The 57671-nt window shown below is 37.3% G+C and carries 58 protein-coding genes and 2 pseudogenes (2 of these 60 cut by a window edge); 19 read left to right on the top strand and 41 right to left on the bottom strand.

Annotation, left to right across the window (positions count from 1 at the left end):
• On the bottom strand, positions 1 to 533 hold the 5' portion of the coding sequence (locus tag K8089_RS03640) for a PorP/SprF family type IX secretion system membrane protein (RefSeq protein WP_237601916.1). 385 nt of this gene lie to the left of the window's left edge; 533 of the gene's 918 nt are visible here — the first part of the coding sequence; the start codon lies at positions 531 to 533; its stop codon lies off the left edge, out of view.
• A gap of 124 nt (positions 534 to 657) precedes the next feature.
• The gene (locus K8089_RS03635; RefSeq protein WP_237601915.1) at positions 658 to 3150 is read right to left on the bottom strand and encodes a gliding motility-associated C-terminal domain-containing protein; all 2493 of its coding nucleotides are present in this window, start codon (positions 3148 to 3150) and stop codon (positions 658 to 660) included.
• 235 nt (positions 3151 to 3385) lie between these two features.
• On the opposite strand from K8089_RS03635, the gene hflX reads away from it, so the two are divergent.
• Positions 3386 to 4597: a GTPase HflX gene (gene hflX, locus K8089_RS03630; RefSeq protein ID WP_237601914.1), complete on the top strand. Its 1212-nt coding sequence runs from the start codon at positions 3386 to 3388 to the stop codon at positions 4595 to 4597.
• A 91-nt stretch (positions 4598 to 4688) separates the two neighbouring features.
• On the opposite strand, the gene K8089_RS03625 is transcribed toward hflX, so the two are convergent.
• The 16 genes and pseudogenes from K8089_RS03625 to K8089_RS03550 form a co-directional block, all read right to left on the bottom strand.
• The gene (locus tag K8089_RS03625) at positions 4689 to 5615 is read right to left on the bottom strand and encodes a DUF3078 domain-containing protein (RefSeq protein ID WP_237601913.1); all 927 of its coding nucleotides are present in this window, start codon (positions 5613 to 5615) and stop codon (positions 4689 to 4691) included.
• A 105-nt stretch (positions 5616 to 5720) separates the two neighbouring features.
• Positions 5721 to 6233 (bottom strand): DUF2480 family protein, encoded by a 513-nt coding sequence (locus K8089_RS03620; protein WP_237601912.1) that lies wholly within the window; start codon positions 6231 to 6233, stop codon positions 5721 to 5723.
• Positions 6234 to 6288: 55 nt separating this feature from the next.
• The gene (locus K8089_RS03615; RefSeq protein WP_237601911.1) at positions 6289 to 6618 is read right to left on the bottom strand and encodes an SUF system Fe-S cluster assembly protein; all 330 of its coding nucleotides are present in this window, start codon (positions 6616 to 6618) and stop codon (positions 6289 to 6291) included.
• Between the two features lie 4 nt (positions 6619 to 6622).
• Positions 6623 to 7048 (bottom strand): SufE family protein, encoded by a 426-nt coding sequence (locus K8089_RS03610; RefSeq protein WP_237601910.1) that lies wholly within the window; start codon positions 7046 to 7048, stop codon positions 6623 to 6625.
• 11 nt (positions 7049 to 7059) lie between these two features.
• Entirely contained in the window at positions 7060 to 7497 is a 438-nt protein-coding gene (locus tag K8089_RS03605) for an META domain-containing protein (RefSeq protein ID WP_237601909.1), read from the bottom strand.
• Positions 7498 to 7552: 55 nt separating this feature from the next.
• Positions 7553 to 8770 (bottom strand): aminotransferase class V-fold PLP-dependent enzyme, encoded by a 1218-nt coding sequence (locus K8089_RS03600; protein WP_237601908.1) that lies wholly within the window; start codon positions 8768 to 8770, stop codon positions 7553 to 7555.
• Between the two features lie 93 nt (positions 8771 to 8863).
• Positions 8864 to 10177 (bottom strand): Fe-S cluster assembly protein SufD, encoded by a 1314-nt coding sequence (gene sufD, locus K8089_RS03595; RefSeq protein WP_237601907.1) that lies wholly within the window; start codon positions 10175 to 10177, stop codon positions 8864 to 8866.
• Between the two features lie 41 nt (positions 10178 to 10218).
• Positions 10219 to 10608, bottom strand: a pseudogene (locus tag K8089_RS03590) (four helix bundle protein).
• Between the two features lie 58 nt (positions 10609 to 10666).
• Positions 10667 to 11416 carry a Fe-S cluster assembly ATPase SufC gene (gene sufC, locus K8089_RS03585; RefSeq protein ID WP_237601906.1) on the bottom strand — a complete coding sequence of 250 codons (750 nt, stop codon included), beginning with the start codon at positions 11414 to 11416 and terminating at the stop codon, positions 10667 to 10669.
• A gap of 1 nt (position 11417) precedes the next feature.
• A complete protein-coding gene (locus tag K8089_RS03580) occupies positions 11418 to 11837 on the bottom strand; it encodes a hypothetical protein (RefSeq protein WP_237601905.1) in 420 nt (139 codons plus the stop codon).
• 80 nt (positions 11838 to 11917) lie between these two features.
• A complete protein-coding gene (sufB, locus tag K8089_RS03575; RefSeq protein WP_237601922.1) occupies positions 11918 to 13366 on the bottom strand; it encodes a Fe-S cluster assembly protein SufB in 1449 nt (482 codons plus the stop codon).
• A gap of 14 nt (positions 13367 to 13380) precedes the next feature.
• Entirely contained in the window at positions 13381 to 13710 is a 330-nt protein-coding gene (locus K8089_RS03570) for a HesB/IscA family protein (protein WP_237601904.1), read from the bottom strand.
• A gap of 154 nt (positions 13711 to 13864) precedes the next feature.
• A complete protein-coding gene (locus K8089_RS03565) occupies positions 13865 to 14968 on the bottom strand; it encodes a cytochrome-c peroxidase (RefSeq protein ID WP_237601903.1) in 1104 nt (367 codons plus the stop codon).
• Positions 14969 to 15805, bottom strand: a complete 837-nt coding sequence (locus K8089_RS03560; protein ID WP_237601902.1) for an MbnP family protein — start codon at positions 15803 to 15805, stop codon at positions 14969 to 14971.
• A 28-nt stretch (positions 15806 to 15833) separates the two neighbouring features.
• Positions 15834 to 17192 (bottom strand): hypothetical protein, encoded by a 1359-nt coding sequence (locus tag K8089_RS03555; protein WP_237601901.1) that lies wholly within the window; start codon positions 17190 to 17192, stop codon positions 15834 to 15836.
• Positions 17193 to 17210: 18 nt separating this feature from the next.
• A complete protein-coding gene (locus tag K8089_RS03550; protein ID WP_237601900.1) occupies positions 17211 to 18620 on the bottom strand; it encodes a choice-of-anchor B family protein in 1410 nt (469 codons plus the stop codon).
• Positions 18621 to 18821: 201 nt separating this feature from the next.
• Between K8089_RS03550 and thiL the strand changes: the two genes are divergently transcribed.
• Positions 18822 to 19877: a thiamine-phosphate kinase gene (gene thiL, locus K8089_RS03545; protein WP_237601899.1), complete on the top strand. Its 1056-nt coding sequence runs from the start codon at positions 18822 to 18824 to the stop codon at positions 19875 to 19877.
• A gap of 381 nt (positions 19878 to 20258) precedes the next feature.
• Here the strand turns inward: thiL and K8089_RS03540 are convergent, their stop codons facing one another.
• From K8089_RS03540 to K8089_RS03515, 6 genes are all read right to left on the bottom strand, one after another.
• Positions 20259 to 21029, bottom strand: coding sequence for an alpha/beta fold hydrolase (locus K8089_RS03540; protein WP_237601898.1), 771 nt, complete (start codon positions 21027 to 21029; stop codon positions 20259 to 20261).
• An 86-nt stretch (positions 21030 to 21115) separates the two neighbouring features.
• Entirely contained in the window at positions 21116 to 22408 is a 1293-nt protein-coding gene (locus K8089_RS03535) for an aminopeptidase P family protein (RefSeq protein ID WP_237601897.1), read from the bottom strand.
• 206 nt (positions 22409 to 22614) lie between these two features.
• Positions 22615 to 23619 carry a tetratricopeptide repeat protein gene (locus tag K8089_RS03530; RefSeq protein WP_237601896.1) on the bottom strand — a complete coding sequence of 335 codons (1005 nt, stop codon included), beginning with the start codon at positions 23617 to 23619 and terminating at the stop codon, positions 22615 to 22617.
• Positions 23620 to 23760: 141 nt separating this feature from the next.
• A complete protein-coding gene (locus K8089_RS03525) occupies positions 23761 to 24057 on the bottom strand; it encodes a cupin domain-containing protein (protein ID WP_237601895.1) in 297 nt (98 codons plus the stop codon).
• A gap of 44 nt (positions 24058 to 24101) precedes the next feature.
• The gene (locus K8089_RS03520) at positions 24102 to 24923 is read right to left on the bottom strand and encodes a hypothetical protein (RefSeq protein ID WP_237601894.1); all 822 of its coding nucleotides are present in this window, start codon (positions 24921 to 24923) and stop codon (positions 24102 to 24104) included.
• A gap of 116 nt (positions 24924 to 25039) precedes the next feature.
• Positions 25040 to 25633, bottom strand: a complete 594-nt coding sequence (locus K8089_RS03515; protein WP_237601893.1) for an alpha-ketoglutarate-dependent dioxygenase AlkB — start codon at positions 25631 to 25633, stop codon at positions 25040 to 25042.
• A 219-nt stretch (positions 25634 to 25852) separates the two neighbouring features.
• Here K8089_RS03515 and K8089_RS03510 point away from each other — a divergent pair, with 219 nt between their 5' ends.
• From K8089_RS03510 to K8089_RS03490, 5 genes and pseudogenes are all read left to right on the top strand, one after another.
• Positions 25853 to 26287, top strand: a complete 435-nt coding sequence (locus K8089_RS03510; protein WP_237601892.1) for a WD40/YVTN/BNR-like repeat-containing protein — start codon at positions 25853 to 25855, stop codon at positions 26285 to 26287.
• 50 nt (positions 26288 to 26337) lie between these two features.
• A pseudogene (locus K8089_RS03505) lies at positions 26338 to 27009 on the top strand (glycosyl hydrolase); the annotation flags it as partial.
• A 106-nt stretch (positions 27010 to 27115) separates the two neighbouring features.
• Entirely contained in the window at positions 27116 to 27772 is a 657-nt protein-coding gene (locus K8089_RS03500) for a succinate dehydrogenase cytochrome b subunit (protein ID WP_237601891.1), read from the top strand.
• 20 nt (positions 27773 to 27792) lie between these two features.
• The gene (locus K8089_RS03495; protein ID WP_237601890.1) at positions 27793 to 29796 is read left to right on the top strand and encodes a fumarate reductase/succinate dehydrogenase flavoprotein subunit; all 2004 of its coding nucleotides are present in this window, start codon (positions 27793 to 27795) and stop codon (positions 29794 to 29796) included.
• A 71-nt stretch (positions 29797 to 29867) separates the two neighbouring features.
• On the top strand, positions 29868 to 30614 hold the full coding sequence (locus tag K8089_RS03490; protein WP_237601889.1) for a succinate dehydrogenase/fumarate reductase iron-sulfur subunit: 747 nt from the start codon (positions 29868 to 29870) through the stop codon (positions 30612 to 30614).
• Positions 30615 to 30671: 57 nt separating this feature from the next.
• Here K8089_RS03490 and K8089_RS03485 read toward each other — a convergent pair whose 3' ends face one another.
• Positions 30672 to 32918: a tetratricopeptide repeat-containing hybrid sensor histidine kinase/response regulator gene (locus K8089_RS03485; protein ID WP_237601888.1), complete on the bottom strand. Its 2247-nt coding sequence runs from the start codon at positions 32916 to 32918 to the stop codon at positions 30672 to 30674.
• A gap of 184 nt (positions 32919 to 33102) precedes the next feature.
• On the opposite strand from K8089_RS03485, the gene K8089_RS03480 reads away from it, so the two are divergent.
• A complete protein-coding gene (locus tag K8089_RS03480) occupies positions 33103 to 34083 on the top strand; it encodes a DUF1028 domain-containing protein (RefSeq protein WP_237601887.1) in 981 nt (326 codons plus the stop codon).
• A gap of 67 nt (positions 34084 to 34150) precedes the next feature.
• A complete protein-coding gene (locus tag K8089_RS03475) occupies positions 34151 to 34804 on the top strand; it encodes a transglutaminase domain-containing protein (protein ID WP_237601886.1) in 654 nt (217 codons plus the stop codon).
• Positions 34805 to 34862: 58 nt separating this feature from the next.
• Here the strand turns inward: K8089_RS03475 and rpmA are convergent, their stop codons facing one another.
• From rpmA to mutY, 7 genes are all read right to left on the bottom strand, one after another.
• Positions 34863 to 35126, bottom strand: a complete 264-nt coding sequence (rpmA, locus tag K8089_RS03470; protein ID WP_237601885.1) for a 50S ribosomal protein L27 — start codon at positions 35124 to 35126, stop codon at positions 34863 to 34865.
• A 35-nt stretch (positions 35127 to 35161) separates the two neighbouring features.
• Positions 35162 to 35860, bottom strand: coding sequence for a 50S ribosomal protein L21 (gene rplU, locus K8089_RS03465; RefSeq protein WP_237601884.1), 699 nt, complete (start codon positions 35858 to 35860; stop codon positions 35162 to 35164).
• Positions 35861 to 36064: 204 nt separating this feature from the next.
• Positions 36065 to 36523, bottom strand: coding sequence for a DUF4199 domain-containing protein (locus K8089_RS03460; protein ID WP_237601883.1), 459 nt, complete (start codon positions 36521 to 36523; stop codon positions 36065 to 36067).
• Between the two features lie 90 nt (positions 36524 to 36613).
• Positions 36614 to 37177 carry a gliding motility lipoprotein GldD gene (gene gldD / locus K8089_RS03455; protein WP_237601882.1) on the bottom strand — a complete coding sequence of 188 codons (564 nt, stop codon included), beginning with the start codon at positions 37175 to 37177 and terminating at the stop codon, positions 36614 to 36616.
• Positions 37167 to 38498, bottom strand: coding sequence for a gliding motility-associated protein GldE (locus K8089_RS03450; protein ID WP_237601881.1), 1332 nt, complete (start codon positions 38496 to 38498; stop codon positions 37167 to 37169). The genes gldD and K8089_RS03450 overlap by 11 nt, the downstream gene beginning before the upstream one ends.
• Before the next feature lie 42 nt (positions 38499 to 38540).
• Complete coding sequence (locus K8089_RS03445; protein WP_237601880.1) at positions 38541 to 38993, bottom strand: single-stranded DNA-binding protein; 453 nt, start codon at positions 38991 to 38993, stop codon at positions 38541 to 38543.
• Positions 38994 to 39103: 110 nt separating this feature from the next.
• On the bottom strand, positions 39104 to 40168 hold the full coding sequence (gene mutY / locus K8089_RS03440; RefSeq protein ID WP_237601879.1) for an A/G-specific adenine glycosylase: 1065 nt from the start codon (positions 40166 to 40168) through the stop codon (positions 39104 to 39106).
• A 127-nt stretch (positions 40169 to 40295) separates the two neighbouring features.
• Between mutY and K8089_RS03435 the strand changes: the two genes are divergently transcribed.
• The 5 genes from K8089_RS03435 to K8089_RS03415 all read left to right on the top strand — a co-directional run bounded on the left by K8089_RS03435 (position 40296) and on the right by K8089_RS03415 (position 43870).
• Complete coding sequence (locus K8089_RS03435) at positions 40296 to 40586, top strand: HU family DNA-binding protein (RefSeq protein WP_237601878.1); 291 nt, start codon at positions 40296 to 40298, stop codon at positions 40584 to 40586.
• A gap of 355 nt (positions 40587 to 40941) precedes the next feature.
• The gene (locus tag K8089_RS03430; protein ID WP_237601877.1) at positions 40942 to 42486 is read left to right on the top strand and encodes an Rne/Rng family ribonuclease; all 1545 of its coding nucleotides are present in this window, start codon (positions 40942 to 40944) and stop codon (positions 42484 to 42486) included.
• Positions 42487 to 42698: 212 nt separating this feature from the next.
• Positions 42699 to 43175, top strand: coding sequence for a regulatory protein RecX (locus K8089_RS03425; RefSeq protein WP_237601876.1), 477 nt, complete (start codon positions 42699 to 42701; stop codon positions 43173 to 43175).
• A gap of 93 nt (positions 43176 to 43268) precedes the next feature.
• Positions 43269 to 43682 carry a hypothetical protein gene (locus K8089_RS03420; protein ID WP_237601875.1) on the top strand — a complete coding sequence of 138 codons (414 nt, stop codon included), beginning with the start codon at positions 43269 to 43271 and terminating at the stop codon, positions 43680 to 43682.
• Entirely contained in the window at positions 43679 to 43870 is a 192-nt protein-coding gene (locus K8089_RS03415; protein WP_237601874.1) for a helix-turn-helix transcriptional regulator, read from the top strand. Before K8089_RS03420 ends, K8089_RS03415 begins: the two co-directional genes overlap by 4 nt.
• A gap of 107 nt (positions 43871 to 43977) precedes the next feature.
• Here the strand turns inward: K8089_RS03415 and K8089_RS03410 are convergent, their stop codons facing one another.
• Positions 43978 to 44493 (bottom strand): DUF6646 family protein, encoded by a 516-nt coding sequence (locus K8089_RS03410; protein WP_237601873.1) that lies wholly within the window; start codon positions 44491 to 44493, stop codon positions 43978 to 43980.
• A 40-nt stretch (positions 44494 to 44533) separates the two neighbouring features.
• Positions 44534 to 45388, bottom strand: a complete 855-nt coding sequence (locus tag K8089_RS03405) for a cupin-like domain-containing protein (RefSeq protein ID WP_237601872.1) — start codon at positions 45386 to 45388, stop codon at positions 44534 to 44536.
• A 137-nt stretch (positions 45389 to 45525) separates the two neighbouring features.
• Here K8089_RS03405 and K8089_RS03400 point away from each other — a divergent pair, with 137 nt between their 5' ends.
• On the top strand, positions 45526 to 45966 hold the full coding sequence (locus K8089_RS03400; protein WP_237601871.1) for an MgtC/SapB family protein: 441 nt from the start codon (positions 45526 to 45528) through the stop codon (positions 45964 to 45966).
• Between the two features lie 62 nt (positions 45967 to 46028).
• Here the strand turns inward: K8089_RS03400 and K8089_RS03395 are convergent, their stop codons facing one another.
• The 5 genes from K8089_RS03395 to K8089_RS03375 all read right to left on the bottom strand — a co-directional run bounded on the left by K8089_RS03395 (position 46029) and on the right by K8089_RS03375 (position 52588).
• Entirely contained in the window at positions 46029 to 46304 is a 276-nt protein-coding gene (locus K8089_RS03395) for a FoF1 ATP synthase subunit delta/epsilon (RefSeq protein WP_237601870.1), read from the bottom strand.
• Positions 46305 to 46378: 74 nt separating this feature from the next.
• Positions 46379 to 47884, bottom strand: coding sequence for a F0F1 ATP synthase subunit beta (atpD, locus tag K8089_RS03390; RefSeq protein WP_237601869.1), 1506 nt, complete (start codon positions 47882 to 47884; stop codon positions 46379 to 46381).
• Between the two features lie 341 nt (positions 47885 to 48225).
• Entirely contained in the window at positions 48226 to 50073 is a 1848-nt protein-coding gene (gene glmS / locus K8089_RS03385; RefSeq protein ID WP_237601868.1) for a glutamine--fructose-6-phosphate transaminase (isomerizing), read from the bottom strand.
• Between the two features lie 9 nt (positions 50074 to 50082).
• The gene (locus tag K8089_RS03380) at positions 50083 to 51621 is read right to left on the bottom strand and encodes a DUF4270 domain-containing protein (protein WP_237601867.1); all 1539 of its coding nucleotides are present in this window, start codon (positions 51619 to 51621) and stop codon (positions 50083 to 50085) included.
• Between the two features lie 157 nt (positions 51622 to 51778).
• Complete coding sequence (locus K8089_RS03375) at positions 51779 to 52588, bottom strand: glycogen/starch synthase (protein WP_237601866.1); 810 nt, start codon at positions 52586 to 52588, stop codon at positions 51779 to 51781.
• Positions 52589 to 52718: 130 nt separating this feature from the next.
• Between K8089_RS03375 and panC the strand changes: the two genes are divergently transcribed.
• From panC to K8089_RS03355, 4 genes are all read left to right on the top strand, one after another.
• Entirely contained in the window at positions 52719 to 53564 is an 846-nt protein-coding gene (gene panC, locus K8089_RS03370; RefSeq protein ID WP_237601865.1) for a pantoate--beta-alanine ligase, read from the top strand.
• A 12-nt stretch (positions 53565 to 53576) separates the two neighbouring features.
• Positions 53577 to 53927 carry an aspartate 1-decarboxylase gene (gene panD, locus K8089_RS03365; RefSeq protein ID WP_237601864.1) on the top strand — a complete coding sequence of 117 codons (351 nt, stop codon included), beginning with the start codon at positions 53577 to 53579 and terminating at the stop codon, positions 53925 to 53927.
• A 1-nt stretch (position 53928) separates the two neighbouring features.
• The gene (locus tag K8089_RS03360; RefSeq protein ID WP_237601863.1) at positions 53929 to 54900 is read left to right on the top strand and encodes a lysylphosphatidylglycerol synthase transmembrane domain-containing protein; all 972 of its coding nucleotides are present in this window, start codon (positions 53929 to 53931) and stop codon (positions 54898 to 54900) included.
• Positions 54901 to 54986: 86 nt separating this feature from the next.
• The gene (locus K8089_RS03355; protein ID WP_237601862.1) at positions 54987 to 56135 is read left to right on the top strand and encodes an alpha/beta hydrolase; all 1149 of its coding nucleotides are present in this window, start codon (positions 54987 to 54989) and stop codon (positions 56133 to 56135) included.
• 1 nt (position 56136) lies between these two features.
• Here the strand turns inward: K8089_RS03355 and K8089_RS03350 are convergent, their stop codons facing one another.
• Both K8089_RS03350 and K8089_RS03345 read right to left on the bottom strand, forming a co-directional pair.
• Positions 56137 to 56790, bottom strand: a complete 654-nt coding sequence (locus K8089_RS03350; protein WP_237601861.1) for a response regulator — start codon at positions 56788 to 56790, stop codon at positions 56137 to 56139.
• On the bottom strand, positions 56791 to 57671 hold the 3' portion of the coding sequence (locus K8089_RS03345) for a sensor histidine kinase (protein WP_237601860.1). 1981 nt of this gene lie beyond the right edge of the window; only the last 881 of its 2862 coding nucleotides appear in the window; its start codon lies beyond the right edge, outside the window; its stop codon occupies positions 56791 to 56793.

The following is a 57671-nucleotide window of genomic DNA, read 5'->3' as shown; positions in this document are numbered from 1 at the left end:
GATTTTAGCATATTTGGAACCGATAAACCTACGTAGAAGTTATCGCCATAAAGAAACGCCCCCGCACCAATATTTGGGTAGGTGTTGTTTATGTCTTCATTAAAAAATGGATCGTTAGGATCTTGCAGCTCTAAACTTGAAAGACCTACTTCGTGAAAGGTTGCTCCAGCTTTTAAACCCAACGCAAGTTTTACTGTACTTGCCACTTGCAGGGTGTACGAGAAATCTGCGTAAACATTTGTTTCACTCACGGGACCTAATTCGTCTTTAATGGCTGAAAGACCAAGTCCTATTTTATCGCTAATTGGCTTATGTGCCGAAAAAGTGAAGGTTACTGGATTGTCGTCCATTCCGGACCATTGATTTCGGTAAAGTGCGGTGAGGGAAAGGCTTTCCTTTGAGCCTGCATAAGCTGGGTTCACCACGTTCATGTTGTACATGTACTGGGTATATTGAGGGTCTTGCTGCGCTTGCGATTCTTGGAAGAGCAACACTGCCATCAATACAATTAGAATATATATATGTTTTTTCATTTGTATAGAATATTTTAAAAATGGGAAGATGAAATGCCCAAACAACTTATTTTCACTTGTGTTAGAACTAATTGAAGAACATTTCATTTTAACCTATTTGGATGTTATAAAGTATTTTGTGGGTTTAGTTTGCTTCTTGGTTTAGATAAATCCAACCGGTGGCTTGCGCGCCATAAACAGCATCGTTACCTGCAAGATCAATTACATAAAAATAAGTTCCGGTTGATAAGTCGTTGCTATTTTTATCTTGACCCCTCCATTGGTTTATGTAGTTGTTCTGCTCATAAACCAGCGTTCCTAATCTGTTGAAAATTTGAAGTTTTGTAACTCCAGTGCGGTCGTTTAGGAAAGTTAAATCCAAGGTGTCGTTGTAGCCATCGCCATTTGGTGATAGCCCTTCTGAAATAACACATTGGCCAACATCATACAAATTAACATCTACCGAATCTTCACCAGAACATCCGCCCACAGTCATTACTACGGTGTAGGTTTGTGTTCCCATCGTGCCTACTTCAATATTAAAATCTAACGTACTGTTAGTTTCATTGGCTAATAAAGTTCCATTTAAATACCACTGATAAGTTGCACCTTCTTCTGAAGTAGTTGCAGTAAGTGTTTGTGGCTCGTTCGGGCAAGTTTTGAAGTTTTCGCCAAGCGTAACTTCCAGGTCATCTCTAAATGAAACTGTCACGCTATCTGAAGCCGTACAGCTGCCAAGAGTTGCGGTTACCGTATAAGTACCTACTTCGGTGATTACGAGTGTAGGGCCATTTTCACCTGCTATAACGATTCCGTCAAGGCTCCACTCATAAGTTGCATCTGGATTTTGATCGGAAAGCTCAGTTTCCAAAATTACTGGAGTATCAAAACAAGTTTGGAAATCTTCAGTAACGGTTAATGTTAGATTTTCAAGGCTTACTACCACCGTATCGGTAGTTGTACAAGCGCCAATAGTAGCTGTAACTTTATAAGTACCAGCTTCTGTAATTTCTAGGGTTTGGTTTGTCTCGCCTGCTAATACGTTGCCATTTAGGCCCCATTCATAACTGGCAAGGGTTGGGTCGTAATCAATAGCTTCAGCAGTTAAGGTAACAGTTGTTGTAAAACAGGTTGAAAAATCATCACCTAAAGAAACTTGGAGCTGCTCTTGCGTAATAGTTACTTCGTCTGTGGCGATACATCCGCCAACATCAACGTTTACGCTATACACACCATATTGAGTTGCTGAAAGCGTGGGGTTTGTTTCTCCGGCAATTACAACACCATCCAAGCTCCATTCATAGGTAGCGTCGGCGGGGTTATAATTGGAAGGTGAAGCATCTAAAACTATAGGAGCATCAAAACATGTTTCAACATTATCTCCCAATTCAATAGCAGGAAGTTCATTAAAGTTTATTTCTACCGAAGCAGTAACAGTACAGGTGCCAATGGTAACTTCAACGGTATAAGTACCAGAAGTAGTTACTGTAATAGTTTGGGTAGTTTCACCAGTATTCCAAAGGAAGGTAGCATCGGCAGGGTTTCCGCCGGTTATTTCGGCAGTAATATCATAGCTTTGTGCTTCGCATAAAGCTTGATCGGGGCCAAGATCTACTGAAAAAGAGCCTGTTCTTGTAACAACAACGTCATCGGTTTCTGTTACTACATCGCCGTTACAATTGGTATAAATAGCTTGTGCAGTATATGTAGTTGAAGTATCTGTTGGGCAAACATTTATAGTTGGGTCTGTTCCAATTACAGTTCCGTTAGCATCTAACCAAGAGAATGCAACATTTGAAGCACCATTTGGCGTAAAACGCCAAGCTTCGTCTGTGGCAGACCAATCACCGGTGTTTCTTCCGGGAGGTGTGTAGCCTTGCGTTCCGTTTTGGTTTTGGATTCCCACGACTGCATTTCCGTCATTCCAGCTACAACCGCTAGGTCTATCCTCAATATAAACCTCTACCACATTTGTGGTTTCGTAAATTACTACTTGCGATGTAAGTTGAAGACCAGTACAAGCAGATCCAAAATAAGGAATACCTGGAAAATTAACCACCATTGTTCTACAAGGGGCATCGCCAAAAACAGCCCAATTAATTTGGCCAGAGCCACCAACCGATGGATCTACATCCATATATGGACCAAAGATTGTTGCAAAAAACAAGTTGGAATCTGGAATAGACTCATCAAACAACCAGCTACAATACCCATTGGGTGGATTGTTTACCAAATCGAATGAAATTACGGCGTTGGAGCCGATGACCATTTCGGTATAAGTTTGGCCAAAAAAGCAAAAATCAAATGGTAATTGTATGGCTGGAGACCATACATCGTCTGTATTTACCGAAACTGGCGTTCCACCTGTAAATGGAAAAGGGGGATCGTAAGGTATAGCAGAAACTTCATAACTAGTAGTTTCGCCTGTGTCTAAAAAGCTTGCTGTAAGATCTACGCAAGGAACCCCGCAGTCTAATTCTACATCATCTCCAGCAAAAACATTCGGACATCCAGGTCCTTGTGCAAGTGCTGAAAAAGAAAAAAATAAGAAACAGAAAATCGCGAGATAATGCGGTTTAAAGCTGTCTTTAAAAAAGTTTTGACAACTTTGTGAATTGAGAGGTAATGTTTTAACCATAGTTTAAAAAGGGGATTAAAATGTTTTAAAATGCGTTAACTATTTTTTAACAGCGAAATATAAGAATATTTATAGAATATTATGTTTGAAATCGGGAACTATCTTAGTCAAGCAATATTTAAAAATTGAACTATTGCTCCATTTTTCCGTCCTTGAAGACAAATGATGTTAATTGCGTGTAAAGTTGAAATCGTGCTCGCGCGTAGTTTTGTACATTTGCACTATAATTATATTTATGATTGAGCAAACAGACATTTCATACGAAAAATCAGTATTGATTGGATTAATAACGAAATTTCAGGACGAAGAAAAAGCTGAAGAATATCTCGACGAACTCCAATTTCTAGCTTATACCGCTGGTGGTGAAGTTTTAAAACGCTTTACACAGAAAATGGAGGTACCAAATCCGAAAACGTTTATAGGGTCGGGAAAATTAGACGAAGTAAAAAACTTTATTGAAGAAAACGATGTAGGAGTTGCCATTTTTGACGACGAACTTACGCCAGCGCAGCAAAAAAATATCGAAAAAATTCTTCATTGTAAAATCATTGACCGCACAAATTTAATTCTCGACATATTTGCGCAACGCGCACAAACCAGTTATGCACGCACGCAAGTAGAATTGGCACAATACCAATATTTACTACCCAGACTAGCCGGAATGTGGACGCACTTAGAACGTCAGCGTGGGGGTATAGGAATGCGCGGTCCGGGTGAAACAGAGATTGAAACAGATAGACGAATTGTGCGTGACAGGATTGCGCTTTTAAAGGAAAAATTGAAAAAAATTGACCGCCAAATGGACGTGCAGCGTGGCAATCGGGGTTCGTTGATTCGTGTGGCTTTGGTGGGGTATACAAATGTGGGGAAATCTACGCTGATGAACCTCATTAGCAAAAGCGATGTCTTCGCCGAAAACAAACTATTTGCAACATTAGACACCACGGTGCGAAAAGTGGTTATTGGCAACCTGCCTTTTCTACTTACAGACACTGTTGGGTTTATCAGAAAGTTACCTACGCAGCTTGTGGAATCTTTTAAAAGTACATTAGATGAAGTGCGCGAAGCAGATTTACTGCTGCATGTAGTAGATATTAGTCACCCATCTTTTGAGCATCACATAGACTCTGTCGATAAAATTTTAGAGGAAATAGGAAGTGCAGATAAACCCACAGTGATGGTTTTCAATAAAATTGACATTTACAATCCTGAGGAAATTGAAGAAGATGATTTAATGACCGAAAAAACAAAGGCTCATTATACATTGGAAGAGTGGAAGCACACGTGGATGGCAAAATTAAATGGCGATGCTATTTTTATTTCGGCACTAAACAAAGAAAATATTAGCGAATTTAGAAAACTGGTTTATGAAAAAGTGAAGGAAATACACACCACGCGCTTTCCGTATAACAATTTCCTTTATCCCGAATATTCAGAAGAAGAATAAATCAATCTATTGGAAGAATCAAAAAAAAAGCTGTCAAAATTTATTTTATTTTGACAGCTTTTTTTATGTTCTCAAATTTTAAGCTTCAGATTTAAAATCCGTAAGACAAGCCAACGCCCAAAGTTTCACGGATTTGAAAACCTTGTACTGCATTGTCGTCATAAATAGCTTGAAATGTTACGTTTGAAGAGATGTACTTGTTTACCTTCATTACAAGATTGAGCGTGTAATCCACATCTATATTTTGAGGATCTTCAAGATAGTTTGAATAAAGATTTAAAATGTTTTCTGCCGAAATATTAGCCATAATATTAAACTTGGCATAGGCAGAAACTGATGCTCCAAACTCAAAACGACTGCTTTCATTAGCATCTACACCGAAATATTTATTTTCGTTATAAGCCTCCAAAGCACCCGGAACGGCTTCGTTTACAGTAGTAAAATCTTTATCGACCAATATAAATTTAGCCGTTGCAGGCGAAATATTTACGTACAGATTGTCGCTTTTTTTCCAAAGCATACCCGGTCCAAATTGAATATAAGCAGGCGATAAAATATGTGTAGTTTCGGTACGGTACCCTTCATCTTCTGGGTTGAGGTCGCCGTTAAATTCATAACCTTTTGCGAATTGCGTTTTAAAGTTAAAAAATAATGAATAATACCAGTTGCTTTCTTTAACCTGTTGCCCTAAAATAGAGTTCAGCTCCAACCGGTCGTTTGTTTTACGGGAGTATTTATCGTCCTTGTTTTTGGTGATTCCGTATTCGCCAATTAACCGGTTATTCCAAGAAAGTTTGTCGTGCTTATAATTAAAATCATAAGTAAGAGAAAGGTTTCCGGAATAATTTGAGGTTCCGCCGCCCGTCCATTCCGCATTAAAAGCAGCTTGGTTAAACAACAATGAAATATTCCCGGCTCGCGTCCAGCCATTTGGCAGCGTGTCTTTCAGAGTTTCCTCTTGGGCAATCAAGGCTAATGGTGCAATAAAAAGTACTGCAAGGAGTAAAAGTTTTTTCATCTTTTTTGGAAGTTTTAATTTTGGCAAAAATACTCACACTTTTAGGCAAGTCACAATAAAACGATGAGGTTTAGGTGTCTTTTTAAGAAATATTTAATAGCAACACTATTTTCGTTTCTTTTTGTAAAGGGGAACAGAAGAGCAAGCTTCGCCATACATAATGCTTTTTGCAACAGGCTGAAGTTTTTGGGCCAAAAGTACATACGCATTTTGCGGAATGGGTTTGTGGGCGCAACCTTTGATGATAACCGGTTTGTCTGTATATTCTGAAACATCCAAATTTTGAAGTAATTCGGCAAAAAGAATGCTTTCCAGTTCTTCCAAACTTCCAACGGTTACTTTGGCAGCAAAGGGAGATAAGTGAATCGATAAAAGTAAATATGCCCAACCGGGAACAATAGCATCGGTACTGCAAAAGAGCGCCACATATTTACCTTGGTATTGACTCCAATCGTGGTTATTTGCCTTTTCCCGAAAATCACTTTCGCGAAGTACGATGCCTTCCAATAACCATTGCGAAATATCGAAAGCAATCCGTTCGCCTTTTGGATATAAATCTTCCAAGTTAAAGGTTACCAATTTACTGTTCGCTACGCGATTTATGATTTCTTCAGGCACTTTTTATATAGTTATGAGTTCAGAGTTGCTTTTTAGCCTACAGCCTACAGCCATTTTAAAGCATCCCCAGTTCCAGTTTTGCTTCATCGCTCATTAGCTCTTGTGTCCAAGGTGGGTCGAAGGTTATTTCTACCTCCGCATCAGTTATCATCTTCATCGACTTCACTTTTTCTTCTACTTCCATCGGTAAGCTTTCGGCTACTGGGCAGTTTGGCGTTGTAAGCGTCATCAATATTTTTACTTCGCGGTCTTCGTTTATAAAAACGTCATAAATAAGTCCGAGTTCATAAATATCTACCGGAATTTCTGGATCGTAAATAGTTTTTATAACTGCTATTATTTTTTCGCCTAATTCGGCCATGTCTATTTGGGTATCTGCTTCCATTTGTTTAATTTTTTACTTGTGTTTGGTATGCTAAGGCATACATTTTCATTTGCTTTATCATAGAGACTAATCCGTTTGCACGGGTGGGAGAAAGGTGTTCTTTCAATCCAATTTCATCAATAAAATCGGTATTCGCATCAAGAATAGCTTGTGGTTTTTGGTCTGAAAAAACGCGCACCAAAACCGCGATTATTCCTTTGGTAATTATGGCGTCGCTATCTGCAGTGAAAATAATTCGGCCATCTTTCATTTCAGAATTTAGCCATACTTTACTTTGGCAGCCTTTAATAAGCTTGTCGTCATTCTTTAATTTTTCATCAATCAGCGGAAGCGATTTGCCCAAATCTATCATATATTCATAACGCTGCATCCAGTCGTCGAACATTGAAAACTCGTCTATTAATTCCTCCTGTATTTCTTCAATCGTCATAATGTGTTTTCTTATTTCTCATCTTTTTTCGCAATTAACAATACGCTGCGGTCTGTTTTTGAATAAAATGTAAGTAACCCATTCTCAATGGCGTATGAGCCAGTATTGTTGAGTGCATTTAAAAAATCGCGTTCGGTTTTCATAATTTCTTTTTCTGAACAATATTTTTCGCTCACCGCAAGATCACCGAAATTAATTGCGTAAAGGTCTATGGTGTAATTGCCAAAAACCGAGTTACAACCAGTCGTACCACGAAATGAATTGTCTATTGCAGACATGGTAAACGTTGGGTTTGTAGTGCTTACAAGTTTCTTTCCGTTTAGGGCAGAAACCGTGTAACTGCCTGTTAATTGTACACTTCCGGCAACATCAATTACTTTTTTAGTCTCGTCGCAACCAGAGTAAAATACTGTAAAAATTAAAATTGAAAATGTGGCAAGTGTTTTCATAGTTTTTGTTTTAAAGTTGAACATCAAAGTTCAAGTTTTAACTTTAAGCAACGGGTTAACTTAACATCATTTTAGCTTTCTTCACTGCATTTACCAAGGCATCAACTTCTTCTAAAGTATTATAAAATGCGAAGGAAGCACGCACGGTTCCCGGAATTTTATAAAAATCCATAATGGGTTGAGCACAATGATGCCCCGTGCGGACGGCAATGCCAAGTTTATCAACAATTGTCCCGATATCGTACGGATGGATTCCTTCTATATTAAAGGAAACTACCGAGGTTTTATCGGGGCCAGTACCGTAAATTTTTAGACCTTCTATTTCTAAAAGTTGTTCTGTAGCGTATTTTAGAAGCTCATTTTCGTGGGCTTCAATTGCCTCGAACCCTATTTCGTTTAAATAGTCAATGGCTGCACCAAAAGCGATTCCGCCACAAATGTTTGGCGTGCCAGCTTCAAACTTATGTGGCAAACCTGCGTAAGTCGTTTTTTCAAAAGTTACTTCGGCAATCATTTCGCCTCCACCTTGGTAGGGTGCAAGTTTATTGCCCCAAGCTTCTTTCATATAAAGAATTCCGACGCCAGTGGGTCCGCACATTTTGTGGGCTGAGGTTACGTAGAAATCAACATCCAGTTTTTGAAGATCGGGTTTTATATGCGAACAAGATTGTGCGCCGTCAACAAGCACAGCGGCTCCCACTTGGTGTGCTTTTTCAATTATTTTTTTAATTGGGTTAATGGTTCCCAGTGCATTTGAAATATGATTTACAAATACAAGTTTCGTTTTATTGGAAAGCAGTTTTTTGTATTCTGAAAAAACTAAAACGCCTTCCTCATTCATCGGAATTACTTTTAAAACAGCTCCTGTTTTTTCGCAAAGCATTTGCCACGGCACTATATTACTGTGGTGCTCCATTGCTGAAACAATTATTTCGTCGCCTTTTTTTAATATTTCAGAAAAACCGTTTGCCACCAAGTTTATACCGTGGGTTGTGCCTGCAGTAAAAATGATTTCGCAGGCTTCTTTCGCGTTAAAATGCGCTTGAATTTTGTGACGTGCAGCTTCGTAAGCATCTGTTGCTTCCTGCGAAAGTGTGTGCACGCCGCGGTGGATGTTTGCGTTGTAATTGCTGTAATAATCTACAATTGCATCAATAACCTGCTTCGGTTTTTGCGAAGTGGCCGCATTGTCCAAATACACCAGCGGATAACCGTTTACCTCTCGGGAAAGGATGGGGAAATCGCTGCGTATTTTTTGGAGGTTGAAAGACATTTTGAATTTTTTTGAATTTAAAACTCGAGATGGAGTTTTACCGCGAATACACGAACGAAAATATAATTATGCGTGTATTCGCAGTTGTGTTTTTTAAAGCTCAAACCCCAAACTCACTCCAATTTTATTGGCAATAAGCTTGTTAATTCGCGTTTTCAGTTCCGGTATTTTTACACTTTCTAAAACGGTGTTTGCGAAAGCATACATCAATAAAGCGCGGGCTTCTTTTAAACCAATTCCTCTACTTCGAAGGTAGAAAAGCGCTTCTTCATCAAACTGACCAATGGTACACCCGTGCGAACATTTTACATCATCTGCAAAAATTTCTAACTGTGGTTTTGCGTTTATCGTAGCTTTATCGTCAATTAAAATGTTGTTGTTTTGCTGAAAAGCATCGGTTTTTTGAGCATCTTTTTCAACAATTATTTTTCCGTTGAAAACACCCGTAGACGATTCTGCAAACAGCCCTTTGTAATCTTGGTGACTTTCGCAGTTTGGTGCAATATGGTGCACCAAAGTGTTGTGGTCTACGTGTTGCTTTCCTTCAAGAATGGTAACTCCTTTTAATGTGGAATCGCAATTCTCGCCTTTTTGATAAAAGTTGAGGTTGTTGCGAACTAAATTTCCACCAAAAGCAAATGTATGCACGCGGCAAACCGTATCGCGTTGCTGCGAAATGTATGTATTGTCAATCAATGAAGCAGATGCTTCATCGTTTTGAATTTTATAGTAATCTACATACGCGCGCTTTTCGGCAAAAATCTCGGTTACCGAATTGGTTAAAACCGCATTGCTGGAAAGGCTTTGGTGACGCTCTATAATTTGAACGTGCGCATTTTCGCCCACCACAATTAAATTACGGGGTTGAAGAAACATTGCTGCTTCATTGCCCGTTGAAAAATTGATGATTTCAATTGGTTTTTCAACCTCTTTATGCGCCGGAATGTGAATATATGCGCCTTCTTTGGTAAAAGCCGTATTCAACGCAGTTAGGCTATCGCTTTTTGCGGCTTTGTTAAAATAAGCCTCGATTACTGCTTTGTACTTACTCTTGTTTAAAGCGGCAGACATTAAGCAAACATCCAATGTGTCGTGCGTAGTTTCTGAAAGGAAAGAGCTATAAACCCCATCTACAAAAACAAGTTTGTACGTATCTATTTCGTGAAGAAAATATTTGCGTACGTTTTTCAGTTCAACATTCCGTTCTTTTGTAGAATAGACACTGTAGTCTGGCTTGAGCAACGCATTGAGCGAAGTGTACTTCCACTCCTCATCCTTTTTTGTAGGAAATCCTTTTTCCTCAAAAATTTTAATGGCATTGTTTCGCACATCGTGTAATGGTGAATCAAACTCTAAGTAATCTTCGAGTCCGATGTATGATGATAATAATTTGTCTTTAAAACTCATAATGAAATTTTTGTTTCAAGTTTTGTGTTTCTGGTTTCAAGTTATTTGAACTTGTTGCCTTTATAATTATTAGTGTTTAGATAAATTATAAAGTTGGCAATTCGTTTACTCAAACTCATATATCTCTCAACCAACGATGAAAGTTCCTATTCAGAAATATAATCAGAATCGAAAACCCTGTATAATTGTGAGCGAGATTCTCCGGCCGAACCTTTCGCGATTGATAAAAATTGTCTAAATTCTAAGTTCCCGTCCCGTTCAAAACCTTCGGCTATGTTATCCATAACCGAGCCGGATGCGCCTTTTATTTGGTCTCTAAGTCGATAATCATTTTTTAATTCGGTATTTCTTGAAAGAAGGATTATTTCTTTTGAAAGTAGTCTTGCTTCTTTCCAAATGTCCAAATCCTCAAACTTTTCAATTGTAGCCATAATTAAATCTCTTTTAATTAAACCAGAAACTAGAAACCAGGAATTAGAAACTAATTTTTTATACCAATTCTTCCTTAATCCAGTCGTACCCTTTTTCTTCTAACTCGTAAGCCAGTTCTTTGGTGCCAGATTTTACTATTTTTCCGTCCATAATTACGTGAACGAAATCTGGAATTATATAATCTAACAGACGTTGATAGTGTGTAATAACAATTACGGCGTTGTCGTCGCTTTTTAGTTTGTTTACTCCTTTTGCAACAACTTTTAAAGCATCAATATCTAACCCAGAATCGGTCTCGTCAAGAATGGCGAGTTTTGGATCTAACATTGCCATTTGGAAAATCTCGTTGCGTTTTTTTTCACCTCCTGAAAAACCTTCGTTTAAGGAACGCGAAAGAAACTTGCGATCAATTTCCAACATATCTGCTTTTTCTTTAATCATTTTAAGCATTTCAGAAGCTGGCATGTCTGCTTGTCCTTTAGACTTGCGAGTTTCGTTGATAGCTGTTTTTATAAAGTTGGTCACCGAAACGCCCGGAATTTCTACAGGATATTGAAACGAAAGAAAGATGCCTTTGTGTGCTCTTTCCTCTGGATCTAATTCTGAAATGTCATGATTTTCAAAAGTGATATAACCTCTAGTAACGTCAAATTCTTCTTTTCCTGCTACTACAGAAGCTAATGTACTTTTTCCGGAGCCGTTAGGGCCCATTATTGCGTGTACTTCACCTGCTTTTACTTCTAAGTTTATACCTTGTAGTATGTCTTTTCCGTCAAGGCCGGCGTGTAAATCTTTTATTTTTAACATGTTAATTGTTCTTTGCTGATTCTTCAAATTTTATATCTGCTTCTGAAGGTTTATCACTTACCCTCAAAATTTCATTAATTGTAATTACCTCTTCCCACTCACTGTCGGTATCGGTATTTTTAGATACGGTGCCTCTAACAACTACGTTTACCATATCAAAATCGTTTTCTTTTACGGCGGCAACTTGCTTTGAGAGTTGGTCTGAAATGTCGTTGCGTTTTACACCGTAAATAAAATTGGTTCCCATTAGTACAACTGCGCCGTTAGAATCTATATAATCTCCTTTAAAGGCATTAAAATTGTCTGCGTTTGTCGCTGCTTCTTCTGTGGTTATTTCTTCAGTAGTTTTATCTTTTTCTTCTGAATTTTTACAGGAAAAAACTGCTGCCGAAAGCATTAGCATCAAAAAGATTTTTTTCATAATAAAATGAGTGTTTAGGTTATAAAAAAGTAAGATTCTTATTAATGTCTATTTAGAGCGATAGCCAAAAGACAAAAATATTACCCTACAGATCCTTCTAGGCTTATCTCTAATAATTTTTGTGCTTCAACGGCAAATTCCATTGGAAGCTTGTTTAATACTTCTTTACTAAAACCATTTACAATGAGCGCAATTGCTTTTTCGGTATCAATTCCACGCTGGTTGCAATAGAAAATCTGGTCTTCCCCAATTTTACTTGTGGTTGCTTCGTGTTCTATTTGGGCGGTTTTATTTTTAGCTTCAATATAGGGGAAGGTGTGTGCGCCACAACTATTGCCCATTAACAGCGAATCGCACTGCGAAAAGTTTCGTGCATTTTCGGCGTTTGGCATAATTTTCACCAAACCGCGATAGCTGTTCTGCGATTTTCCAGCTGAAATACCTTTTGAAATAATGGTACTGCGCGTGTTTTTTCCTAGGTGAATCATTTTTGTACCTGTATCGGCTTGCTGAAAATCATTGGTTACTGCAATTGAATAAAATTCGCCAATAGAATTATCGCCTTTTAAAATGCAGCTCGGGTATTTCCAGGTTACGGCACTTCCAGTTTCTACTTGCGTCCACGAAATTTTAGCGTTCTTTTCGCAAATACCTCTTTTGGTCACAAAATTATAAACACCACCTTTTCCGGTTTTATCGCCGGGAAACCAGTTTTGCACGGTTGAATATTTTATTTCGGCATCGTCTAGAGCAATTAATTCTACTACTGCTGCGTGCAATTGGTTTTCATCGCGACTTGGAGCCGTACAACCTTCCAAATAACTTACGTAACTCCCTTCATCTGCAATAACGAGCGTTCTTTCAAACTGTCCTGTACCGGCTTGATTAATTCTGAAATAAGTAGAAAGCTCCATTGGGCAACGAACGCCTTTTGGAATATAGCAGAAAGAACCATCGCTAAAAACGGCACTGTTTAGGGCGGCGTAAAAATTATCGCGCTGCGGAACAACGGTTCCTAAATATTTTCTCACTAATTCTGGGTGCTCTTTTATAGCTTCTGAAATAGGGCAGAATATAATTCCTTTTTCCGCCAATGTTTTTTGGAACGTAGTTGCAACCGAAACAGAATCCATAACAATATCTACAGCAACGCCAGCAAGCTTTTTTTGCTCGTCTAATGAAATTCCAAGTCTTTTAAACGTGTCTAAAAGTTCGGGATCTACTTCGTCAATACTATTGTATTTCGGTTTTTTATTTGGAGCCGAATAATATGAAATAGCCTGAAAATCGGGCTTTTCATAATGTACATTGGCCCAATCTGGTTCTACCATTTCCTGCCAATAGCGGAATGCTTCTAAGCGCCATTCGGTCATCCAATCTGGCTCGTCCTTCTTTTTTGAAATTGCACGAACTACATCTTCATTTAATCCAACGGGGAAGGTGTCAGATTCTATATCGGTAAAGAAACCATATTCGTATTCTTTGGTTTCCAATTCTTTTTTTAAATCGTCTTCGGTATATTTACTCATCTTCATTTAATGTTTTAAAGTGAAAAAGATTCTCCACAGCCACAGGTTCTATTGGCATTTGGGTTGTTAAAAACGAATCCTTTTCCGTTAAGGCCTCCGCTGTATTCGAGCGTGGTTCCAACTAAATATAAAAAGCTTTTTTTGTCTATGGCTATTTTAACTTGGTCTTCTTCAAAAAGCTTGTCGTTTTCGCCAATGCTATGATCAAATTTTAATTCGTAGCTTAAACCAGAACAACCGCCACTTTTAACGCCAACGCGCACAAAATCGTCTGCAATATTGAAGCCTTCTTCAGCCATCAATTGTGCAATTTTGTTTTTGGCACCTTCACTTATTTTAACCATATATAGATTAATTCTAAATTAGAGGGCAAATATACATCAAATGGAACTTTTAACCATAAAGAACTGGGAAATTAAAACTATGGAACAATAGTTTTAAATAATAATTAACACATGGTTTTTTAAGGTGCTGTAGAAGTGGTAAAATGACCTGAGATTAATTAGGGTCGTGAAAATCTGGATTATTAATAAAGGAAGGATCTGACAGCGATAAAAGGAAAGCTTTTAAATCTGCTTTGTCACCTTCGGATAAATGTACGCCGCCTCGAGATACAGCTTTCATTAGCGGGTCAATGGTTCTTGAATAAACAAGACCCTCGCTGTAGTGATTAATCACTTCATCTAAAGTTTCAAAGCGACCGTCGTGCATATATGGAGCTGTGTAAGCCAAATTACGAAGCGATGGCGACTTAAATTTACCGTCGTCGTTGGGGTCGCCAGTTACGTTGCCCAAGCCCTTGTCTGTTATTATAGCATCGAGGCCGTTATTGTGAAAAATATTATCGGTCCACAATGGGCTGTTATCATTACCGTGACAGTGAAAACAGTCTCCGCGCGATTCGTCCATAAATATTTCAAAACCGTTTAATTCCTGTTGTGTAAGATTGCCTTCGCCCAACAGGTATTTGTCAAAAGGAGAGTTGGCAGAAATTAAGGTTCTTTCAAACTGGGCAATGGCCTTGGCTGTGAGTTCTTTGGTAATTGTAGTAGTGCCAAATGCTTTATTAAAAAGTTCTGGGTATTGGTCGTTACCTTGAAGTTGCCCGACAGCATTTTCCCAAGTATTATGCATTTCTACCGGGTTTATTACGGGCTCCATAGCTTGCGCTTCAATGCTTGTGGCACGTCCGTCCCAGAAAAATTTATTGTCCCTATTCCATGCCATGTTAAATATTGGCATTGAGTTTCTTACACCTTCAATACCGTCTATGCCAATGCTGAAGCGATTATCGTCTGTAAATGAATTAGCGGGTTGGTGGCATGAAGCACACGCTTGGGTACCATCTCCAGATAGAATGGGGTCATAAAACAGTTTTCGCCCGAGTGCAATTCCTTCTTTAGTTTGTGGGTTATTTGCTGGGATAAAAGGAGGAGGCAGTAATTGTTCAAGAATGGGTGGGACGGCCAACGGTTTAGGAGTAGGCGTATAATTTTCAGTTGGTTCAGTTGGTTCTGAGTCATTTGAAGAACACGACAGAAAAAAGCATATTGCTATTAAACCAAATACAAACTGAATTTTTTTCAAGTGTTTTTTCTTCATCTATTGTGTAATCTCTCCAATGCTAAAAACAGTGCCGCCATTTCGCTGCATATCTTTTTGGGCTTGGTAATTCATCATCAAGTCTGTGCTGCGGTCGTTTAAATCCCAAGTCAACGGATTTTTGAACCATTCTGAAATATCCATTTTAATTTCAATAGTTGTGTTTTCAGTAATAGTGAAGTTTTTATTAAAGTTTAAAGCTATAAAATTCTGTTCAAAAACACCTTCACTTACGCGGGCAGTACCATTGTGAAAGTTATAAGGTTGCGGAGCGCCTGTAACATCGTTAAAAGTACCATCCAATTGCATAAAGTGGTAACCGCCACCTAACATGGTGGGCCAATTCCAACCCACATCATTTAAATCGGGGTAGGCGCCACTAACATTATCTGCTTCATTAAATCCGTAAATAAAGGTAACTCCTGTATATTCACCAGTAATTATAGGTTTTGCAGGAGAAAGAGATAACGAATTTGGATTTGCAAGATCTATTAAATTGTACTCATCAAAATTAATAGTAGTGCCATCCGCTTTTATTAGTACAATACGCGAAATTAAATACCGAAGTTTGGAAATTGTAATTAAATTTCCCGCTTCATTTAGAAATTCCGTTGTATTAAAATCGTCTTTTGTTACTGGGTTTCCTGCCCAGTTTTGAGTAAAAAGGATAGTCGCGCTTTTTTCATAAATGCACGAACCATCATCTGTATTAGCAGCAGAGTTATAATTGAGGGAACTAGCATCCATGCAGCCAAGAACCTCAGGTTGTGGCTCGTCACTATTGCTGCAGCCCACAGCTACAAACATCATAATTAGTAAAATAGTGATTCTTTTCATAGTATAGAAAACGTGTCTTTAGATTATATTATTTCAATTTAATCATTAAAAAATCTATTGAACCCTGATTTAAAGGTATATCTAAATCATTACTTTCGCTATTACCAACAACTACAATTTTATTATCTGTTGTTTCAATTGCTTCTGAGGCAAACTCTACTTTTGAACCCCCGATGCTGTTCTGAAATTTTAAATTTCCATTGCTGTCTATAATAAAAACCCAAACGTCGTTAAGGCCGTTATTAGTTTGTAAATCGCCATCTGCGCTTCGGCTGTGCCCGCTTAATATAAAATCGCCATTGTTGCGTTGAACAATACTGTGTGCCGTATCAAAGAGCGAACCACCAAAAGATTTTTGCCAAATTTTGTTCCCACTATCGTCAAATTTCACCAACCATGCATCGGCGTTACCTCTCGGGTCTGTTACGTCTTGATCGCTACTTCTCGAATCGCCAATCATTATATAATTGCCGTCATCGGTTTTAATGGAAGCGTACGAATTGTCTATCTCGTGACCTCCAAAACTCTTCGTCCAAAGTAAGTCGCCATCAGCTGTTAGGCGAACTGCCCAGTAATCGTAACTTCCTTTAAAGTCGGTTTTGTCGAAATCTTCACTTTCTGAAGTGCCGGTCATTAAAAAACCTCCATCGGCAGTTTCCAGAGCATCATAACTTCGATCGTTATTGGTGCCGCCAAAATAGCGTCGCCATCTTGTGGAGCCATCGGGGTTTAGTTTAATTCCCCAATATTCCCCAACGCCATGCAAAGTGTTTTTCTGAAAATCATTGCCCGCGCCACCACTCGCAGAAACGTCAAAATAACCGGTTATAAAATAGCCGCCATCTGAAGTTTGGAAGGCTTTAAAAGCCTGGTCGCTTCCAGAAAATCCGAAAGTTTTTTCCCACATAATTGTTCCAGCAGCATTTATTTTTACAACCCAATAATCTTGAAAGCCTGCATTAAAATAGATATCTCCATCATTGCTGGAAGTATAGCCAGATAGCAAAAAGCCGCCGTTATTTGTCTTGGTAATACGTGCAGCATTTTCATCATCGCTGCCACCGTAGGTTTTACTCCAAATTATATCGCCAGTTTTAGAAACTTTCAAAAGCCAGAAATCGCTGTCGTTGCCAGATCTGTCTGTAATGTCGCCATCAGAACTTCGGGTTGTGCCCAAAATTAAATAATTGCCATCGGCTGCTTCAACTACAGATGCGGCTTCATCGATACCACTGCCGCCGTAGGTTTTTATGAGTTCCACTTCCACACTTATTTCTGGTTCTGGTTCTGGCTCGGTACCGTCATCTTTTCCGCAGGAATAAAATGTAAGTGAAATGGAAAGCAATAGTATTACTGCTTTAAATTTGCTGAATTTATTAATTAGCATAATGGGGAAGCTCAATTTTTAGTCTACCAATAAACGTTTGGTTGTTGTGTTGTTTATTTTCATTACATACATTCCCGATTGAAGTTTTGAAATGTCTAAAATTTCTGAAAGACTGTCTGCAATGTTTAAATCAATTATTTTCTGACCCAATACGTTGTATATTTCAATTTTATGAATTGGTTCTACTTTTGAAGAAACAGTAACAATTTCGGTCGCTGGGTTTGGCGCAATTGCAAAATTTGCGATGTTATTATCATTAACGCTTAACAATGGATCTTTTACAATAAACAAACCTCTGTCTATGTCGCTAATAACAATATTTCCGCTAGCAAAATATGGATATACACTCCAAGCGCCATCAAAACGTGCAGAATTACTGGTTGGATATGTATCAAAGAACTTTGTTTCAACAAAATTTTGGTTGTCCAAATCGCTAATATCAAAAACTCTTAAACCTGCACGGTAGCTTGAGAGATAAAATTCGTCACCTAGCACATAACCGTTATGGTCAATAGCTTCTACTGCTGCTTCGTATTCAAAGTGAACTACGGGATTGTCTAAATCGCTCACATCAAAAATAATAGTTCGGGTATTAAAACCGAAGTTGGCTTCATCTAATTCGTCTCCAATAATAAAGTAGCGTTTGTCATCTGTTAGCCAGCCTTGGTGGGTATAATCAATACTTCCGTAAAACCCAACTGAAATACCTACAGGATTACTTTTATCTGTTACATCTACAATAGAAATTCTATCTTCGTTACTGCCAAAGAAAATTTCACGACCCGTATAATCTGCATCCGGTCCATCATAAATTACAACTTGCGCATCGTGGCAGTAATTGTCTCCACTAAATCCGCCTGCTGCAACCGGATTAACAGGGTCTTGAATATCCACAAAATGGGGGCCACCACCAAAAGTGCTCGTACCTACCGCAAATGCATAACCAGTTTCTTCGTTAATTACAATATTGTGTGCATTGCCAAATCCGTTGTAATGGGCGTCTTCACTAAAAGTTTCTGGAGCATTGGTGACGTTGCGCAGCCGTGTTAAGTCAAAAACCTGCATGCCATGTCCGTTTGCTTCGCTTACAATAAAAGCGTGATTGTTGTACACCTTAATATCTCTCCAAGTACTGGAGCTACTGTGGGTAGGTAATTTCCCTAAATACAATGGGTTAATGGGGTCTGTAATATCAACAAAGGCGGTGCCGTTGCCCAAGCCCATAATTGCATATTCGCGACCGTCTTGCGGATCTGTCCATCCCCAAGAGTCGTTTCCTCTATCGGTACCAAAGGTGGCGAGGCTAATGCGCGATTGAAGATCTAATCCATTACACGGATATTGGCCTGCCATGCCATTGACACAGGGGGTTTGTGCTACAGAAATTACACTGAATACTAGGGCTAAAAGTGGTAATAATTTTTTCATCGGTTTGTTTCGTAAGATTAAAAGAGGGGCTAAATGTAAACATATTCTAAGTTTTCTTACAAGTGTAAGAGGTTAAATATTAATAGGATGCTATTAATTTTTTATCAGTATGGTTGAAAACCTTTAAATAACCATTATTTACAATTAGCTTTTTTATTGCTGTGTGTTACTGTATTTTTGCAAAAAAATTCGAGTATATATATGTTTGAAAACAAAGATAACACCACCACGGGGATTGGAAGTTTAGGTGAATTTGGTCTTATTGACCATTTGACGAAAAATTTCAAAATAAAGCAAAAATCCACTGTTAAAGGAATTGGAGACGATGCCGCTGTTATTTCTTGTAATTCTAAAAAAGAATTGGTGGTTACTACCGATTTGCTTTTGGAAGGCGTGCATTTTGATTTAAGTTATATGCCCTTAAAACATTTAGGGTATAAAGCGGTGATTGTTAATCTTTCAGATGTTTATGCAATGAATGCGGAACCAACGCAAATTACGGTGAGCATCGCGGCTTCAAACAGGTTTCCGGTGGAAGCTCTGGAAGAACTTTATGCAGGAATTACTGCCGCAGCACAAATTTATAATATTGATGTAATTGGTGGCGACACTACTTCGTCAACCACTGGTTTATTGATTAGTATTACTGCTTTAGGAACCGTAAATAAAGGCGAGGCTGTTTACAGAAGTGGCGCAAACGAAAATGATTTGCTAGTAGTTACGGGCGATCTGGGCGCAGCTTATATGGGTTTACAGATTTTGGAACGCGAAAAGGAAGTATTTAAAGTGAACCCTAATTCGCAACCAGATTTGGAGCCGTATTCGTACTTGGTAGAGCGACAATTAAAACCCGAAGCACGAAAGGATATTACCAGATTATTAAAAGAATTGGAGGTGAAACCTACCGCTATGATTGATATTAGCGATGGATTGTCTTCGGAAATATTACATATTTGTAAAAGCTCGAAAGTAGGTTGCAATTTGTACGAAGATAAAATTCCACTAGATCCGCAGGTTATTTCTACCTGTGAAGAATTTAAACTTGATAGCACAACCATAGCATTAAGTGGCGGCGAAGATTACGAATTGCTTTTTACTGTTAAGCAGGAAGATTTCCCCAAAATAAAGGCCAACCCGCATTTATCAATTATTGGTCATATTACTAATGAAAAAGAAGGTGTGCATTTAATTAGCCGAGCAGGAGCAAAAATACCGCTAATTGCACGTGGCTGGAACGCATTGAATGCCGAAGAATAATTTTCTGAACAGGCATAAAACACTATGCTTCCTTTAATAGGAAATTATAAATTTCGAAAAGAGTAACGGCTTGTTATTTGAATTTTAGTTTTCTCTTTTTTATGAAAAAACGCGAAAGCTTTTCGTTTAATTTACGTTTTTGAAGGGTAAGTTTTTCAAATTTACCGGAGCGATTGTTTGAAACCTCTCTACCGCAACACGCACATTCATATTCAAAAACATGATTGGTAATTTTGCGAGTTACAATGTAATCGTGACCAAATGCAAAACAGATAAGGCTTGAGATTGGAGGTCGGCTTTGGGGCATGACTTTTTCCATCTTAAGAAAAAATTTAGGGTTTATTGTCTAAAGCTAACTAATAATAAAGAATAACGCAAGGATTATACTGTTAAACGTAGATAATTCGCAATCGCCTCTGTGTTTTCTATTACACTCATATGCCCCCCGGCAATAATTTTAACCGAAGCCCCGCATTTTTCTGCCAATTGTTTAACTTCTAAAAATGGTAATATGGGATCTTCTTCAGCGAGAATTACGTATTTGTCTTTTGTGAGGTTTTTCAGAATTTCGGTTCTATCCTTTCGGTCGCGCATGCCTTTAATTGCGGCTTTTATTCCTTCCACCGGAAAAGTGTAGGCTTCAAGCTTTAACGCCTCAATTTCCGCAATAAATTCTTCACGAGAAGATTCAGCAATTAGGTTGCTAATAGCCATGCTAATATAGGCCTTAGGGCTTTTTTCGATCACTTTTAGAGCGCGGTTACGATTTGTTTTTCGCGCTTCGGAATCTGCTACGGGACTTGAATTTAGAAGAATTAATTTTTCAACCTTTTCTGAAAATAGTTCGGCGTAAGCCAAAGCAACATAACCACCCATAGAATGCCCGAGAAAAGTGGCTGACGTTATTTGCAAATGCTTCACTATTTCATCTACAACTTGGGCCATCAATTCCATAGTGTGAATTTCAGTGATTACATCGCTTTTTCCGTGACCGGGAAAATCAATTGCAATTACCGTTCTATTCGTTGCGAATTGGGGGATTAAAGGTTCCCACATTGTAGCACTTTCCAGAAAACCGTGAAGCAAAACTATTGCTGGACCTTTCCCGAAGATATTGTAATTAATGGGTGTGTTTTTATAATGAAAAGTCATAATTTTAAAAAAGACCTAACAGGTTTTCCTCTGTCGATGGACAAGGTAAAATCTGATAGGTCTTGGTTGTTTATATTATACTTCTTTTATTTATTCATAATATCTTCAATTTCTTCAGCTTCAATAGGAATATTGCGCATTAAGTTAAAAGGTTCGCCATTTTTCTGAATAACCACATCGTCTTCCAAACGAACGCCAAAACCTTCTTCCGGAATGTAAATTCCCGGTTCAACGGTGAAAACCATATTATCGGTCATTTTTTCCCACAGCACGCCGTAATCGTGCGTATCTAAACCAATATGGTGGCTGGTGCCGTGCATAAAATATTTTTTATAGGCAGGCCAATTGGGGTCTTCATTTTTAACATCTGCCTTGTCTAAAAGTTTTAAATCGAGCAGTTCTTTAGTCATTAATTTACCCACTTCTACGTGAAATTCTTTCCAATACGCTCCCGGAACGAGCATTTTTGAAGCATCGTCTTTTACGCGTTTTACGGCATTGTAAACTTCGCGTTGGCGCTTGCTAAATTTTCCGTTAACAGGAATGGTACGCGTCATATCGCTAGAATAGTTTGCGTATTCTGCCCCAACATCTATCAAAATTAAATCACCGTCTTTACACTGTTGGTTGTTTACTACATAGTGTAAAACATTTGCGTTATTGCCACTGCCTATAATTGGAGTGTAGGCGAAACCACGCGAACGATTTCTTAAAAACTCGTGCATATATTCGGCTTCAATTTCGTATTCCCAAACGCCGGGTTTTACGAAATCTAAAACTCTTCGATGTCCTTTTTCGGTAATGTTGCAGGCTTGCTGCATGATATCTATTTCAATTGGATCTTTTACCGAACGCAATGCTTGCAGAATTGGATTGCTACGTTCCCAACTATGTGCCGGAAATTTTGATTTTGTGGTTTTTATAAAACGATCTTCGCGTGTTTCGGTTACAACACTTTGGCGATAGTGCTCGTTTGTGTTAAAATAAATACGCTCGGCTTGCGTCATTACTTCGTAAAATATTTTATCGAAGTCTTTCAGCCAATGAATAGATTCAATGCCGCTTACTTCGGTAGCTTTTTCCTTCGTTAATTTTTCACCCTCCCAAACGGCAATGTGATCGTTCGTTTCGCGTACAAATAGCATTTCGCGATGTTCTGCATACGGTGCATCCGGAAATAGTACTAAAATGGTTTCTTCTTGGTCTGCGCCAGTTAAGTAAAAAATATCGCGTGCCTGCTGAAAAGGCATCGTGCTATCTGCGCCAATTGGGTAAATATCGTTACTGTTAAAAACGGCTACACTTTTTGGCTTCATCTGCGCCATAAAGTTTTTGCGGTTTTTTACAAAAAGTTTGCTGGGAATTTGATCGTACTTCATTTGTTGTATTTTATTTTAATAAATAGAACTAGCGGTTAATTGAGCAATGCAAAAGATGCTTGATTTGCTGTATTATACCGGTTCGAAAAGCTAATGCGCAAAATTAATTATTTCAAAGTTATCAAAGGAAGAGAAAGGGTTAAATGTGTACTAATTGTTTTTTTAGAAAAGTGTGAAATTAAAAGTTGAAAATTTCCTTCAAAAAACTATTCCTTTAACCACGCGGCAAAGGTTTTTAGTTTTTCAGTATTTTCATTTAACCACGCTTCAGCATTTTTGTTTCCGCTTTGCGAAATAAACATGCAGTAAGTTTCTAAATGTTCGCTCTTGGCAAGATCGTAAAAGAAAGGAGTGTAAAAATTCCAATAGAGACCTTTTTCATTTTCCTTTTTCAATTCGCCTAATATTTGAAAAAACGAATTGGTGTTTTCCACAAAAAGTTCTTCCGCCGTTTTATCTGCATTTTCAGGCAGCATATTTGAGGCACCCATCAATCCCAGCATTAGTGCTGCTGCGGAAAAAGGATCGTCGTCGTCGCTCATAGAAATGTTTATTGTTATGGCTTCGTCTTTACTTTTAGTTACGTTCCCCGCAAAATTTTGTTGAAGCATATTATATGCATCCAAAGATCGCGAAGAGTTTGGTTCTAATAAGAGAAAATAATGATTTGCCAATAACGACTGTACGGTGTTTCCTTGCGCAGATTCAATGTTTGCGAGCATCCAGTGACTGCTACCGTGGTTTGGGTTGTTTTCAATCGCTTTAATTACGTATTCTTTGGCTTCGTCCATTTGGTTTAGCTTGTAGTGGTTCAGAGCCAAGTTGTACGGTAACAAATAATCTTCGGGAAATTTGCGAATGGCTTTTTTAAAAAGTTTAATAGACTCTTTTACCTCACCCATCATATCTAAAGCTGATCCTTTAATAAGATAGGCATTCACAAGATTATCGTCGTTCTTTTTAAGCACCATGTCTGCGCGGGCGATGGTGTTTTTATAATCGTTTTTCTTAAAGTAGGTGAGTGCCATTTCATAATTTACAACTGTAGATTGTGGGTCTAACAACAATGCTTTTTCATAGGCTGCCAATGCCTTGTCGTATTCGCCGTTGTCGTGGTAGATTATACCTTCTTCTATAAATGTGTTTATATTGTTTTGAGCGAAAAGTGTAGTAAAGCAAAAGGTAAGGGCGAGGAATAGTAGGTTTTTCATAAAGGAATGGTTGTTAAATTGGTGTTGTTAAAAATTATCAGCTTCAATTTTTATTTAGGTGACAGTGTATATTTCGCTATTTCTCGGGTAAATTCAACTGTTTTAAAATTGATTTTTTCAAAAATGAAACGCTAAATAAAACTACTTAAAGAATGTAAATTTAATTTCTTTTGGCATAAAATGAACAGCCTTAAAATCCTTATTTACTTTTATTTGGTGTTTAATTTCTGGCGGTACAACAAAGGCATCGCCCTGTTTTAAAATATGGTCTTTACCGTTTATATTTAAAACACACTCCCCTTCCTGCACTAAAAGAATTGATTCTAAATTTGCGAGGTGCGCTGGTAAAATTTCTCCAGCATTGGCTTGCATTTGCTTGGCAATTAATACGCTGCCGGTTGCCAGTGTTTTTACCGTAGGATTGGTTACTTTTTCCATTTTGTTTTATAGAATTAAAATTATAGTAAGCTTTTCAGCATTTTTTACTTCTGCTTAATGTACTCATTTGTTTTGAAAAATGTTCCCGCGTCATTAAATTCTACACCATTTTTAGTTTCAATTAGCCACATATTTACTTTTAAATTGTTTAGTAATTCATATTCTAATCGCACAAAACCATAGGTTTCTGAAAAGTAACTTTTTAATTTGGTTTCTCCAAGATTTGATTTTGCGGTGCTTTCAATTATAAAGCAAGCTATCTCGCCAACTTTTGTTTTAAGCGTTTCAGCTCCAACTATTTTATAATTATACGTTAACAGTAGCTGTCCTTCCCATTGGCCCCACATTTTATTTCCCCATCCCTGTCCTATTTGCATTTGGTCGGTCCATTCGGCTTCAATTTTTAAAGGTTTTCTTACAAAGGGAAAAGGTGCGGTTTCTAAAGAACCAAAAAAGCTGGATCTAATTGGGTGTATCCACACATTTTTTTCGTTCTCCACCACACCAGTAGATGCTATTGAAGCAAAGGCTGGTTCTTGTAAATACGAAATTTGCGTTTGGTTTTCGTTGGTTCTATCATTGTTTTCTACTGGTTGAACTATTAAATGAATTATAGCCACGCCAATACTGTCGCTTCCTATTGGCACGAGTTCAAAATCACTTCCCGCAAACATTCCTTCATTCTTTTTGAGCTTAAAAGGCTCTTCGTTTAAAATGATTTCGTAATCGTAAATAAAAACGTTTCCTGTCTTATAGATTTTGTTGTTGTCATCTATATTTTCTTCCTCAATAAAAACAGTATCATATTGTTGCGAAAACCCTATCTGAAAAGCCAAAAGAAAAAATAGCGTTAGTTTAATAGTCATAATAAACTCATTTATGTGGTGAAAACGATATTAAAGATGTTTTGATTAAGCAACTAAATTTAACAATTACAAACGAATAAAAAATCTGGGATAATTTTTGAAAGCGCGGAGTGAATTCACAACTGGTCATCAAATCCAAATTTTCTAAAAGTTAAACTTATTCTCGGGTTTTTATATGTATTGTTCGTCGGTAAACTATGTTGGAAATTCTCCTGACATCCATTCTTCATAATTAACAAACTGCCGTGTTTTAATGTAATACAAGTTTCTTGCATAGTTTTGTTTTCTCTCAAACAAAATTGTCGTTCCTCGCCTAAGCTTATTGCAGGTATTATGGCAGTATCACCAAATGCAGGTTTATCTGAATGGTATTCTACACCAGAATTTCCATCGGGATAAAAAATACAAACGCAGGTTTTAAACTCTTCATTAATATAATTTTCGACGCGTGTTTTAATGGCCAGCATTTTTTTTGTCCACACTTTGTTTTTTCCCCAGACTGCTTCGGGGAATTTATTTTTCTCTTTGAGTTCTTTATCGAGAAAAATCGTTTTTCCAAAGTCAAATTTGAAGCTGTCGCCTGCTAGCGTTTTAATTTCCATCATGGTCGTGAGTTCTTCAAACCCCATTAAATGTTCAAATAGCTCATCAGCTTCCTTTTTAGAAATAAAATTCTCGTTATAGTTTGTCACGTCTTCAATATGTTGCATTTTGAAATTTTAGATGGTTCATCGGTTAGAAAATATTTTAAAATTTATTAGCGCTTTTAGACAGTTGATTTTGCCTAAATTAATCCATTTAATAATATTAGCTGAAATTATTTCATTAAAAAGTCCTTTTATTTTTTCAAAGAAACAATCTGTAAGCTAATAGCTATTGTGTACCCCAGCCCAAATAAGTACCTTCATATTTCCAAAAAATCAATCTTAATGAAAAATCTTATTCTTTCAGTATTTTGTTTTGCTACCGCTTTAATTTATTCGCAACAGCCCGCTACTCTTGCAACCGTTGTGGAGAGGGGCATAACTCAAAAAACACAACTGGCACAAGATTCTCCAGTTAAAAATTTGCCTTTTAAAAATATAGGTCCCAGTATTATGAGCGGTCGCGTGGTAGATTTTGCGGTAAACCCCAACAATCCGATTGAGTTTTATGTGGGATATGCAAGCGGAGGGCTTTGGTACACCAATAATAACGGTACATCTTTTACACCAGTACTAGATAGCAGTCCTACCCAAAACGTGGGTTGTGTTTCGGTAGATTGGCAAAACGGCACCATTTGGGTTGGCACGGGTGAAGTTAACGCTTCTCGTTCTTCATATGCTGGGATTGGTTTGCTGAAAAGTGACGACAGGTATTTGTAACCTTAAACGGCTACCGTTGGGATGATTTTAAACCCTATGTTTATGTAAGCGATAATTATGGTGCCACTTGGAAAGACATCAGTAGCAATCTGCCAACTTCGCCAATAAATGTGATAAAAGAAGATCCCGTAAACGAAGATTTGCTGTATCTGGGAACTGATAATGGCGCGTATGTTTCCTTTAATCGCGGCGAAAGCTGGCAAGTGTTTTCAAAAGAATTGCCCAATGTTGCGGTGCACGATTTGGTAATTCAACCCGAGGCGAAAGATTTGGTTTTGGGTACCCACGGAAGGTCAATTTATGTTGCAGATATTGCTTTGCTGCAAAAATTGAATTCAAATACTATGAATGAAGTGGTTCTCGCCGAAGTAGATTCTTTAAATTTTAGTCGGCGTTGGGGAAGTAAATGGAGCACTTGGGGTGAAGTTTACGAACCAAAAACCAAAATTCAGTTTTACAGTCCGCAGTCGGGGAAGGCAATTGTAACCATCAAAAACGAAGCTGAAAAGGAATTGCAACAACTCTCAATAGACGCTACAAAAGGGATAAATGTGCTGGAATATGACTATTCTGTTTCAGAAAAAGGGGTGAAGGTTTTTGAAAAAGCCGACTTAAAGATCAAAAAAGCTGAAAACGGTAAATACTATCTTCCGAAGGGAGCATATAAAGTGAATGTTTTAGTAAATGGGAAGCAGGCAGCTACCGATTTGAAAATAATATAAAATTGTATTTAAACCCATTCTAAATAGATTTTAAACAATTAAGAATGTTTGGCAACAAGCAGTTTGAAGTGTATTTTTGTACAACTATTCTTGAAATAAAACCATAATGGCAATATTATCCTCTTCAATTGCACGAAAAGTTGCTATGGCACTTTCCGGCTTGTTTCTCGTTTTGTTTTTGGCACAACATTTTACCATTAACATTACTTCGGTCATCGATCCTGACACCTTCAATAATCTGTCTCATTTTATGGGGCACAATTTTGTGGTACAATTTATTGCGCAGCCCATTTTAATTTTTGGAGTTGTTTTCCATTTTATAATGGGGCTGGTTCTTGAAATAAGAAACCGAAACGCAAGACAAATTAGTTACAATTCATTTAAAGGAAACAAAAACTCAACTTGGGCTTCGCGAAATATGATTATTAGCGGTGCCGTAATTTTGGCGTTTTTAGGACTTCACTTTTACGATTTCTGGTTTCCTGAAATAGTTCACAAATATGTTGAAAGCAACCCGCTTGATGCTACTCGTTATTACCCAGAGTTACTTCATAAATTTGAGAGCCCGGTGCGTACAGGCTTGTATTGTTTGGCTTTTGTATTGTTGGCGCTTCACCTTTGGCACGGCTTTTCTTCGTCTTTCCAAAGTATGGGTTGGAACAATAAGTATTCCAAAGGCTTAAGAGGGTTTACGCAGTTTTACGCAATATTTATTCCTTTAGGATTTATTTTCATTGCGCTTTATCTTCACTTTAATCAATAAACACCACGAAACGCAACGCTATGTCAAAATTAGATTCAAAAATCCCAAAAGGGCCCTTAGCAGATAAGTGGACAAAACATAAAAACGATATAAATCTCGTTAACCCTGCTAACAAACGCAGTATCGATATAATCATGGTAGGCACTGGTCTTGCCGGTGGTAGTGCTGCCGCAACGCTAGCTGAATTGGGTTATAACGTAAAAACATTCTGTTATCAAGATTCGCCGCGTCGTGCTCACTCTATTGCGGCACAAGGAGGTATTAACGCTGCCAAAAATTATCAAGGCGATGGTGATTCAAATTACAGGTTGTTTTACGATACTGTAAAGGGTGGCGACTACCGTTCGCGCGAGGCGAACGTTTATCGTTTAGCTGAAGTTTCAGCGAATATTATTGACCAATGTGTGGCACAGGGAGTTCCATTTGCACGTGAGTACGGTGGATACCTAGATAATCGTTCTTTTGGAGGGGTTTTGGTTTCGCGTACTTTTTATGCAAAAGGACAAACCGGACAGCAATTACTTTTGGGAGCATATTCGGCAATGAACCGCCAAATAAACCGAGGAAAAATTACGCCTTACAACCGTCACGAAATGCTAGATTTAGTAATCGTGGATGGCAAAGCAAGAGGTATTATTGCGCGCGATTTGGTTACTGGAGAAATAGAAAGACATTCCGCACACGCTGTGGTTATTGCTTCCGGTGGTTACGGAAATGCATTCTTCCTATCTACAAATGCAATGGGAAGCAACGCAACTGCTGCTTGGAAAATTCATAAAAGAGGCGCGTATTTTGCGAACCCTTGTTATACACAAATTCATCCAACTTGTATTCCAGTTTCGGGAGACCATCAAAGTAAATTAACGTTGATGTCTGAATCTTTGCGAAATGACGGTAGAATTTGGGTTCCGAAAAAAATAGAAGATGCAGAAGCCATTAGAAGTGGCAAGAAAAAGCCGAACGATCTTTCTGCAGAAGAAAGAGATTATTACTTAGAAAGAAGATATCCATCCTTCGGAAACTTGGTGCCGCGAGACGTTGCTTCGCGTGCAGCTAAAGAAAGATGCGATGCTGGTTTTGGTGTAAATAAAACCGGACAAGCTGTCTTTTTGGATTTTGCATCGGCAATTGAGCGATACGGAAAAGAACAAGCTGGAATTCACGGAAATCACAATCCTAGTAAAGAAGAAGTTACAAAATTAGGTAAAAAAGTTATCGAAGATAAATACGGTAACCTATTTCAAATGTACCAGAAAATTGTAGATGAAAATCCTTACGAAACCCCAATGATGATTTACCCTGCAGTACATTATACAATGGGTGGTATCTGGGTAGATTACAACTTGCAGTCTACAATTCCGGGTTGTTACGTTACTGGCGAAGCCAACTTTAGCGATCACGGTGCAAACCGTTTGGGAGCTTCGGCATTAATGCAAGGTTTGGCAGATGGTTATTTTGTATTGCCATACACCATCGGCAATTATCTTTCGCAGGATATTAAAACAGGACCAATACCAACAGATTCAAAAGAATTTGATGAAGCCGAAAACAAAGTTCGCGAGCTTTTAGAGAAATTAATAAATAATAAAGGAAAACATTCCGTAGATCATTTTCATAAAAAATTGGGTCACATTATGTGGAACAAATGCGGAATGGCTCGTAATGCCAAAGACTTAGAATCTGCAATGTCGGAAATTAGAGCATTGCGCGAAGAGTTTTGGAGAGACGTTAGAGTTCCCGGAGATATGAATGAAATGAACGCCGAGCTTGAAAAAGCCACGCGTGTTGCAGATTTCTTAGAGTTGGGTGAATTATTCGCAAAAGATGCGCTACACCGAAACGAAAGTTGTGGGGGTCACTTCCGCGAAGAATACCAAACCGAAGAAGGTGAAGCGCTTCGCGATGACGAAAACTTTATGTACGTCGCCGCTTGGGAATACACCGGAGATCCAGCAACGGAAGTGCTTCACAAAGAAGAATTGGAGTACGAAAATATTGAAGTTAAATCGAGATCATATAAATAAGTTGTTTGGTTATGGCGTAACTTATTAACTAAGTAACGCTATTACAATAACAACAATTAACTTTTAACAACATGAAGTTAACACTCAAAATCTGGAGACAGAAAAATAATAAAGCAAAAGGAGAATTAAAAACATATCCTATTGACGGAATTGAAGGTGACATGTCTTTTTTAGAGATGCTCGACGTTCTTAACGAAGGCTTAATCAACAAAGGTGAAGAACCTGTAGTTTTTGATCACGATTGCCGTGAAGGAATCTGCGGAAGCTGTTCACTGCAAATAAACGGTGAGCCGCACGGCCCCGATAGATTGGTTACTACCTGCCAATTGCACATGCGTATGTTTAACGATGGCGATACTATTGTAATTGAGCCATTCCGCGCAAAAGCATTTCCGGTAATAAAAGATTTGGTGGTAGATAGAAGTTCTTTTGATAGAATACAGCAGGCTGGTGGTTTTATTTCGGTGAATACCTCCGGAAACACGATCGATGCCAACAGCATACCCGTAAATAAGCACGATGCAGATGAATCGTTCAACGCTGCAACTTGTATTGGATGCGGCGCTTGCGTAGCTGCCTGTAAAAATGCCAGCGCAATGTTATTTACATCGGCAAAAGTGAGTCAGTTTGCTTTGCTCCCACAGGGAAGAATTGAAGCAACGGAGCGCGTTTTAAACATGGTAGCACAAATGGATAAAGAAGGTTTTGGGAACTGTACAAACACCGGTGCTTGCGAAATTGAATGTCCGAAAGGTATTTCGCTCGAAAATATTGCTCGAATGAACCGTGAGTATTTAAGCGCGAGTTTGGAAGGCTAAATTTTTAAATTATTTTAAAAATTTTAAAGAGACTGTCTAAAAAGATGGTCTCTTTTTTTATTGACTACTAGAATTGTCTTCAAGATAAGAAACTACCTCAACTTCTTTATTTAAATTGTGAAGTAAGGTCTTCAAAAAGATATCGGTATTGTACGGTTTTACAATAATATCGTTAATGCCCGAAGCCTCAATTTTATTTCTCATTTCTTCAACTTCAATAGCAGTTAAAGCTATAATTGGCGTTACCTTATCAAAGGTTCTAATTTCCTCCGTGGTTTCCATTCCGTCTTTACCGGGCATGTTAATATCCATCAATACTAAATGATAGGTTTCGGATTTTAACTTTTTAATTGCGGTGTTTCCATTTTCGGCTATTTCACAAATCATTCCGTATTTTTCGAGAATTTTCTGGGTCACTATTTGGTTAATTCGGTTATCGTCAACCACAAGTATTTTTTTGCCAAGTAGCACATCGGTATCACTTTGTGTTTTGTCTGCTAACGATTGTTTAAAAATTTCGAAACTCAAAATAAAACTGAAGGTAGCGCCTTTACCACTTTCACTTTCAAGTTTGATAGAAGATTGTGAGGCTTCGAGCAATTTTTTAACTATCGTAAGTCCGAGACCTGTACCTTGTGTTTTAAAGTCTTCGGAATCTACTTGTTGAAATTCTTTAAAAATAGCTTTTTGCTTTTCTTTTGGAATGCCAATACCGTTATCTTTAATACTGAATTTTATAGATACTTCATTTTCTGAAATTGATTCTTCTTGTAACGAAATATGAATGTCTCCGTTAACAGTAAACTTTATGGCATTCCCCACTAAATTCATAAGAATTTGCGAAAGCCTAACCCGGTCGCCTACGATAGCCGAAGGAATATTTTCTGAAATATTAATATGAAGTTGGTTCTTATTTTGCACCAACGCATATTGAAAGGACGATACGAGAGACTGGATTAATTCTTTTAAATTAAAAGGAACTTTTGTCTCTTCAAGGGTATTGGACTCCAGTTTACTTATTTGTAATACATCGTTTATAAGTGCCAATAGATAATCTGCAGAAAATTTTAGGTTTTTTAAATCTGCTTGGTGGTTTTTTAGGGTTTCGTCTTCCAACAGCACATTGGTTAGTCCAATAACCCCATAAAGTGGAGTTCGCAATTCGTGGCTAACAGTTGCAAAAAACTTGCTTTTGGCCAATGCCAGTTTCTCTGCTTTCTGCTTTGCTTTTAATAATTGTTGATTTTTTTCTTTTAAGGAGAGGGTAAGCTTTTTTCTGCCCTGATGCGATTTATAAAGAATTATTAAAATAAGTCCCATTATAGTTGCTGCGCCAATAAAAAAATAGAGCAACAAGTTGCTAAGCATCGCTTTTTCAGAAATTAATTTCTTCTCTAGTTCGGCTTTATTGGCTTGTTCTTTATACTCATTCACACTAAATTGGGCTGCTGCATTTTGAATGGTCATTAATTTTTCCTTTTCAAAACGAACTTGGGTTATACTGTCAAATTTTTTACGCACCAAAAAGGCTTCTTTATACTTGCCAATACTAAAAAGAGCGTTGCTGTATTCCTTATATGTGTCAATTAGTGCATCGTCTGTAAAATCCCCGTGTTTGGCGGCTGAAATAGCTTCTTTAAAGCTAACAATTGCTTTACTTGGATTTTTAGCTGAAAGATTTAATTTGCCTTCAAGGAGTTTCATTTCGGTTGCTAAGCCTTTATATCCCACCGCATCTATTCCTTTGCGTGCTTTTTCAAAATAAAGAAGTGCTTTTTTATGGTCGCCTTGATTTAGGTAAACTTTAGATAGGTTGTAATACACTATAGACACGGCAAAAGTGTCTTTTCTTTTTAACGAAAGTGGCAACGATTTAACATAGAAAGGCAAGGCTGAATCGTATTTTTTTTCATTGAGATAAAGTGTGCCAATAAAATTATAGGCGCGAGCCAGTGTAAGATTATCCTTAATTTTTTTTGCATAATTTAGATAGTCTTCGCCGTAAATATGCGCATTTTTAAAATCTTCTAAATGCATAAATGAAGCCGCCATCATATACCTAGAGTAATAGGCTTTGTCCATATCTCCAATACTTTCGGCGAGCTTAATATTATTAATAGAAGCGAAAATTACTGAGTCATATTTACCTCTAAACAACAAATTATGTGTATGATCTTGCATAGCTTGAAGCGAATCTTTAAGCACGGCAAGTTCTTTTCGGTTTTGAGTTAAAGTAGTGTCAAGACTATTTTGTGAAGACGCAATCCAGGAAATTAAAAATAGTATGTAGTATAAATACTTCAAAGAAAAATATATGTTGTGAGTGAGGTTTTTAAATATACTAAAATATAACGTAATTCAGAGAAACCAGTATTTTTATAGGTTTTTAATTTCACCAATTTATAATTTTTCAAACACGTCTATTTTGTTAGTATGTAATATATAGTTTCGTAATAAAAATTTATCTTTAAGTGCTAAAAACAAATCAATGAAACATTTTCTTTTTTACTTCGGTCTTTTTTCAATTTTTACTGCTGGGGCGCAAACTACCAAACCTAGCGATCCTTTGGCTCATACATTTTCAATAGTTGCGCGCGATGCTAATACCGGCGAAATGGCCGTGGCGGTTCAAAGTCATTGGTTTAGTGTGGGCACTGCCGTTTCTTGGGGCGAAGCCGGCGTTGGCGTAGTTGCAACCCAATCGTTTACCAATAAATCTTTCGGTATACGTGGGTTAGAAATGCTAAAACAAGGAAAATCGCCGCAACAAGCGATGGATCTATTGTTACGCGATGATGACGGTAGGGATTTTCGGCAAGTGGCAATTTTAGATACCAAAGGTAGAACAGCTGTACATACGGGAAAAAACTGTATAATTTATGCCGGTCATAGTAATGGCGAAAATTTTTCAGTACAAGCAAATATGATGCTAAATGATCAAGTGGTGCCCGCAATGGAAAAAGCTTGGAAAGCAAATAACAATTTGCCTTTGGCGGAAAGAATGGTGCAGGTTTTACTCGCTGCACAGAATGCGGGGGGAGATATTCGCGGAAAACAATCTGCGGCACTGTTGGTGGTTGCTCCCGAAGCTACAGATGAGCCATGGAATGACCGACTTTTAGATTTAAGAGTTGACGATTCTGAAAACCCGGTGAAGGAATTAAACAGGCTTTTAAAGGTTTTTCGTGCGTATGAACATATGAACCAAGGTGATTTATTTGTTGAAAAAAACGAAATGAAAAAAGCAATGGTCCAATATAATGCTGCAATGAAAATGTTTCCTGAAAATCTGGAGATGCAATTTTGGACAGCAATAACTTTGGCGAATGATAAACAATTGATTCGTGCTGCTGAAATGCTTAAAAACATTTATGAAAAGGACAAAAATTGGAGGGAGTTAACACGTCGTTTGCCGAAAGTGGGCCTGCTGAATGTTTCGGAAATGGAATTGATGGAATTAATCAAATAAATTTTTAACACCTCAATTTTCAATATAAACTTAATAATAGCGTTTTTGTATAAATCAGTTCATATTTATGCGAATTCGCTATTTATTATTACTTCTTGTTTGCTTCGTCGCGTTTAGTTCAGCTGCACAGATAGGTGCTGTAATTGGGAAGGCTGGCGGAACAAAAGAACGTCCAGTTAATAAAAAAAAGACTTCATTTTCAACGGAAAAACTGGCTTTTGCTATTACAAAAGATGCTACTTCTGAAAAGCAAAAGGTTCGTGCTATCTATAATTGGATAACTGCTAATATTTCGTACGACAATGAATTGCGATTAAGTGCTGCGCTTCAAAATGAATTTTACACTTCGGAAGAAAAGGTGCTTCAAAAAGTTTTAGAGCGAAAAATGGCACTTTGCGGCGGTTTTGCTTTTCTTTTTGAAAGTCTTTGCAAAAATGTTGGTATTGCTGCCGAAGTAATTCACGGGTTTACAAAAGACTATTCGGGAAAAATTGTTAATAGTAAAAAACCAAACCACACTTGGAATGCCGTAAAGATAGATGGGCAATGGCAATTGCTTGATATTACTTGGGCTATAAGTTATGGCAATAATAAAGGCACGGACGACTTTTGGTTTTTCACAAAGCCTTCAAATTTTATTTATACCCATTATCCAATGGAACAAAAATGGACATTGCTTGAGCAGTCTATTTCGTTATCAGAATTTCAAAAACCGCTATAAACTGAAAAAACCTCCACATTGCTGTGAAGGTTTTTGGTTTTGTCTAACAAGCTTGTTACTATGCTTCAGCGTTTGGAACGATAGAAACGTAACTTCTGTTATCTTTCTTTTTGGTGAATTTCACTAAACCATCCACTTGTGCGTGAAGGGTGTGATCTTTACCACCGTATACGTTTTCACCTGGGTGATGCGTATATCCTCTTTGTCTTACAATGATATTTCCAGCAACTGCGGCTTGTCCTCCAAAAATCTTAACGCCTAAACGTTTTGATTCTGATTCGCGACCGTTTTTGGAACTACCAACTCCTTTTTTGTGAGCCATTTTGTTTCGGTTTTAAATATTATACTTCAGTAGGATTATTTTTCAACCCCACCATCTAATCTGTCTTGCAATTCTTTTAGTTCGTCCCACTTACCATCAGCAGCTAATTTAGCTTGCTTTGGCCAAGTATCGGTAACTAAATGTGCTAAGTTTGAACTTGCATCAGAAAGAATAGTTGCGATAGCCTCTGGTTTTGCTTTTGCTACTTTCGCAAAAGTGTCCAATCCGGCAGCAACCATAGCTTCTGCAGCTTTTGGTCCAACACCTTCAATTTTTTTAAGATCGTCGCCTTTAGCTGCTTTTTTAGGAGCGGCTTTCTTAGCTGGTGCTTTAGTTTCGGCTTTTGCTTTTGGAGCAGCAGCCTTAGTTTCTTTTTTGGGAGCAGCTTTTTTTGCTTCTTCCTTTTTAGCAGGGGTAGCTCCTGAAGCTACAATGCTTTCAATTACAATTTCAGAAAGCGCTTGACGGTGTCCGTTTTTAACACGGTATCCTTTACGGCGTTTCTTTTTGAAAACTATAACCTTGTCACCTTTAAGGTGCTTTACGACTTTTGCTCCTATTTGAGCGCCGTTTATAGCCGGGGCGCCAATGGTAATATTGTCTCCGTCACCAATAAGAAGTACATTGTCAAAAGACACTGATTTACCTTCATCAACTGGTAAACGATTAACAAAAACCTTTTGGTCTTTCGCAACTTTTACTTGCTGCCCTGCTATCTCTACAATTGCGTACATAGCGAATCGTTTATAAAATTAGTTAAACTTAAATTTCCCTAACGTTTGCGGCGGCTTTAGCCTCCGAAGCAAACAAGGTTTGCGTAGGGGGCTGCAAATATAATTTTAAAAAAGGAAACGGCAAAGTGTTTTTATTTAATCTTTTCAGAACTAATTGCCCAAGTATTGAAACAGTTATGCTTTTTTTACCACTGACTACTTCATTTATTTCATGGTGTGTCTTTTTCCGTCTTGGGTGTTCCAGGATTTTTTGAGAAGTTGCATAAATGCTAGGGTTAATACTATGGTAGTTGCAAAACTCATAATTAAAACAGAGAGAATTAACATTAATGTTCCTAAGCTGTATTCTAAATTCCAGCGCTCCATAATACCTGCTGCAAATTCTGTGTCTATTTGATACATATAAATAGCCATAAATATGGTGAACAGAATGGAGGCAATTCCGCCAGTAAATAGGCCTACTTCAAAGCCTTTTTCATATTTAAAGTTATTTTCTGCTGTGGCATATTTTTTCATTGCAATGTAAATTCCAAATCCAAAAATTAATCCGTTAATCGAGCTTAACTCAGGATATTGGTGAAAGCCTATTAATTTTAAAAGAAGGAAATATGCAATTAAAGCTATTGCAATCCAAACGCCGTATCGAGAATATACTTTGAACATAATTATTGATTTTACAGTCAAAAGTTACGAAAAGTTGCTGAACCATTTGTAAATGGTTTGTTAACTTTTTGATATTCAGCTGCCGTTTAACTATTTCCACGTAATTGTTTCCATTATTTTGCGCATATCTTCACGGAGGTAAACCACGGCTGGATAAATGGAATCGAAGTTTGGTTTTGCATCAAAATAAAGAGCTCCGTTTAAAAAGTGATTGATGCTATCTGTAACGTAAAACTCTGCTTGGGTTGCGGCATTACCGTTAATCATATAAAACATACCGTACACTTTTTTGTCTGGATTTATGTAAGGTTGCTCGGGGATGCTATTGGCCTTTATTGTATGGTCGTAGGCCAATTTCTGTGCATCTTGCAACAGTGAATCTAAATTGTTATTCCGCACGTCTTGGTAAGTTAAATACAGTGTGGCCTTCATTTTTGGGTACGTGATATTTATGCCACAGTTCTTTTTTTGAACCCGAGTGGTAATTTCATTTACCGAAAAAGCATAGGGACAGTTTGTGTTAATTGTACGGTATTCTGGTTTTGGGTAGTCTAAACGCAACATAGCCGATGGCTTCACCAAGACATCATCTTCACAGGAAATAAAGATGAAAAAACTGGAAATAATAATAAATATGAAGTTATTAAGTTTCAATGGTAAGTTTTATTTGTTTGATGCGTTTGCCTTCAAACGCTTCAATAGTAAACGCATAATTGTGGAAAGATATTATTTCATTTTTCTTCGGAAAGCCTTTTGAAGTTTCTAAAAGAAAACCGGCAAGTGTTTCTGCTTCGCCTTTTTCTTCTTCAAAAATTTCTGGGTTTTCTAATTTTATCACTTTATAAAAATCCTTGAGCGGTGTTTTGCCTTCAAAAACAAAAGTATGGTCGTCTAACTTTGAAAAAATTAAATCTTCATCGTCAAATTCGTCACTTATTTCGCCTACAATTTCTTCAATTATATCTTCCAAAGAAATTAAACCGCTAGTGCCGCCGTATTCGTCAACAACAATGGCGAGATGCATTTTCATTTCTTTGAATTCGTTCAGCAAATCGTCCAGCTTTTTGTTTTCGGGCACAAAATAGGCTTCGCGTTTTAGGGTTTTCCAATCCAGATTTTTTCGATCTGTATAGGGAATTAAATCTTTTACATATAAAATACCCGAAATATGGTCTATACTGTCTTTATAAACAGGAATTCGCGAATAGCCACGCTGAATAATTTCGGGCAATATCTCTTTAAATGTTTGGTCTTCGTTAAGCGCAAAAATATCCATTCGGTTTTTCATTACCTGCTTGGTATCTGTGTTGCCGAAGGTTACAATGCCTTGTAGAATTTTCTGCTCCTCGAAAGTAGTATCTTGATTGGAGAGCTCGAGCGCCTGCGAAAGATGATCTACGCTAATATTCGTTTTTTGCTTGCCGTAGCGATCGTGTAAATACAACGTAGCCGAGCGCATTGGCGTGCTTATTGGTGACAGCAGGGTATCTAAAACATTAAGCGGCTGCGCCATAAAAACAGCGAACGAAATTCTATTGCGATTGGCGTAAATTTTTGGCAGAATTTCTCCAAAAAGCAATATCAGGAATGTTACCAAAACTACCTTTATAAGAAACACTACACTTAATTGAAAATAATGCAGGTTTAAAGAATAGTTCCAATTGCTAAACCAGATAGTACTCAGCGCTTCAAAAAGCAGTACAATAGCGATGTTTATAAAATTATTTGCTACCAAAATAGTGGCTAATAATTTTTTTGGCTTTGCTAATAGCCGTTGTGCAATTGCAAGTTTTTTTGCGATAGATTTCTCTTCATTTGTCTCAAAATCTGTTGAAGTTAATGAAAAGAAAGCCACTTCGGCACCCGAAATAAGGGCCGAACACGCTAAAAGAACAAACAGTAAAACGGTGCTTGTTATTTGGGAAAAATCCAAAACATTAAAAAAATATAGTAAACCAGGGGGTTCCGTGTCCAAGTTATTGGGTTTTAGCCTGCCTACGGGCAAGCAAGTTAAATATTAAAAAGGGAGATCGTCCCCTTCTTCAGAAACTTGATTGTTGTTTTGTGCCGTTGTAGGTTGTGGTTTTTGCGCACTCTGTGATGTATTGTTGCTAGCGTTATTGTTGCTGTCGCCTTTTGGAGATAGAAAGGTGAAATCTGAACAGTGAACCTCTGTGCTATACCTATCCATGCCTTTGTCGTCCTGCCATTTGCGTGTTTTAAGGCGGCCTTCAATATAGACCAAATCGCCTTTTTTCAAATACTTTTCGCAGATTTCGGCAGCTTTATTTCTAACTACAACATTGTGCCATTCGGTGTTGGTAACCCGCTCGTTTGTCTGTTTGTTTGTATAGGTTTCGTTGGTAGCAAGCGGGAAACGGCCCAAGCTGTTTCCGCCTTCAAAATAATGCATTTTTACATCATCGCCAGTATGCCCAATCAACATTACTTTGTTCAATGTTCCACTCATAATTATTGTTTTTTCAATTTGTGCAAAGGTAGATTTTGCGTTTTAAATATACGGAATTTTTAAATTTTAAAATGAATTGAATTCACAGAGTGATATTATATTGCAAAAATTCAGTAATTCTCAAAAAACTCCGAAACAAAATCGGCAATTAAAACGGGAACCGCGTAGTTTTTTACTTCGGAAATGGGAACTGTATTTTCTTTGTCTTCCAATGTTTCAACAATCCAAAAGCGCGTGCTTAAATGTTGATGCGAAAGTTTGTGAATTACTGGTTTTTCATTGAAAAGCGAAATATTTTCGATATTTATTTTTTCAGAAAAAGTTTGAAATTGCGGCAGTTTTTTTAAGGAAGATAGATTTATTTCTTCTGAAGTTTCTATCAGTGGAAATTCGTATAATTTTTGCCAAATTCCTTTGCCAGTTCGCTGTTGCAGTACCGTATGCTCGTTTTCTGAAAGAACAACCAAATAATTGAAAAATCGTTTTTTTACGGGTTTGGTCTTTATTTTCACCGGAAGCACCGCCACCTTGTTCTGCTGAAATGCCACGCAGCTATTATTAAAAATACAGTTTTCGCAATCTGGGTTTTGCGGCACACAGTAGCGCGCGCCAAATTCCATAATAGCTTGGTTAAAAGTACCGGGCTGGTCTTTATCTATTAATTGCTGCGCGAGTTGTTTAAATTCTTTTTGTCCGGTGGTACTATTAATAGGAGTAGAAATACTAAAATGGCGCGAAAGCACACGATATACATTACCGTCCACAACGGCTTCGGGCTGATTGAAGGAGATGCTGGCAATGGCACTGGCGGTATAATCGCCCACGCCCTTAAGCTTTAGCAGGTCTTTGTAGTTGTTTGGAAAAACGCCACGCATATCTTCAGAAATTATTTTTGCGGTGGCGTGCAGGTTTCGGGCTCGCGAATAATACCCCAAACCTTGCCAAAGTTTTAAAACTTCGTCTTCGGGTGCATTTGCTAAATCTTCAATTTTTGGGTAAGCGGCTACAAACTTCAAAAAGTAGGGCAATCCTTGCGAAACTCGGGTTTGCTGCAGCATAATTTCGGAGAGCCATATATGGTAGGGATTGAGTGTATTACGCCACGGCAGCTCGCGTTTATTTTGTATGTACCACGCAATGAGCTTTTTGGAAAAATATGGGGTTATTTTTGGCATTGGGTAAAATTAATCTATATCCTATTAAATTTTAAAGGATTAAGGTTTGAATTATTGATTTTAAAATATGTATATTTGCGGTCTTAAAAAAAATCTAGAAAAGAATAATTAATTAAAATTTATAATAATGACGAAAGCAGATATCGTAGCTAAGATTTCAGAAAGGCTAGGAATGGAAAAGAATGAAGTACAAGCTACAGTTGAAACCTTTATGGAAGAGGTAAAAAACTCTTTAGAAGGTGGCGATAATGTTTATTTAAGAGGTTTTGGAAGCTTTATAATTAAAACAAGAGCGGAAAAAACAGGAAGAAACATTTCAAAAAATACAACTATTAAAATTCCAGCCCACAATATTCCCGCTTTTAAACCTGCAAAAGTATTTGTTGAAGGTGTAAAAACGAACGTGGACGTAAAATAATACTAACCCGTTCCACTGTAGTGGGGCATTAAAACAGACTTTAGTATGCCAAGTGGTAAAAAAAGAAAAAGACATAAGGTAGCGACTCACAAGCGCAAGAAAAGACGTCGCGCTAACCGCCACAAAAAGAAAAAGTAGTTTCTAAACTACTTTTTCTGTTTTAAAAGTGTTTTGGAAAAGGTATCGTTTTGGTGCCTTCTCCAAATAAAACAAACAAAAAACCGTTCTTTGAAAATGAGATTGCAACCACCGGCTTTTGGTTGGGTGTAGTTTCGCCGGATTTTTACATAAAATCTGTGAAAAATATTGTTTAATTAGTCCCGATTTGAGATCGGGGCAACAAAATTAATGTAACGTGAACTACGAATTATTTATTAGGTCCGGTTCACAAGAAGTTGATTTTGCCCTATTAAAAGATGGAAAACTTATAGAGCTTCACAAAGAAGAAGAGGATAATAATTTTACCGTAGGCGACATTTTTCTTGCCAAAATACGTAAAACAGTTCCTGGGCTTAACGCCGCCTTCGTGAATGTGGGCTACGAGAAAGATGGTTTTTTACACTATCACGATCTCGGGCCAAAAATACTTTCGCAATTAAAATTTGTGAAAGCTGTAAGCTCTGGAAAACTAAAGGATTATTCCTTAAAAGAGTTTCCATTCGAAAAGGAGATTGATAAGCATGGCAACTTAAACGATGCTTTAAAAAGCAATCAATCCATTTTGGTTCAAATTGTAAAAGAACCCATATCCACCAAAGGACCACGTATAAGCTCCGAGCTTTCTATAGCCGGGAGATATATTGTTTTGGTTCCGTTTTCAGACCGTGTTTCTGTTTCTCAAAAAATAGAAACCAATGAAGAAAAAGACAGGTTAAAACGCTTAATTACAAGCATTAAACCTAAAGGATTTGGCGTTATTATTCGTACCGTAGCCGAGGGCAAAAAAGTAGCAGAACTGGACAAAGATTTACAGAACCTTATGGATCGCTGGACGGCGATGTGTAAGAAGCTACAAGGGGCGCACCACCCGTCAAAAGTGCTGAGCGAGTTAAACAGGGGAGCCTCTATCATCCGTGATATGTTCAACGATTCATTTTCTGCAATACATATTGACGATGAAACCCTTTACTTGCAAATAAAAGATTATGTGCAGGAAATTGCACCAAAAAAAGACAATATCGTCAAGTTCTATGACTCCAATGTTCCGATGTTTGAAAAATTTGGCATCGATCGGCAGATTAAAACTTCCTTCGGAAAAACAGTATCAGGTAGCAAAGGAGCTTATTTGGTTATTGAACATACGGAAGCAATGCACGTAATAGACGTGAACAGCGGAAACCGAAGTAACAAACAAAAAACACAGGAAGGCACTGCACTAGAAGTTAATTTAATTGCAGCTACCGAGGTGGCCAGACAGTTAAGGTTGCGCGATATGGGAGGAATTATTGTAGTAGATTTTATTGATTTGGCCAATGCCAATCATCGTAAACAACTATACAACCACCTGCGCGATGAAATGAAAGACGATAGAGCAAAACACAAAATACTTCCACCAAGTAAGTTTGGGTTAATACAAATAACCCGTCAACGTGTTAGGCCAGAAATGAATATTAAAACCCGTGAAGAAAATCCCAGTAATGTGATTGACGGAGAAATTGAAGCACCTATCATTGTTGTAAATAGAATAAATGAAGAGGTTAAGCGCCTTTTTACAAAAGACTATAAAAAGATTACACTTAATACCCATCCTTTTATAGCTGCATTTTTAACAAAAGGTTTCCCAAGTGTGCGAACCAAATGGTTTTTGGAGCATAAAAAGTGGATAAAAATTCAACCTCGCGATGCGTATACGTATCTCGAATATCACTTTCACGATAAAGATGGTGAATTAATTAAATAACCAAAACCTCTTTTGAAGGCTACTTCAAAAGAGGTTTTTTTATGCACTCTTCTTACTGTCAATAGTGGTTAATTTTTTATAACGATTGTAATGGTTATAAAAATTTCTTTGTGAACTTTGTGGGAAACATTGCGTCCTCTTACGTTTATATTTTCATTAAATTGTCTATATAAAAGTAAACATAAAGTGAAAATGAATCAATTTATAAATAATTGAATACTCCCAAAACATATACAGTTGAAGAAGCCAAAAGACGGTTGGAGCGCTACTGTGTTTACCAAGAACGCTGCCATAAGGAAGTTCAGCAAAAACTCTATGAAATGCGGATGATTCCTTTGGCGATAGATGAAATAATTGATCATTTACTACGACACAATTTTTTAAACGAAACCCGCTTTGCACAAGCTTTTGCCCGCGGAAAATTTAGAACCAAAAAGTGGGGAAGAAACAGGATTATAAATGAGCTGAAACGTCGCGAAATTTCAAAATTTAATATTAAAATTGCTTTAAAGGAAATTCCAGATTCAGAATACTACAAAACTTTTGAAGTCTTGGCAGAAAAGCGATTGCAGCAATTGGCTTCAGAAGAAAATCTTCAGAGAAAACGCAAAAAACTGGCAGACTATCTTTTTTATCGGGGATGGGAAAGTGAGCTAGTCTATGCAAAAGTGAATGAACTTTCAAAGTAATAAAAAGAATGTAAGCTAAACTTGACATATTAAAAGAATTTCTTTTATATTTGTGTAAATAAAACTTTACATAAAATCAAATTCACTTTACTTATGAAAACAGAACAAAGCGAGTGGAGAACTTCCACAAAAAAAAATACAAGACATTTAGGTTACTGGGCCGCAGCTTGGGTAGTATCCATGGCTGTTGCTTCCTTTGGTCACATATATTTTTGGAAAGACAATACTGTATTAACCATTTTATTTATAGCAATAAACACCGCAATAGGAGTGGGAATGATTTTGATGAATAGAAAATACAATAATAACTTAGATGAAATGCAGAGAAAAGTAAGTATGGATGCTATGGCCGTTGCTTTGGGCGTTGGTATAGTTGGAGGTTTGAGTTATTCTTTGTTAGATCAAGCAAATGTTATTGCTTTTCATGCTGATATATCCCATTTAGTGATGCTTATTGGCTTAACGTATATAATAGCAATTTTTGTTGGTACAAATAGATACAAATGAAGAACAAAATAAAAGTACTTCGCGCAGAACATAATATGACCCAAGCCGAACTTGCTATAAAAGTACAGGTGTCACGCCAGACTATAAATGCAATTGAAAAAGGAAAATTTGACCCTAGTTTGCCGCTGGCATTTAAAATTTCTAGGTTATTTAAATTACCTATTGAAAGTATTTTTTTCGACCGATAGCTACAGTGGCGCGGTCTGTAGCAGCGGTTAAATATATGTAATCGAGAAATGATGATAAACCCAATGTTTCATACAGTCATAATCTGTTTTTAATCGCACATTACTCATTAAATATTGAACGAAGCGCCAATATTTAATGAAACCTGATTGTGCAATTTTTCGGCAGGAGTTAACGTATTTGTGTTGTATTTTGAAATTGGGATGCTCATTTCGGTAAAAACCCCAAAACCACTTGTAAAGAAATAGCGCGCTCCCAAATGGCCGCCAAAGTTTTTTAAACTTGCGTAAAGACCGGGGTACACATCAAAATTTTCATTCACATTTAAAACATTTCCGAGGTTTGCATTAAAGCGGACTCTCAAGTCAAAGCGATCTTTAAATTCAGCGAAAGGAACATCTTTGCCTTCTGTATTTCTTACTTTATCAATTCCTAAAAGATATGCGGAAGCGATACCGAGTGAAATATTTTCACCTACGCCAAAGTCTAAACTCCCAGTAATTCCGGTGCCATTGTCTTGAAGATTTGCACCAATTTGAAATTTTACATCGCCTTTTCCCGAATAAGCTTGCGAAAAAATAGTGTGACAACACAGCAGGGTAATTATTACAACGAAATATTTCATAATAAAGGTATTTTAAAGAAAGATACTACTTATTACGAAATTACAACGATTTATTAGTGCGAACGATGGCTTGTTCGTTTTTCCAATCAATCCACTTTTGCCCTTTTATTTTTCGCATAAACTGGTCTAAATACCGCATAATAGCAATGTTATAAACAGCTTTTGCTAGGTTTTTAGGGTTTCTGGCAATTGCGCGTAAACTCATAGAAAAACCAGGCGTAATGTAGCGCATATAGTGCCAATAGCCTTCGGGCATATACAAAACATTCCCGTGTTCTAAATTAGCGGTGAAACCTTTTGCTTTTTTTAGTGCAGGCCATTTGTCGTAATCGGGGTTATGAAAATCTATATCTTCTCGGGTTATTAAGGAATGCGGAATTTTATACAGATAATCATTCTGTTTTTGGTCAAAGAGAATCACTTCTTTTTTTCCTTGAAAGTGAAAGTGAAAAATATTCGCCAAATCAATGTCATAATGCATAAATGTGTACGAATCTTTTCCGCCGAAAAACAGCATTGGTAAGCCTTTCATCAGTTTCAGTCCAAAATCAGGGTAGGAGAAATCTTTTTGAAGTTGTGGCACTTCCTTTAAAATATTCCACAGAAAAATGCGGTATTTGGTGGGTTCCTTTTTAAGCAGCTCAACATATTCCTTCATTTTCATTTCGGCGTGCGGCTCGTTAAAACCATCTTTATGGCTTACGGGGCGGTTGTCGTAAAGCGGCACCGTTTTATCTCCTGCAACCTCCGCCATATAATCTAAGTCCCATTTGCTAACAGCGGGCCAGTCCTCAACAAACCTCTCGATAACAACTGGCTTTTGGGGCTTAAAATAATTTTTTAGAAAATCTTCTTTGGTAATAGTTTTTACCTTGTTTATCTTCTGTAACTGCATAATCTTTTGGGTTGAAACAAAGCTACGAATCTCTTTTAATTGGAGAAAGGGGTATTAATATAACTTTAAGTATTTTGATTTCTGAAAGTATTACTTTTAGAAGTATTTTTATTTAACTAACTAAAAACTGCCACATTATGGAATTTACAGATTTTGCAATACGAGTTTTCTGTGCCTTGACAGCAGGATTTTTTATAGGAATTGAACGGGAATATAAAAAGAAACATGCGGGTTTAAAAACCAATATGTTGGTGGCTTTAGGAGCTGCCATTTATGTGCTAATATCCTTAAAATACGCCCATCGCGATTACACAGATATTACGCGGGTATTAAGCCAAGTTGTGATTGGAATAGGTTTCTTGGGCGCTGGCACAATTCTAAAAAGAAATGGAGAAACTATTGAAGGTCTCACAACGGCTGCAACTATTTGGTGTAGCGCTGCTGTTGGTTGTCTGGCGGCCTTTGGGCTTTATTTAGAACTTGTACTTATTACCGTAATTGTGGTCGTGGTTAATTTTATTTTTGGCATACTGGATTCTAAGATTAAAAAGAAGAATGATGACAATACTGCCAAATAAAAATCCCAAACTCCATTACAATGGAATTTGGGATTTTATATTTTTTTGAAATTTGCTTCAGCTTAATCTGCTAAAACCATTACACGGTTGTTGTTGCATTCAACAGTTCCTCCAGAAATATGAAGAACCCATTTGCCATCTTCTTGGCTGAATTTATTCTGAAAACCCTCAGCAATAGTTGGGTTTCCTTTAAATTTCACTTTACCTTCCTGTAAAACGGAAACGATAGGAGCGTGGTTATTTAACATTTGAAATTCTCCATCTACGCCTGGAACCGTCACGCTTTCTACTTCACCAGATACTAGAGATGCTTCGGGGTTTACTATTTCTAAGTACATTCTTTTTAATTATGAATTATGAATTATGAGCTATGAGCAACGCTGCACTCATAACTCATAACTCTGAACTTGTTTTAAGCTTCAGCAAGCATTTTCTCTCCTGCTTCAATAGCTTCTTCAATGGTTCCTTTAAGGTTGAAGGCAGATTCTGGAAGGTGATCTAATTCGCCGTCCATAATCATGTTGAAACCTTTGATAGTTTCTTTAATATCTACCAAAACTCCTGGAATACCAGTAAACTGCTCTGCTACATGGAAAGGCTGAGAAAGGAAACGCTGGACACGACGTGCGCGGCCTACTGCCATTTTATCTTCTTCAGAAAGTTCTTCCATACCAAGAATCGCGATAATATCTTGTAATTCTTTATAACGCTGTAAAAGCTCTTTTACTCTTTGTGCACAACTATAGTGTTCTTTTCCAAGAATGGCTTCGGTAAGAATTCGTGAAGTAGAATCCAATGGATCTACCGCTGGATAAATACCAAGCTCAGCAATTTTACGCGAAAGTACCGTTGTAGCATCCAAGTGAGCAAATGTTGTTGCAGGCGCTGGATCCGTAAGGTCATCCGCAGGTACGTAAACCGCCTGTACAGATGTAATAGAACCTCTTTTAGTTGAAGTAATACGTTCTTGCATCGCACCCATCTCTGTTGCCAAAGTTGGCTGGTAACCCACCGCAGAAGGCATACGCCCAAGTAGTGCAGAAACCTCAGAACCTGCTTGTGTAAAACGGAAAATATTATCTACGAAGAAAAGAACGTCTTTCCCTTGACCTTCGCCAGCTCCGTCACGGAAGTACTCAGCTATAGTCAAACCTGAAAGCGCAACACGTGCACGTGCTCCAGGGGGCTCATTCATCTGTCCGAATACGAAAGTAGCTTTAGATTCCTTCATTGCAGCTTTGTCAACTTTTGAAAGATCCCATCCACCATTTTCCATTGAATGCATAAAGTCGTCTCCGTATTTTATAATACCAGACTCAAGCATTTCACGTAGTAAGTCGTTTCCTTCACGCGTACGTTCTCCCACACCCGCAAATACTGAAAGACCACCGTGGCCTTTCGCAATATTGTTAATCAACTCTTGAATAAGTACCGTTTTACCTACACCAGCACCACCAAAAAGACCAATTTTTCCACCTTTTGCATAAGGCTCAATAAGGTCGATTACTTTAATACCTGTAAAAAGAACTTCGGTAGAGGTTGAAAGATCTTCAAATTTTGGAGCTTCGCGGTGAATTGGAAGTCCAGCATCGCCAGCTTTTGGCAGGTTTCCAATACCGTCAATAGCATCGCCAATTACGTTGAAAAGACGGCCGTAAACAGCATCGCCGATTGGCATTTGGATAGGGGCTCCAGTGGCAACAGCATCTACACCACGGTTTAAACCGTCAGTAGAGTCCATTGATATCGTGCGAACCATGCTCTCGCCAATGTGCGATTGAACTTCAAGAACCAAAAGGTTACCATTGTTGTTTACCTCTAATGAGTCGTATATTTTTGGAAGTTCCGATCCGCTATCAAACGCAACGTCAACTACCGGGCCAATAATCTGTGCAACTTTTCCTATGCTTTGTGACATGAGTAACTGTTTATTTTATAGTTATCTAAGGGCGAAAAAACCACCCCTATTTTGAACGGTGCAAAGATAGTTTTTTCTGGATGATAATTGCAATGGAATGTTTAAAAAATTTGGGGTTCATTGTAAAGCGTGATATCAAGATTTTAATTCGGGTTAAGTATAGTAAAAATAGGGCTTAATCCTTTTAATTAATAAACGTCTATCGGTAGTTAATTCGATAGTTTGCGCGAAATATTTTAAAACAGAAGCAAAATGAGCAAATAACAAAAACGGTTTAATCTACATGGTAGCTTAAACCGTTTTATAATTTCTAAAACTGTATTTTTCTTCTTTAAAAGTATCTATTCAACAGTAACAGATTTCGCCAAATTTCTTGGTTGATCTACGTTTCTGCCCAACATTACCGCAATATGGTAAGAAAGCAATTGCAGTGGAATGGTAGTTAACAGTGGCGTTAGAGCTTCCGTAGTATGTGGAACTTCCATAACGTAATCTGCCATTTCTTTTACCACCGTATCTCCTTTTGAAACCACGGCAATAATTTTTCCTTTTCTAGCTTTTATTTCTTGAATGTTGCTTACAACTTTATCGTAATGGTCGCTTTTTATTGCAATAACCACAACGGGCATCTGTTCGTCTATCAAAGCAATTGGTCCGTGCTTCATTTCGGCAGCTGGATAGCCTTCTGCGTGAATGTATGAAATTTCTTTTAGTTTTAAAGCGCCTTCCAAAGCTACTGGAAAGTTGTAACCTCTTCCCAAGTAAAGGAAGTTTCTTGCATCTTTAAATACGGCTGAGATTTCTGTAATTTTATCGTCCGTTTTTAATGCCTCTTCAACTTGATTAGGAATTAGTTCCAATGCCCGTAAGTAAAGCATAAAATCGCTTTGGCTAATAGTGCCTTTGGCTTTTGCCAAACGCAAAGCCATCATTGTTAAAACCGTTATTTGTGTGGTAAATGCTTTTGTAGAAGCAACCCCAATTTCTGGTCCCGCATGCGTATACGTTCCAGTGTGCGTTTCTCTGGAAATTGTAGAGCCGACTACATTACAAACCCCGTAAACGAAAGCACCTTTTGACTTTGCAAGTTTTATTGCGGCCAGTGTGTCTGCTGTTTCACCACTTTGAGAGATGGCAATTACAACATCTTTTTCTGAAATTATTGGATTGCGATAACGGAATTCGGAAGCGTATTCTACCTCAACTGGAATGCGTACTAAATCTTCAAAAATATATTCGGCAACTAAGCCTGCGTGCCACGAGGTTCCGCAAGCAACAATTATAATGCGGTCTGCGTTTGTAAATTTTTCTATATAATTTTCGAGTCCGCCCAGTCTCACTATGCCTTGGTCTGCGAGTAATCTGCCTCGGTAGGTGTCTTTAATAACTGAAGGCTGCTCGAATATTTCTTTAAGCATAAAATGATCGTAGCCGCCTTTTTCAATTTGCTCCAAATTAAGTTGAAGTTCTTGAATATAAGGAGCTACAACAATATCGTCTTTTATTTTGCGTACTTTAACATCGCGCCCTAGACGTATAATTGCCATTTCATCATCTTCTAAATAGATAGCATTGTTTGTGAATTCTATGAATGGTGAAGCATCGCTGGCAACAAAAAACTCGTCATCGCCAATACCAATTGCTAATGGACTGCCCAGTTTTGCAACTACGATTTCGTTAGGTTTCTTTTTGTCGAAAAGTGCTATTGCGTAAGCTCCTACCACTTGGTTTAAAGCAATTTGCACAGCTTTTCCAAGTTTTACGTCTTCTTTAATTTGAATATCTTCAATAAGGTTTACTAAAACTTCGGTGTCTGTATCAGACTTAAAAGTGTAGCCTCTGTTCAGCAACTCTTTTTTAATTGAGCCGTAATTTTCAATTATACCGTTGTGTATTATAACTAAGTCGCCGCTGTTAGAATAATGTGGGTGGCTGTTTACATCGTTTGGAATTCCGTGGGTTGCCCATCGGGTATGCCCTATGCCCAAATTACCAGTGCGGTTAATGTTTTTTTCTGCTTTCTCTTCTAGACTTGCAACTTTACCTTTGGTTTTGCACAATTGAATGTCTGTGCCGTCAAAAAGTGCAATTCCAGCACTGTCATAGCCTCTGTATTCTAAACGTTTTAATCCGTTAAGAATTATTGGATATGCTTCTCTTTTGCCAATATAGCCTACAATTCCACACATATTCTACTTTTAATTTGGTTCGGTATAATAAATTTGAAGTTTTAATCGCTTTTCTTGGTTTGGCGATGCATTTCCGTGGAGAATGGTTCCTTCTGGAGAAACAACTGTACTTGAAGGAATTTCAGAAATACTTGGTTCCATTGGGTTCAGTAGTTTTTGAGTGGTGCGGGTAAGCACGTTTTGTGAAACCACAATTCCTAAAGGCACATTTGTACTGTCATTATTTATTAAATTGCTAATGTGCTTCGTGATTTTTAACTTATAATATTCGCCATTGCCATCGCTTCCTCTCTGCAACTTGCCGTAATGATTTGTAATTGCATCAATAGGTTCTAAACCATCTGTTGGGTCTTGATTGTAATCTGCCAAAACATTGCTGTTTTTTAAATCGTAAATTACAATTCTTTCGGGTTCTGTAGCGCCGCCAACCATTAAATCTTGATTTACATATAATATTAGATTCGCTTCGTTAATGAGCCATTTTTTATCGCGAAGTGTTTCAAGTTGATCTGCCACTCCATTGTTGTCATTATCTTTTCCGAAGAGTTCTATAACCGAAATTATACCATCGCCACCACGCAAATATAGGTTTTCGTTTCCGGTTTCAATATTTGGATTTTCTACTGCAGTTTCTATTTGAGATGGAAGTTGATTTGTGAATGTGTTTACACTTATACCTCCATTAAAATTTAATTTAAAAGTGCCGTTTTCGCGCTCATCATCATCATTTTTAAAGTTGTAATAAATCGTGACAAAAGCTTTGGAAGCATCAAAAATAAAAAGACTTCCATTATCTGTAGTTGAATTTACATCAAAATATAGACCTCTTAAAAAGTTTTTAAAGTTGTTGCTGTTGCGCAATTCGGGAGTTCCTTCCATATCAATTATATTGGTTTGGAAGAAAGTGGAGTCTAATTTTACGCGTAATCCGGGTGGGATTTTAATTTCGTTTTCTTCACCTTCATTAAAAAGATAGCCGTTTTTTGTGGGAATAAAATCGGTTACTGTAGCAAGCTCTTCGCCTTTGTAGTCTTCAAAAAGTGGGCCTTGATTTGAATAATAATTTTGAAATTCCTCAAAACCAAAATCTGGATCGTATTCTCTTAGAAAATACTTTGATTGATATATTGAAAGGTTTATTGGTGTGGTCCCGTATATTGAATCGAGTTCGTAAGTGGTAACACTGTCCACCGTAGTTTCGGTACTATAATAGGGCAAATAAACAAATACACTATCTACAACAGCACTGTCTCCAAATTTAGGATCGTTACTTTCCAGTGTAAGCTGGCTCAATAAATCTACTGTAGATTTGCCGTAAACAGGGTCGTTGTAAACACCAAATTGATAGGAAGGTAATCTATTGCTCTGCACGGGCCCCATTTTTCTGCTGTATGATATAACGGTTTGTGAGTCGTCTAGAATTCCATTCGGAATTTCTGTTCCTAATAATTCAGAACCAATAAGAGAGGTTTCTTTCTGGCAGGAAGAAAACGCAATAATTATAAAAAAAATAGCGCCAACGATTGGCAACAAGTTATTGATTTTCATTTGCATACAATGTTTATTTTTTTGAAAATAGGTTGTGCCTAAGTTGTTTAAATTGGTTGTTGTGTAAAGTAACGGGGAAGAATATCCATTAGTGCTTTAAAAAGGTTTGTGCGTTAAAATATTTCCGAGACATTTTAACCAAAATCATAATCGAAATTTATTCTAATACTTTCGAGCTGTAAAAATCTAAATATGCTTGCGAAAAATTTTCCATATTATTATACTTTAACACTGGTTTGTCCATAGTGTTAATAAAATCATCAAGTTCTGTTGGAATATCTTCAGAAGCGATAATGACAGCGTCTGAATTTTTAATTGCAATCTTCATTAGGTTAATATAACTCGGGTCTTCAAGTTCTGTTATTGCATCGTCATCAATAGCGTCGTACCTAACTTTTTCAATAGTATTTTTAGCTAACGAACCTTCAAAACCGGTATTGTACACAGAGGTAACAATTTTACTGTTTTCAAACAACGGTTCGTTTCCGTAATAATTGCGAAGGTACAATGGCAAAAAAGCAGCCAACCAACCGTGAACGTGAATTATATCTGGCGCCCAATTTAATTTTTTAACTGTTTCAATAACACCTTTGGCGAAGAAAATTGCGCGTTCGTCGTTGTCTTTATAAAAGTTGCCTTCCTCATCGGCATAGGTAGCTTTTCTTTTAAAATAATCTTCATTGTCAATAAAATATACCTGAATGCGCTCTTTTGGGATTGACGCTACTTTAATTATTAAGGGCATATCTAGGTCGTTAATCACCAAATTCATGCCCGAAAGTCGAATTACTTCGTGCAATTGGTGCCTTCTTTCGTTAATATTGCCATAGCGGGGCATAAAGATTCTAATCTGTCCGCCATTATTGTTAATCATTCTGGGAGCTTCAAACGACATTGAAGAAATCTCGGTCTCGGGAAGATAGGGTATTACCTCTGAAGACACATACAAGACTCTTTTATCTTTCATCTATTAGATTTTTAAAAGTTATTTGCAATTTGCCTCAATAGCATCGAGGCATTTAAAAACACGCAAAATTACGAAAATTTATGTAGATTGTCTTTAATATATTAATTTTGCCCGCTCTTAAACCAATTTTATGGTAATACATACCCAGAAAGAAACCTTGGTGCAAGCCTTGTCTTCAATAAAAAAAAATGACAAAATAGGCTTTGTGCCAACAATGGGCGCATTACACAACGGGCATATGTCTTTGGTTAATAAGGCTTTAGAAGAAAACAGCCTTGTGGTTGTTAGCATTTTTGTAAACCCAACTCAGTTTAATAATCAGGCCGATCTTAAAAAATATCCACGTACGCCTGACGATGATATTTCGTTATTAAAAAGTGTAAAAGGTGAAATAATTGTGTATTTCCCAGAGATTTCAGATTTATATGAAGATGCTATAACTGCAAAAAAATATAATTTCGGCAATCTTGAAAACGAAATGGAAGGCAAACACAGAAAAGGACATTTTGACGGAGTTGGTACAGTTGTTAGCAAGCTTTTAAAAATTGTAAAGCCAGATACTGCCTATTTTGGCGAAAAGGATTTCCAGCAATTACAGATTGTAAAAAAATTGGTAACTATTGAAGAGCTTCCCGTAAAAATAGTGGGATGCCCAATTTTAAGAGAAGAAAACGGACTTGCAATGAGTTCGCGTAACAAACGACTAAGCGAAACACAATTTGACGAAGCCGCAGTTATTTATAAAATATTAAAAGAAGTGCAACAAAAGTTTGCGTCAACATCAATAACAGATTTAAATGCTATGGTTGCGGAACGATTTTTGCAAAACCCAAATTTAAAATTAGAATATTTTGAAATCGCCGACGAAGAAACACTTAAAACCGCAACACACAAAAATTCTAAATCAAAATACAGGGCTTTTGTGGCAGTGTTTGCGGGCAAAGTTAGGCTGATAGACAATATCTCATTAAATTAATATCTTTGCACCATGCAAATACACGTAGTAAAATCTAAAATCCATAGAGTAAAAGTTACTGGCGCCGATTTAAATTATATTGGCAGCATTACTATTGACGAAGATTTAATGGACGCTGCCAACATTATTGAAGGCGAAAAAGTTCAAATAGTTAATAATAACAATGGCGAAAGACTAGAGACATACGCCATTCCCGGCCCACGAAATAGTGGCGAAATCACACTAAACGGTGCCGCAGCAAGACGCGTAGCGCCAGGCGATGTGCTTATACTTATTACTTACGCAATTATGGAAATTGAAGAAGCAAAAGTTTTTAAACCCGCTTTGGTTTTTCCGAACGAAGAAACAAACTTACTTCGCTAATTTGAGCCGCTCCCTTTCAAAGTTTTTACAGATAACCGTTCCGCTAGGTTTGGGGGTTTTTCTTATTTGGTATATTTATCAATCTTTCACGCCACAACAACTTGCCGAAACACAAAAATATTTTACAGATGCTAATTATGGCTTTGTGTTGCTATCGGTAGCGCTCAGTGTTTTAAGTCATATTTCGCGTTCTTACCGATGGAGTTTTATGTTAGAACCATTGGGGTACCGCACTAAAATAGCCAATAATTTTATGGCTGTTTCGGTAGCTTATTTAATGAACATTTTTATTCCGAAAAGTGGCGAATTTTCGAGGGGTATAATTTTAGATAAATACGAAGGCGTACCATTTCAAAAGGGATTTGGAACCATTATTTCTGAAAGAATCGTAGATTTAATATTTCTGCTTTTATTTACTGCTTTGGCCTTGACAATTAAATTTGATGTGCTTTATGATTTTGTGGTAGGTAGCATACCCTCTTCACTTTTATACATTGTTATTTTCGGAATTATTTTTGGCGCGATAAGTATTCCGCTGTACGTTAAATTTTCAAAATCGAATATTAACAGAAAGTTGAAAAACTTTGTAATAGGCCTAAAAGACGGCGTTTTTAGTATTCTGAAAATGCGCAAAAAGGGTGCTTTTTTATTGCATTCTTTCATAATTTGGGGATTGTACTTACTTTCTTTTTATACAGCAATGCATGCTTTGCCCGAAACTGCCCACATTCAATTAGACACTATTATTATTGCGTTTGTGGTAGGTAGTTTTACTTTCGCATTTACAAATAGTGGTTTTGGCACCTATCCGGCTGCCATCGCTGGTGTTTTGGCCATTTTTGGGGTGGCCACAACTGTGGGTGTTGCGGTGGGTTGGATTGTTTGGATTTCCAATATTAGCTCAATCGTTTTCTTCGGGGTGATTTCGCTGGTAATGCTTCCTATTTATAATCGAAAACGACTTAAATTATAATCTTTTTGAAATAATATTTTCACTTCAGAAATTTTACAATTTCAAAATTTCATACCTTTCCTCGAAATTCAAAAAAAATTAGAGCGATGAAAAATATTTTTTTATTGGTGGTAGGAGTACTGTTCTGTAATGTTTCATTTTCACAAATTATTTACGAAGAATTCAACTCTACCAGACTCGACCAATCACGAAGATTGAAGATTCAACTTCCTCGAAATTACGATACGAACGTAGATAAAAAATATCCTATTGTACTGGTGCTAGATGCAGATTATCTATTTGAGCCAGTGGCAGGAAATGTAGATTATTTCAGTTATTGGGAAGACATGCCAGAATCTATAGTTGTGGGCGTTATGCAGGGCGATTCGCGTTATTTTGATTGTGCTTACGACGACCAAACATTTTTTCCGGACGATAAGGGGTCACGTTTTTTCGAATTTATTGGGTTGGAATTAATTCCGTATATCGACAAAAAATACCGCACAGCTAAATTTATTATTGGTGTTGGACACGATTTTACGGCTAATTTTTTAAACTATTACCTCTTTAAAGATCCACCGTTACTAAATGGTTATATAAATTTAAGTCCAGATTTGGCACCTATGATGGAGCAGCGACTGGTAGAACGCATTCCGCAAGTACAACAAAAAATATTTTACTATTTGGCCACAGGAACCGACGATATTAAAGGTTTGATGGAATCGGCAGAAGAATTGAACAAAAACTTGAGCCCTTTAAAGAGCAATTCATTTAGTTACTATTACGATAATTTTGAAGGTGCAACACATTATTCATTAGGTGGACGAGGCATTCCAAATGCACTTGAAAAAATATTTTCGGTCTATAGGCCCATCAGCAAAAAGGAATATTCTGAAGTTTTATTAAAATTAAAAACTCCGGTTAGCCAATATCTTTTAGACAAATACAAGGTTATTGAAGATCTTTTTGGAATAACTAACAACATTCGGGTTAACGATTTTATTGCCACGGCTACAGCTTCAGAAAAATTAAAACAGTGGGAATCATTACGCGAAATAGCCACTTTAGCCAAAAAACAATACTCAGAAACCGTACTTGGCGATTACTACCTTGGCCGTTATTACGAAGAGACTGGCGAACCAAAAAAAGCGATGAAAATATTTCAGGGAGCTTTTGATAAACAAGAAGTAGATTTTATTACAATAGATATACTACTAGACCGAGCAGATAAAATAAAACGCGATTTTGGCTATTAAATTAAAGTTCTTTTATAATAAACCTATGTTCATACGCCCAAGTATTGAGCGCATTTGAAACTGTATTATCAATATCTAATTTCATTATAATATTGCTTCTGTGTTTTTCTACGGTGCGCACAGAAATAAATAACTTTTCGGCAATTTCGCTACTGCTTAATTGTTGCGACACCAGTTTTAAAATTATTTTTTCTGATGAAGTTAAATTCTTCATTCTTCGTAAATCTTCTGAAACAATTTCCAGTGAGGTCGCTTCAAAGGAGCGGCTAAAGTACGTTTCATTTTTTAACACACGTTGAAAGCACATTTCGACCTCTGAAAAAGAATCTTCTTTTAATAAATACCCACTAATTTGAAGTGCCCGGGCTTGCGATATATATTCGGTTTCCTTATGAAAGGAAAGAACAATAAACTTGGTTGCTACTTCTTTTTGCTTCGCCATTTTAATTACGTCGAAGCCGGTTAAAATTGGCATGTCAATATCCAACAATGCGAGGGTGGGATTATGGACTAAAATCTTTTCTAAAGCTTGCATCCCGTCTGTAGCTTGACCTACAACATTATAATTATTGTCTAAAAGTTCGTCGTAGAGTCCTTTTAAAATCATAGGGTGGTCATCTGCGATAACAATGGAGATATTACTTTTTTCAATCATTTATAGTGGAATTGTTAGGGTTATTTGTGTGCCTTTATTTATTTGGCTTTTAATTTCAATCTTTGAATTTAAAATCTTTGCGCGTTCCCTTAATGTTTTCATTCCTAAACTTACATTGGTTTTTACCTTTTCGGCAATTTCAAAACCCTTGCCGTTGTCGGCAATTATTGTTTCAATGGTATTATTTCTTTTTTCAATAGTTACGGAACCAGCTTTTGCTTCGGCATGTTTAACCATGTTATTGAGCACTTCTTGAATTATCCTGTACAAATGTAAGGAGGCTTCTTTGCTTATTAAATTGTCTATATCTTCAATTTGATGGGTGAAAAAAATATTTGTATTTGCATCTACTTCATTAATCATATTTTTAATAGCAGCGGTTGGTCCTAAACGCTCTAATGTGGAAGGATGAAGACCTCTAGATATCGCGCGCAATTCGTCTAAAGTATTTGTAGCTAAAACCTCCATTTCTTTGTTTTCAATATTTTTAGTTTTCTTGGTAAGAAGCATGAGTTTTTGCCCAACACTGTCGTGAAGCTCTCGGGCAACTCTGGTGCGTTCTTGCTCCTGGGCTTTGATTAAATTGTGTGTGTAAATTTCGTTTCGTTTGCGTTCTATTTTACTGCGGTAATAGAAAAAAGTGAATACCCCTACCGTAATAAGAGAGACGATAGTAACCCAAAAAAACCAGGTCTTCCAGAATGGAACCTTAATTGTAAATGAATATTGATATGGCTGAGGTTGCCAAACACCATCGCCGTTGTTTGCTGTAAATTCAAAAGTGTAATTGCCTGGAGGTAAGTACGAGAAAACTACGTTCGGGTTTGTTGTTGAATCAGACCAATTGTTTTCATCACGAAGTCCTTTCATTCGGTATTTAT

The organism is Aequorivita vitellina (assembly GCF_022008365.1).
Taxonomy (GTDB): Bacteria; Bacteroidota; Bacteroidia; order Flavobacteriales; family Flavobacteriaceae; genus Aequorivita; species Aequorivita vitellina.
The sequence above is the reverse complement of the archived record's forward strand: the minus strand, read 5'-3'. Positions and strand labels throughout refer to the sequence as shown.

Coding starts and splice junctions, on each gene's coding strand:
- K8089_RS03570 (WP_237601904.1), bottom strand. CDS start 13,710: ATGGTTAAAATAAGTGAAGGTGCCAAAAACAAAATTGCACAATTGATG.
- K8089_RS03480 (WP_237601887.1), top strand. CDS start 33,103: ATGAAACATTTTCTTTTTTACTTCGGTCTTTTTTCAATTTTTACTGCT.
- K8089_RS03635 (WP_237601915.1), bottom strand. CDS start 3,150: ATGGTTAAAACATTACCTCTCAATTCACAAAGTTGTCAAAACTTTTTT.
- K8089_RS03540 (WP_237601898.1), bottom strand. CDS start 21,029: ATGACTTTTCATTATAAAAACACACCCATTAATTACAATATCTTCGGG.
- glmS (WP_237601868.1), bottom strand. CDS start 50,073: ATGTGTGGAATTGTAGGCTATATTGGCAAAAGAGAAGCATATCCAATA.
- mutY (WP_237601879.1), bottom strand. CDS start 40,168: ATGCCAAAAATAACCCCATATTTTTCCAAAAAGCTCATTGCGTGGTAC.
- atpD (WP_237601869.1), bottom strand. CDS start 47,884: ATGTCACAAAGCATAGGAAAAGTTGCACAGATTATTGGCCCGGTAGTT.
- K8089_RS03460 (WP_237601883.1), bottom strand. CDS start 36,523: ATGTTCAAAGTATATTCTCGATACGGCGTTTGGATTGCAATAGCTTTA.
- K8089_RS03565 (WP_237601903.1), bottom strand. CDS start 14,968: ATGAAGAAAAAACACTTGAAAAAAATTCAGTTTGTATTTGGTTTAATA.
- K8089_RS03435 (WP_237601878.1), top strand. CDS start 40,296: ATGACGAAAGCAGATATCGTAGCTAAGATTTCAGAAAGGCTAGGAATG.
- K8089_RS03495 (WP_237601890.1), top strand. CDS start 27,793: ATGTCAAAATTAGATTCAAAAATCCCAAAAGGGCCCTTAGCAGATAAG.
- K8089_RS03615 (WP_237601911.1), bottom strand. CDS start 6,618: ATGGAAGCAGATACCCAAATAGACATGGCCGAATTAGGCGAAAAAATA.
- K8089_RS03625 (WP_237601913.1), bottom strand. CDS start 5,615: ATGAAAAAACTTTTACTCCTTGCAGTACTTTTTATTGCACCATTAGCC.
- K8089_RS03525 (WP_237601895.1), bottom strand. CDS start 24,057: ATGGAAAAAGTAACCAATCCTACGGTAAAAACACTGGCAACCGGCAGC.
- thiL (WP_237601899.1), top strand. CDS start 18,822: ATGTTTGAAAACAAAGATAACACCACCACGGGGATTGGAAGTTTAGGT.
- K8089_RS03530 (WP_237601896.1), bottom strand. CDS start 23,619: ATGAAAAACCTACTATTCCTCGCCCTTACCTTTTGCTTTACTACACTT.
- K8089_RS03490 (WP_237601889.1), top strand. CDS start 29,868: ATGAAGTTAACACTCAAAATCTGGAGACAGAAAAATAATAAAGCAAAA.
- K8089_RS03395 (WP_237601870.1), bottom strand. CDS start 46,304: ATGTACTTAGAAATAGTAAACCCCGAAGCATCTCTAGTATCTGGTGAA.
- K8089_RS03400 (WP_237601871.1), top strand. CDS start 45,526: ATGGAATTTACAGATTTTGCAATACGAGTTTTCTGTGCCTTGACAGCA.
- sufC (WP_237601906.1), bottom strand. CDS start 11,416: ATGTTAAAAATAAAAGATTTACACGCCGGCCTTGACGGAAAAGACATA.
- K8089_RS03555 (WP_237601901.1), bottom strand. CDS start 17,192: ATGCTAATTAATAAATTCAGCAAATTTAAAGCAGTAATACTATTGCTT.
- K8089_RS03405 (WP_237601872.1), bottom strand. CDS start 45,388: ATGCAGTTACAGAAGATAAACAAGGTAAAAACTATTACCAAAGAAGAT.
- hflX (WP_237601914.1), top strand. CDS start 3,386: ATGATTGAGCAAACAGACATTTCATACGAAAAATCAGTATTGATTGGA.
- sufB (WP_237601922.1), bottom strand. CDS start 13,366: ATGAGTAAATATACCGAAGACGATTTAAAAAAAGAATTGGAAACCAAA.
- K8089_RS03515 (WP_237601893.1), bottom strand. CDS start 25,633: ATGCAACATATTGAAGACGTGACAAACTATAACGAGAATTTTATTTCT.
- K8089_RS03560 (WP_237601902.1), bottom strand. CDS start 15,805: ATGAAAAGAATCACTATTTTACTAATTATGATGTTTGTAGCTGTGGGC.
- sufD (WP_237601907.1), bottom strand. CDS start 10,177: ATGAGTTTTAAAGACAAATTATTATCATCATACATCGGACTCGAAGAT.
- K8089_RS03415 (WP_237601874.1), top strand. CDS start 43,679: ATGAAGAACAAAATAAAAGTACTTCGCGCAGAACATAATATGACCCAA.
- K8089_RS03410 (WP_237601873.1), bottom strand. CDS start 44,493: ATGAAATATTTCGTTGTAATAATTACCCTGCTGTGTTGTCACACTATT.
- K8089_RS03550 (WP_237601900.1), bottom strand. CDS start 18,620: ATGAAAAAATTATTACCACTTTTAGCCCTAGTATTCAGTGTAATTTCT.
- K8089_RS03535 (WP_237601897.1), bottom strand. CDS start 22,408: ATGAAGTACGATCAAATTCCCAGCAAACTTTTTGTAAAAAACCGCAAA.
- panC (WP_237601865.1), top strand. CDS start 52,719: ATGGTAATACATACCCAGAAAGAAACCTTGGTGCAAGCCTTGTCTTCA.
- K8089_RS03600 (WP_237601908.1), bottom strand. CDS start 8,770: ATGTCTTTCAACCTCCAAAAAATACGCAGCGATTTCCCCATCCTTTCC.
- K8089_RS03420 (WP_237601875.1), top strand. CDS start 43,269: ATGAAAACAGAACAAAGCGAGTGGAGAACTTCCACAAAAAAAAATACA.
- K8089_RS03605 (WP_237601909.1), bottom strand. CDS start 7,497: ATGAAAACACTTGCCACATTTTCAATTTTAATTTTTACAGTATTTTAC.
- panD (WP_237601864.1), top strand. CDS start 53,577: ATGCAAATACACGTAGTAAAATCTAAAATCCATAGAGTAAAAGTTACT.
- rpmA (WP_237601885.1), bottom strand. CDS start 35,126: ATGGCTCACAAAAAAGGAGTTGGTAGTTCCAAAAACGGTCGCGAATCA.
- K8089_RS03375 (WP_237601866.1), bottom strand. CDS start 52,588: ATGAAAGATAAAAGAGTCTTGTATGTGTCTTCAGAGGTAATACCCTAT.
- K8089_RS03510 (WP_237601892.1), top strand. CDS start 25,853: ATGAAAAATCTTATTCTTTCAGTATTTTGTTTTGCTACCGCTTTAATT.
- K8089_RS03580 (WP_237601905.1), bottom strand. CDS start 11,837: ATGAAAAAAATCTTTTTGATGCTAATGCTTTCGGCAGCAGTTTTTTCC.
- K8089_RS03475 (WP_237601886.1), top strand. CDS start 34,151: ATGCGAATTCGCTATTTATTATTACTTCTTGTTTGCTTCGTCGCGTTT.
- K8089_RS03445 (WP_237601880.1), bottom strand. CDS start 38,993: ATGAGTGGAACATTGAACAAAGTAATGTTGATTGGGCATACTGGCGAT.
- K8089_RS03500 (WP_237601891.1), top strand. CDS start 27,116: ATGGCAATATTATCCTCTTCAATTGCACGAAAAGTTGCTATGGCACTT.
- rplU (WP_237601884.1), bottom strand. CDS start 35,860: ATGTACGCAATTGTAGAGATAGCAGGGCAGCAAGTAAAAGTTGCGAAA.
- K8089_RS03350 (WP_237601861.1), bottom strand. CDS start 56,790: ATGATTGAAAAAAGTAATATCTCCATTGTTATCGCAGATGACCACCCT.
- K8089_RS03380 (WP_237601867.1), bottom strand. CDS start 51,621: ATGAAAATCAATAACTTGTTGCCAATCGTTGGCGCTATTTTTTTTATA.
- K8089_RS03520 (WP_237601894.1), bottom strand. CDS start 24,923: ATGACTATTAAACTAACGCTATTTTTTCTTTTGGCTTTTCAGATAGGG.
- K8089_RS03355 (WP_237601862.1), top strand. CDS start 54,987: ATGAAAAATATTTTTTTATTGGTGGTAGGAGTACTGTTCTGTAATGTT.
- K8089_RS03610 (WP_237601910.1), bottom strand. CDS start 7,048: ATGACGATTGAAGAAATACAGGAGGAATTAATAGACGAGTTTTCAATG.